General features: G+C 42.7%; 53 protein-coding genes, 1 tRNA gene and 5 pseudogenes (1 of these 59 running past the window's edge). 25 read left to right on the plus strand and 34 right to left on the minus strand.

All coding sequences use genetic code 11. The features are described from left to right. From AC1DN5_RS07180 to AC1DN5_RS07190, 3 genes are all read right to left on the minus strand, one after another. Positions 1–64, minus strand: the start of a protein-coding gene (locus tag AC1DN5_RS07180) for an N-acetylmuramoyl-L-alanine amidase (protein WP_099744184.1). 890 nt of this gene lie to the left of the window's left edge; only the first 64 of its 954 coding nucleotides appear in the window; it begins with the start codon at positions 62–64; its stop codon lies beyond the left edge, outside the window. Between the two features lie 142 nt (positions 65–206). Next, on the minus strand, positions 207–341 hold the full coding sequence (locus AC1DN5_RS07185) for a PhrA family phosphatase inhibitor (protein ID WP_016936467.1): 135 nt from the start codon (positions 339–341) through the stop codon (positions 207–209). Beyond that, positions 331–1,464, minus strand: a complete 1,134-nt coding sequence (locus AC1DN5_RS07190; RefSeq protein ID WP_095240872.1) for a Rap family tetratricopeptide repeat protein — start codon at positions 1,462–1,464, stop codon at positions 331–333. The genes AC1DN5_RS07185 and AC1DN5_RS07190 overlap by 11 nt, the downstream gene beginning before the upstream one ends. Before the next feature lie 206 nt (positions 1,465–1,670). Between AC1DN5_RS07190 and AC1DN5_RS07195 the strand changes: the two genes are divergently transcribed. Both AC1DN5_RS07195 and AC1DN5_RS07200 read left to right on the plus strand, forming a co-directional pair. Then, the gene (locus tag AC1DN5_RS07195; RefSeq protein ID WP_016936470.1) at positions 1,671–2,138 is read left to right on the plus strand and encodes a DinB family protein; all 468 of its coding nucleotides are present in this window, start codon (positions 1,671–1,673) and stop codon (positions 2,136–2,138) included. A 145-nt stretch (positions 2,139–2,283) separates the two neighbouring features. Continuing rightward, entirely contained in the window at positions 2,284–3,048 is a 765-nt protein-coding gene (locus AC1DN5_RS07200) for a sulfite exporter TauE/SafE family protein (protein WP_099744185.1), read from the plus strand. A 41-nt stretch (positions 3,049–3,089) separates the two neighbouring features. Here the strand turns inward: AC1DN5_RS07200 and AC1DN5_RS07205 are convergent, their stop codons facing one another. From AC1DN5_RS07205 to AC1DN5_RS07240, 8 genes are all read right to left on the minus strand, one after another. After that, a complete protein-coding gene (locus AC1DN5_RS07205; protein WP_047475432.1) occupies positions 3,090–3,281 on the minus strand; it encodes a hypothetical protein in 192 nt (63 codons plus the stop codon). Between the two features lie 155 nt (positions 3,282–3,436). Then, the gene (locus tag AC1DN5_RS07210) at positions 3,437–4,795 is read right to left on the minus strand and encodes a HAMP domain-containing sensor histidine kinase (protein ID WP_047475434.1); all 1,359 of its coding nucleotides are present in this window, start codon (positions 4,793–4,795) and stop codon (positions 3,437–3,439) included. After that, a complete protein-coding gene (locus AC1DN5_RS07215) occupies positions 4,792–5,463 on the minus strand; it encodes a response regulator transcription factor (protein WP_198698733.1) in 672 nt (223 codons plus the stop codon). Before AC1DN5_RS07215 ends, AC1DN5_RS07210 begins: the two co-directional genes overlap by 4 nt. 158 nt (positions 5,464–5,621) lie before the next feature. Beyond that, positions 5,622–5,789, minus strand: coding sequence for a hypothetical protein (locus tag AC1DN5_RS07220; protein ID WP_366969685.1), 168 nt, complete (start codon positions 5,787–5,789; stop codon positions 5,622–5,624). A 78-nt stretch (positions 5,790–5,867) separates the two neighbouring features. Then, positions 5,868–6,866, minus strand: coding sequence for a LacI family DNA-binding transcriptional regulator (locus AC1DN5_RS07225; protein ID WP_366969514.1), 999 nt, complete (start codon positions 6,864–6,866; stop codon positions 5,868–5,870). A gap of 348 nt (positions 6,867–7,214) precedes the next feature. Continuing rightward, positions 7,215–8,393 carry an NAD(P)/FAD-dependent oxidoreductase gene (locus AC1DN5_RS07230; RefSeq protein ID WP_016936473.1) on the minus strand — a complete coding sequence of 393 codons (1,179 nt, stop codon included), beginning with the start codon at positions 8,391–8,393 and terminating at the stop codon, positions 7,215–7,217. Between the two features lie 39 nt (positions 8,394–8,432). Continuing rightward, complete coding sequence (locus AC1DN5_RS07235; protein WP_016936474.1) at positions 8,433–8,849, minus strand: helical membrane plugin domain-containing protein; 417 nt, start codon at positions 8,847–8,849, stop codon at positions 8,433–8,435. Positions 8,850–9,235: 386 nt separating this feature from the next. Continuing rightward, the gene (locus AC1DN5_RS07240; protein ID WP_049628303.1) at positions 9,236–9,733 is read right to left on the minus strand and encodes a cupin domain-containing protein; all 498 of its coding nucleotides are present in this window, start codon (positions 9,731–9,733) and stop codon (positions 9,236–9,238) included. A gap of 129 nt (positions 9,734–9,862) precedes the next feature. Here AC1DN5_RS07240 and AC1DN5_RS07245 point away from each other — a divergent pair, with 129 nt between their 5' ends. The 3 genes from AC1DN5_RS07245 to AC1DN5_RS07255 are packed head-to-tail and all read left to right on the plus strand — an operon-like array spanning position 9,863 to position 12,374. Beyond that, positions 9,863–10,846 carry a DMT family transporter gene (locus AC1DN5_RS07245; protein ID WP_366969515.1) on the plus strand — a complete coding sequence of 328 codons (984 nt, stop codon included), beginning with the start codon at positions 9,863–9,865 and terminating at the stop codon, positions 10,844–10,846. 27 nt (positions 10,847–10,873) lie between these two features. Further along, entirely contained in the window at positions 10,874–11,611 is a 738-nt protein-coding gene (locus AC1DN5_RS07250) for an ABC transporter ATP-binding protein (RefSeq protein ID WP_366969516.1), read from the plus strand. Position 11,612: 1 nt separating this feature from the next. Next, on the plus strand, positions 11,613–12,374 hold the full coding sequence (locus tag AC1DN5_RS07255) for an ABC transporter permease (RefSeq protein WP_016936479.1): 762 nt from the start codon (positions 11,613–11,615) through the stop codon (positions 12,372–12,374). 23 nt (positions 12,375–12,397) lie between these two features. On the opposite strand, the gene AC1DN5_RS07260 is transcribed toward AC1DN5_RS07255, so the two are convergent. Continuing rightward, complete coding sequence (locus tag AC1DN5_RS07260) at positions 12,398–13,216, minus strand: uroporphyrinogen-III synthase (protein ID WP_366969517.1); 819 nt, start codon at positions 13,214–13,216, stop codon at positions 12,398–12,400. A 173-nt stretch (positions 13,217–13,389) separates the two neighbouring features. On the opposite strand from AC1DN5_RS07260, the gene AC1DN5_RS07265 reads away from it, so the two are divergent. After that, entirely contained in the window at positions 13,390–13,575 is a 186-nt protein-coding gene (locus tag AC1DN5_RS07265; RefSeq protein ID WP_003154919.1) for a DUF8096 family protein, read from the plus strand. Between the two features lie 38 nt (positions 13,576–13,613). On the opposite strand, the gene AC1DN5_RS07270 is transcribed toward AC1DN5_RS07265, so the two are convergent. The 4 genes from AC1DN5_RS07270 to fdhF all read right to left on the minus strand — a co-directional run bounded on the left by AC1DN5_RS07270 (position 13,614) and on the right by fdhF (position 19,716). Further along, complete coding sequence (locus AC1DN5_RS07270) at positions 13,614–14,798, minus strand: macrolide family glycosyltransferase (RefSeq protein WP_016936480.1); 1,185 nt, start codon at positions 14,796–14,798, stop codon at positions 13,614–13,616. Beyond that, entirely contained in the window at positions 14,795–16,015 is a 1,221-nt protein-coding gene (locus AC1DN5_RS07275) for a cytochrome P450 (protein WP_366969518.1), read from the minus strand. Before AC1DN5_RS07275 ends, AC1DN5_RS07270 begins: the two co-directional genes overlap by 4 nt. Before the next feature lie 208 nt (positions 16,016–16,223). Beyond that, complete coding sequence (locus AC1DN5_RS07280; protein ID WP_016936482.1) at positions 16,224–16,766, minus strand: helical membrane plugin domain-containing protein; 543 nt, start codon at positions 16,764–16,766, stop codon at positions 16,224–16,226. Beyond that, the gene (fdhF, locus tag AC1DN5_RS07285) at positions 16,759–19,716 is read right to left on the minus strand and encodes a formate dehydrogenase subunit alpha (RefSeq protein ID WP_366969519.1); all 2,958 of its coding nucleotides are present in this window, start codon (positions 19,714–19,716) and stop codon (positions 16,759–16,761) included. The genes AC1DN5_RS07280 and fdhF overlap by 8 nt, the downstream gene beginning before the upstream one ends. 124 nt (positions 19,717–19,840) lie before the next feature. Here fdhF and AC1DN5_RS07290 point away from each other — a divergent pair, with 124 nt between their 5' ends. From AC1DN5_RS07290 to AC1DN5_RS07300, 3 genes are all read left to right on the plus strand, one after another. Continuing rightward, positions 19,841–20,410: a YjgB family protein gene (locus AC1DN5_RS07290; protein WP_049628297.1), complete on the plus strand. Its 570-nt coding sequence runs from the start codon at positions 19,841–19,843 to the stop codon at positions 20,408–20,410. 97 nt (positions 20,411–20,507) lie between these two features. Continuing rightward, positions 20,508–20,909, plus strand: a complete 402-nt coding sequence (locus AC1DN5_RS07295; RefSeq protein ID WP_366969521.1) for a ribosomal maturation YjgA family protein — start codon at positions 20,508–20,510, stop codon at positions 20,907–20,909. 43 nt (positions 20,910–20,952) lie between these two features. Next, positions 20,953–21,126 (plus strand): YjfB family protein, encoded by a 174-nt coding sequence (locus AC1DN5_RS07300; RefSeq protein ID WP_064777866.1) that lies wholly within the window; start codon positions 20,953–20,955, stop codon positions 21,124–21,126. Between the two features lie 580 nt (positions 21,127–21,706). On the opposite strand, the pseudogene AC1DN5_RS07305 reads toward AC1DN5_RS07300, so the two are convergent. Beyond that, a pseudogene (locus tag AC1DN5_RS07305) lies at positions 21,707–22,103 on the minus strand (MgtC/SapB family protein); the annotation flags it as partial. 101 nt (positions 22,104–22,204) lie between these two features. On the opposite strand from AC1DN5_RS07305, the gene AC1DN5_RS07310 reads away from it, so the two are divergent. Continuing rightward, entirely contained in the window at positions 22,205–22,537 is a 333-nt protein-coding gene (locus tag AC1DN5_RS07310; protein ID WP_366969523.1) for a hypothetical protein, read from the plus strand. 457 nt (positions 22,538–22,994) lie between these two features. Here the strand turns inward: AC1DN5_RS07310 and AC1DN5_RS07315 are convergent, their stop codons facing one another. Both AC1DN5_RS07315 and AC1DN5_RS07320 read right to left on the minus strand, forming a co-directional pair. Then, complete coding sequence (locus AC1DN5_RS07315; protein ID WP_366969524.1) at positions 22,995–23,678, minus strand: HAD family hydrolase; 684 nt, start codon at positions 23,676–23,678, stop codon at positions 22,995–22,997. 17 nt (positions 23,679–23,695) lie between these two features. Further along, a complete protein-coding gene (locus AC1DN5_RS07320) occupies positions 23,696–24,457 on the minus strand; it encodes a DeoR/GlpR family DNA-binding transcription regulator (protein ID WP_045925377.1) in 762 nt (253 codons plus the stop codon). A 252-nt stretch (positions 24,458–24,709) separates the two neighbouring features. On the opposite strand from AC1DN5_RS07320, the gene lacG reads away from it, so the two are divergent. The 9 genes from lacG to AC1DN5_RS07365 all read left to right on the plus strand — a co-directional run bounded on the left by lacG (position 24,710) and on the right by AC1DN5_RS07365 (position 35,306). After that, positions 24,710–26,110, plus strand: coding sequence for a 6-phospho-beta-galactosidase (gene lacG / locus AC1DN5_RS07325; RefSeq protein WP_366969526.1), 1,401 nt, complete (start codon positions 24,710–24,712; stop codon positions 26,108–26,110). 63 nt (positions 26,111–26,173) lie between these two features. Further along, the gene (locus AC1DN5_RS07330) at positions 26,174–26,488 is read left to right on the plus strand and encodes a PTS sugar transporter subunit IIA (RefSeq protein WP_007407323.1); all 315 of its coding nucleotides are present in this window, start codon (positions 26,174–26,176) and stop codon (positions 26,486–26,488) included. Between the two features lie 11 nt (positions 26,489–26,499). Next, a complete protein-coding gene (locus AC1DN5_RS07335) occupies positions 26,500–28,206 on the plus strand; it encodes a PTS lactose transporter subunit IIBC (protein WP_366969527.1) in 1,707 nt (568 codons plus the stop codon). Positions 28,207–28,221: 15 nt separating this feature from the next. Next, positions 28,222–29,391 (plus strand): galactokinase, encoded by a 1,170-nt coding sequence (locus tag AC1DN5_RS07340; RefSeq protein WP_064777863.1) that lies wholly within the window; start codon positions 28,222–28,224, stop codon positions 29,389–29,391. 3 nt (positions 29,392–29,394) lie between these two features. Beyond that, positions 29,395–30,387 (plus strand): UDP-glucose 4-epimerase GalE, encoded by a 993-nt coding sequence (gene galE, locus AC1DN5_RS07345; protein ID WP_327813954.1) that lies wholly within the window; start codon positions 29,395–29,397, stop codon positions 30,385–30,387. A gap of 1 nt (position 30,388) precedes the next feature. Further along, complete coding sequence (gene galT / locus AC1DN5_RS07350) at positions 30,389–31,888, plus strand: UDP-glucose--hexose-1-phosphate uridylyltransferase (protein WP_366969675.1); 1,500 nt, start codon at positions 30,389–30,391, stop codon at positions 31,886–31,888. Between the two features lie 51 nt (positions 31,889–31,939). Beyond that, on the plus strand, positions 31,940–33,052 hold the full coding sequence (locus AC1DN5_RS07355; protein ID WP_188153931.1) for a glycoside hydrolase family 53 protein: 1,113 nt from the start codon (positions 31,940–31,942) through the stop codon (positions 33,050–33,052). 226 nt (positions 33,053–33,278) lie between these two features. Then, on the plus strand, positions 33,279–33,752 hold the full coding sequence (locus tag AC1DN5_RS07360; protein WP_045925370.1) for a MarR family transcriptional regulator: 474 nt from the start codon (positions 33,279–33,281) through the stop codon (positions 33,750–33,752). A gap of 141 nt (positions 33,753–33,893) precedes the next feature. Continuing rightward, on the plus strand, positions 33,894–35,306 hold the full coding sequence (locus AC1DN5_RS07365; protein WP_366969528.1) for an MDR family MFS transporter: 1,413 nt from the start codon (positions 33,894–33,896) through the stop codon (positions 35,304–35,306). A 99-nt stretch (positions 35,307–35,405) separates the two neighbouring features. Here AC1DN5_RS07365 and AC1DN5_RS07370 read toward each other — a convergent pair whose 3' ends face one another. From AC1DN5_RS07370 to AC1DN5_RS07415, 10 genes and pseudogenes are all read right to left on the minus strand, one after another. Further along, the gene (locus AC1DN5_RS07370) at positions 35,406–35,726 is read right to left on the minus strand and encodes a putative quinol monooxygenase (RefSeq protein WP_327813949.1); all 321 of its coding nucleotides are present in this window, start codon (positions 35,724–35,726) and stop codon (positions 35,406–35,408) included. Positions 35,727–35,768: 42 nt separating this feature from the next. Further along, positions 35,769–36,689 (minus strand): class A beta-lactamase, encoded by a 921-nt coding sequence (bla, locus tag AC1DN5_RS07375; protein WP_327814381.1) that lies wholly within the window; start codon positions 36,687–36,689, stop codon positions 35,769–35,771. 300 nt (positions 36,690–36,989) lie between these two features. After that, positions 36,990–37,249 (minus strand): annotated as a pseudogene (locus tag AC1DN5_RS07380) (hypothetical protein). Positions 37,250–37,256: 7 nt separating this feature from the next. Next, entirely contained in the window at positions 37,257–37,619 is a 363-nt protein-coding gene (locus AC1DN5_RS07385) for a hypothetical protein (RefSeq protein ID WP_366969529.1), read from the minus strand. A gap of 1,028 nt (positions 37,620–38,647) precedes the next feature. Further along, entirely contained in the window at positions 38,648–39,025 is a 378-nt protein-coding gene (locus AC1DN5_RS07390) for a hypothetical protein (protein ID WP_366969530.1), read from the minus strand. Between the two features lie 286 nt (positions 39,026–39,311). Continuing rightward, positions 39,312–39,683, minus strand: coding sequence for a UPF0715 family protein (locus tag AC1DN5_RS07395; RefSeq protein ID WP_366969677.1), 372 nt, complete (start codon positions 39,681–39,683; stop codon positions 39,312–39,314). A gap of 47 nt (positions 39,684–39,730) precedes the next feature. Next, a complete protein-coding gene (locus AC1DN5_RS07400) occupies positions 39,731–40,429 on the minus strand; it encodes a hypothetical protein (protein ID WP_366969532.1) in 699 nt (232 codons plus the stop codon). A 30-nt stretch (positions 40,430–40,459) separates the two neighbouring features. Then, entirely contained in the window at positions 40,460–40,633 is a 174-nt protein-coding gene (locus AC1DN5_RS07405) for a hypothetical protein (RefSeq protein ID WP_366969533.1), read from the minus strand. Between the two features lie 200 nt (positions 40,634–40,833). After that, positions 40,834–41,382: a hypothetical protein gene (locus AC1DN5_RS07410; RefSeq protein WP_366969534.1), complete on the minus strand. Its 549-nt coding sequence runs from the start codon at positions 41,380–41,382 to the stop codon at positions 40,834–40,836. A gap of 222 nt (positions 41,383–41,604) precedes the next feature. Beyond that, positions 41,605–41,796, minus strand: a complete 192-nt coding sequence (locus AC1DN5_RS07415; protein ID WP_366969535.1) for a hypothetical protein — start codon at positions 41,794–41,796, stop codon at positions 41,605–41,607. Positions 41,797–42,078: 282 nt separating this feature from the next. Here AC1DN5_RS07415 and AC1DN5_RS07420 point away from each other — a divergent pair. The 3 genes and pseudogenes from AC1DN5_RS07420 to AC1DN5_RS07430 all read left to right on the plus strand — a co-directional run. Further along, positions 42,079–42,180: pseudogene (locus AC1DN5_RS07420) on the plus strand (hypothetical protein); the annotation flags it as partial. 25 nt (positions 42,181–42,205) lie between these two features. Then, a complete protein-coding gene (locus AC1DN5_RS07425) occupies positions 42,206–42,529 on the plus strand; it encodes an EndoU domain-containing protein (protein ID WP_366969679.1) in 324 nt (107 codons plus the stop codon). Positions 42,530–42,550: 21 nt separating this feature from the next. Then, positions 42,551–42,886 (plus strand): tRNA-Val4, encoded by a 336-nt coding sequence (locus AC1DN5_RS07430; protein WP_366969537.1) that lies wholly within the window; start codon positions 42,551–42,553, stop codon positions 42,884–42,886. Positions 42,887–43,397: 511 nt separating this feature from the next. On the opposite strand, the gene AC1DN5_RS07435 is transcribed toward AC1DN5_RS07430, so the two are convergent. After that, positions 43,398–43,494 (minus strand) — tRNA-Val (locus tag AC1DN5_RS07435). Positions 43,495–43,675: 181 nt separating this feature from the next. Here AC1DN5_RS07435 and AC1DN5_RS07440 point away from each other — a divergent pair. Continuing rightward, positions 43,676–44,017, plus strand: a pseudogene (locus AC1DN5_RS07440) (YolD-like family protein). Between the two features lie 99 nt (positions 44,018–44,116). On the opposite strand, the gene AC1DN5_RS07445 reads toward AC1DN5_RS07440, so the two are convergent. From AC1DN5_RS07445 to AC1DN5_RS07460, 4 genes and pseudogenes are all read right to left on the minus strand, one after another. Next, complete coding sequence (locus AC1DN5_RS07445) at positions 44,117–44,803, minus strand: acetylglutamate semialdehyde dehydrogenase (RefSeq protein ID WP_366969680.1); 687 nt, start codon at positions 44,801–44,803, stop codon at positions 44,117–44,119. Beyond that, complete coding sequence (locus AC1DN5_RS07450) at positions 44,803–45,171, minus strand: hypothetical protein (RefSeq protein ID WP_366969538.1); 369 nt, start codon at positions 45,169–45,171, stop codon at positions 44,803–44,805. Before AC1DN5_RS07450 ends, AC1DN5_RS07445 begins: the two co-directional genes overlap by 1 nt. After that, the gene (locus AC1DN5_RS07455) at positions 45,107–46,225 is read right to left on the minus strand and encodes a hypothetical protein (protein ID WP_366969539.1); all 1,119 of its coding nucleotides are present in this window, start codon (positions 46,223–46,225) and stop codon (positions 45,107–45,109) included. Before AC1DN5_RS07455 ends, AC1DN5_RS07450 begins: the two co-directional genes overlap by 65 nt. Before the next feature lie 170 nt (positions 46,226–46,395). After that, a pseudogene (locus tag AC1DN5_RS07460) lies at positions 46,396–46,625 on the minus strand (helix-turn-helix domain-containing protein). 120 nt (positions 46,626–46,745) lie between these two features. Between AC1DN5_RS07460 and AC1DN5_RS07465 the strand changes: the two are divergent. Together AC1DN5_RS07465 and AC1DN5_RS07470 are read left to right on the plus strand one after the other, a co-directional pair. Beyond that, a complete protein-coding gene (locus tag AC1DN5_RS07465) occupies positions 46,746–47,300 on the plus strand; it encodes a DUF420 domain-containing protein (protein ID WP_366969540.1) in 555 nt (184 codons plus the stop codon). A gap of 129 nt (positions 47,301–47,429) precedes the next feature. After that, on the plus strand, positions 47,430–47,665 hold a 236-nt coding region (locus AC1DN5_RS07470), incomplete at its 3' end, for a transposase (protein ID WP_441397040.1).

Consider the following 47,665-nt stretch of genomic DNA (forward strand, 5'->3'; position numbering starts at 1 on the left):
GGTTCGGACATTTTAACGCATATTTATCAGCCGATACGAGCCGTTTTTTCACTTCAATCCCCACTCTTCATCTCTCCTTATGCCTTTTTCATAAATAGGTGGCATTCGTAGGACAGACGCCTTGAGTATATAGACCCCGCAATCGGATAAAAGTGGAATGTTTGTGCTTAGGCAAAAAAAAGACCCTTCCTAAGAAGGGTCTTTACTTATGTTTGGTTGCGCGCGGCAATATGAAATGTGCCGTCCGCTTGGTTTTCCAAATGGCTTTCATGGCCGATTCCCTGTGTAAAGCTGAACCCGACAGCAACAAGCAGCAATCCTGACAACAGTTTAGATTTCATATAGACAATCTCCTCTCTGGATTTGTTTTTGGGCGTGCACCATTTTTTCATAAAACGTGAGCGCTTTTTCAGGCTGTCCGTGCTCCATGTAAAATTTAGCTGCGTCATGCGCCAATTCTTCAACATACGGATACAGCATGTGTTCCTCCAGAAACTCAAAGGTGTGCCTGACGCATGCGTTATCCATCTTGCCATATAACGCATGTAAAAATTGAAACAGCTTGACAAACAATTCATCATTGTATTCGCGGGCGATACTAAGCCCGAGGCGGTATTGCTTCTCTGCTTCGGCAGTGGTGTTCTGTTTATAAAGGACCTGTGTTAATGAGTAAATAGAATGCGGAAGATTATCGAACTTTTCTGACTTGCAAATGGAAACAGATGTCTCAAAATATTCGGCTGCTTTAGAGAGGTCTCCCATTTTTTCATAGCAGTTTCCGAGATTATATAAGGCTGAACTAATAAGACGGGGATTGCCTTCTTGTTTCGCAAGATCTAAAGCAAGTTCTAAGTGGGGCAATGCTCTTTCTGGATACTGCATGTCATCATAATTCCCTGCAATAACGAATTCACATTGGATTCTGCGGACGTTGTACGTCTCATACGATTGGTACGTTTCAAGGGCTTGTACGGCATAACTCATGGAGACGTAGGTTTGTTTCAGGTTGTAAAATATCTCGGCCATTTTAAAAGCAAACTCAGCTTTCTCGATGTCATCAGAAACGAGTGCAAGGTTTTTTTCAGCCCGTTTGTAATACATCATGGCGTTTAGGAACATTTTCTGTTTAAATTCATACATTCCTCGAAAAAAATTAAAATAGTAATCAAGCAGTCCTGTCAGCTTATACTGGCTGCCTTCAATGTCTTCCAATAATTCTGAAAACTCAGGCTGAGAAGGGTCCTCCTTTAAGGGCTTAATGTAATCCAGCATGACGCGGTGTCTGAATTCCATTAATGAATAATACAGCAGCAGATCCTGATCTTCTTCCATATCCTCGATCTCTCTCTCTACTTCACGTTTGACGCGCTCCGCCTCAAGGACGTGAAACTGCCGGATATGGGTATACCATTCATTAATTTTGAGCCCGACAAAAGAGGACGGAATAGTCTGCTTCATCCTCAATTAATCCCCCCTTTTGGAATGACCGAGATATGTCATATTTTATCATATTTGCTAGAAAAAGAAGAACGCAAAAAGACCGCAATTGTCGAATTTCGGAAATCCGCAACGATTTATCTTCATCAAGAGCTTATTGCTTGTTTCTTCCGTGCCGTTGATATAGCATATCCTTGCATCATTTTAATTCTTGATCAAATGGGGGTTTTCACATGACAGCACAAAATCAATTGGTCAGCCACTTTCTGTCACATCGAAACGTGACGATTGAGCTGGCGGAAAAAATCAGCCGCGAACATTACGATTACAAGCCGGCAGAGACATCAATGTCCGCTCAGGAACTTGTAAAACACATCGTTTATTCTTTTCTCATGTTTGCAAACGTCATTAAAGACGGAGACGGATCAGCCATCCAGAACAAGCCGAAAGAAGAAGCGGAAACAGACCTCGTCAAACTGGCGGAAGCATGTACTGAAAAAACGACAGACATCCTGTCACAGCTGACTGAAGAGCAGCTGAACCGCGAAATTGACCTGACTGCCTCTTTCGGCAGAAAAATTACCGGCTCCGCTCTCCTTCAGCTTGCCATGGAACATGAAATTCATCATAAAGGCAATCTTTTCGTGTATGTAAGAGAAATGGGCCACACGGAACTTCCGTTTTATCAGCAAAAATCATAATCCGGCCATCCGCCGGTCTGCGAAATAACAGCAGGCTGGCGGATTTTTTTGTTCTGTATGAAATTTTCCGAAAATTTAATTGATAATCGCCCCTTAATCATATATAATCTGATAAAAATAGTAGGATTATTCAGGGGGCACACAGATGACTGTAAGCATTGTGTTTATGGGGTTCATTGTCGGAACGCTGGTCGGATTGACGGGTGTGGGAGGAGCGGCGCTTTTGACTCCTTTACTGATCGTTTTGGGAATCAACCCGTCAATTGCCGTCGGCACGGACCTTTTATATAACTCGATCACCAAACTGTTCGGTGTCGTTTCTCATTGGAAACAGCGCACCGTTCATTTTAAACTTGTCGGCTACTTGGCGCTCGGAAGTATTCCCAGCGCAACAGCCGCCATCGGCATTCTTCACCTGTTTCCCGCTTTTCACCAGCATCAGGAGCAGATTATCAAACAGGCGCTCGGCTACGTGCTGACTCTTGTCGCCATTTCCATTATCGCCCGCCTTTTTTTCGATAAAAAACTGCGGCCGAACCGCTGGCAGCAAAAAACGCTTGAAGAAAAACGGACACTTATGATACTGATCGGCATCATTTTCGGTTTCATCGTCGGCTTGACATCTATCGGGTCCGGCTCATTATTCGCGATCGCCATGCTGTACCTGTTCAGAATGAAAACTGCAGAAGTGGTGGGAACAGATATCGCACATGCCTTTCTGCTCGTAACGGCCGCAGGTCTGTTAAACGCAGGCTTCGGCAGCGTTGATTACCTGCTCGTATTGAATCTTCTGCTCGGCTCCGTACCGGGTGTGCTCCTCGGCAGCTTCTTTTCGCCGAAATTCTCTCCGCGCCCGCTGCAGTTTGTAATGGCGGCGATTATTTTGATCAGCGGAATAAAATTAATATAAAAAAAGCGTCCTTTACAGGAACGCTTTTTTATTTTTCGATATTACCTTACACTTATTAAAATATAAACAGCAAACGCGACAATGTATACCAGAAATGTTCCGGTCATAAATTTTACGGGTTTTCTTGAGAAGTTTAATACTCCTCTTAATCCGTCATTCAAAATCATTCCGAAAAATGTCACCAGTGTAACTCCTAAAGCGAGCATTGAAATCACAAAAATAACCTGCTCCATGTCAAATCACCCTCCATTTACATTCTATTTTTTCAAATATGCCGATTAGTCTGGGAAAAAGATTGTTTATAATATAAACTTACGAGGTTAAAAAGAAGATATAGTCAAGGTTAATTTACGTTTAAATTTCTCAACATAAAAAATACGTGAAGCCTCTACGGCTTCACGTATTCACTGCTGTTTTGACAAATAATAAAAACCGTTCCGTTTTGATTGCTCTTTATTTTACGTTCAAGCCCCATTTGTTTAAGCATCATATTAATGATCGATAAGCCAATCCCGGCGCCTTTTCTTTCAGATTTATTATTCATTCCCGGGCCCCTATCCTCAATTATGATTATGTGTTTGTTTTCAATTAGCTTTGTCTGTACAGAAACGTATTTTCCTGAACGAGCATGGCGCAAAACATTTTGAAAAATGTTATCAAGAATTCTCTTCAGCCAAGTCTCGTCTATTTCCCATACGATGTTTTCCTGCAGATCAATATCTATTGTAAAGTGCTCTTTCTCAAAAATCGGATACCAAGCTGTTAACGAAGAACGTATTATCTTTAATATGTCACAACTCTTTTTATGAAGCGGCAATTTACCTGCGGCAAGAAGAGAAAATGATGACAAATTGTCAATCAGTTCGCCCATAAACGTTATTTTATCGTTTATGATGCCTAAAGAATGCTTTCCATTTTCACTGCTTATTTCATTCTTTAACGTAAATGTATGCCCTCTAATAACCGTAAGAGGGGTCCTTAAATCATGAGATAAATCAGCAATCAAGTTTTTTCGGATTTCGCCTTCTTCTTGCTCTTTTTGTCTGCTGTTCCTTAGTTCCTTAACCATCTGGTTGAATGAATATTCCACTTGGCCCAGTTCATCCTTCTGTTTAACTGTTACAAATTCCGGTATGCCGTCATTATCTTGTTTTTTCATATGATTCCCTAAAGAAATTAACCTTTTTTGTATTTTCGCAAAAAACATCCATGAATTAATCACAAAAAGTGAACAGACAAAAATCAAGGCGATAAACCATATATAGGAATACTTAGCCCTCATAACCTCCCATTGAGATCCTATAATTGAGCGCGGAGTTTCTAAAAATGCATATCCGCTGTCTTCACTCCCATTTACATAAGCACTCAGCAATACATATTTCTTTTGATTTTGTTCCATCAATTTTATCAATTCGCTAACGTGAATAACCTCACCCTTTTTGGCCAACCGTTCTGAGTTCGAAAACATCACTTTTCCCTTATCATTTATCCATACAATATCAGAGTGTTTATATTGCTTCATGTGAGAGAAAGCAGACGTAATTTCCCGATTGGATTTCCCTGAAAAGTCTTCCGCATCAGACTTCCAATCACTTTCCAATTTGTTTGGTTCATAGTGTACTTGCCCCTGGTGATCAATCATGTATGTTAATGTGACATAGTATAGAAAATTCACGCCTAAAAAGGCTATCGGAAAAAATAAAATGGAGGCAACGATATTAATAAGGTATTTTGTTGATAATTTCATTGTTTAATCCTGTATCCAATCCCTCTGATTGTTTCAAGAATTTCCGGCTCATTTGGATTGATCTCGATTTTTTGCCGTAAATGCCGGATATGCACCATCAACGTCTTATCCCCTTCGATATAAGGCTGTTCCCAAATATTTTCATACATTTGTTCCTTTGTTAATATTTGATTGGGATGTCTAAGCAAAAGCAAAAAAATCCTTAACTGCTTGTCAGTTAAAAATATTTCCTCATGAGTTTGATGATTTAAAATTCTTTTTTCTTTCAAGTGAACACTTAAGTGTTTTAGCTTTAATTCATGAATGGCAGTCTTGTCAAATCTTCTTAATAATACTTCGATTCGAGCAGCCAGTTCATCGGGATGAAAGGGCTTTGTCACGTAATCATCCGCAAATCCTAAGCCTTTCAGTTTATCTTCCAGACCCGTTCTGGCTGTTAAAAGCAAGAGCGGAATCTGCGGATGTGTTTTTTTCATTCTTTGACCGATTGTAAATCCATCTAAACCGGGCATCATTATATCAAGCACGATCAGATCTGCCTTTTCTATATATGTTTCGTAATTATAAGAAGAAGTGAGCCATATCATCATATAGCCCCGATCTTCTAAATCATCCTTTACAAATTGGCCAATTTCTTGGTCATCTTCAATATATAAAATGTGATTCATGAGAGCCTCCTCTGACATTACGTGATCTGAAAATCAATCTTCTATAATAATTATATATTATGAAAATTCCCTTTATTTAAAGTGTCATTCCATGATTATAACTTAATCAAGTATGCAGTAACATTTTTCTTCTGCCTGCATTTTCGCACTTCCCATTTTCACAATTCATTCCAAAACAAAAAAGCAACCCTTTCACGGATCGCCTGTTCCCTTATAACGTCACACGGGACTGATAAAGCCCGCAAGAAATGGCCTTCACCGAACTGAAGGACTTTTTCAGGATATTGAATGCATCCGCCGCACATCTTTTTATTCAGCTGCCGCAAGCTGTCCGCCTCCTGCTGCATTTATGCACACGTTAACATTTTTCCGTATAAAAAAACCCGGATATTCAGACGGGCAGTTTATGTGAGTTTTTTGATTGAATCTCTTATCATCACCTCAGTGTTTTCATATATTTTTTCAGCCGCCGTATTCGGATCAGCGATAAGCGCCAGAATCTTCTCTGCGCCGAGGATACTGATTTTTTCAACCGGGCGTTTTACGGTCGAAAGCCTCGGCGTCATGTATTGTGAAATGCCGATGTCATCAAACCCAATGACGGATATGTCTTCGGGAACGTTCAGACCTTTGGCGAAAATGGCGTTCATCGCTCCGATCGCCATATCATCATTTGAACAAAAAACAGCGGTAGGCGGTGATTGAAGCGCCAAGAGTTTTTCCATCGCCTGACTGCCGCTCTCCATATCGTAGCGGCCTTTTACACTGTATTCTTGCTTAATCGGAATAGCATGATCAATTAAAGATGACAAATAGCCTTCTTTCCGCTGAGAAGTTGACCTGAATCCTTCTTTTCCCTCAATGATCGCGATATCTCTGTGTCCGTTTGCGATCAGGCAGTCGACCGCCTGTCTGGAGCCTTCTTTATCGTTTGACAGGATATTCGTGATGCTCCGGTCATCAATGTCCCGGTTCAGCACGACGAGCGGGATGTTTTTCTCACGGATATGATAAATAAAGGAATTATCACTGTCGCTTTGGCTCATTAAGATGATTCCGTCATACCTCATGGGCGTAATGGTTTCAAAGCTTTTCAGGTCGTCAATCGCGCGGACGAACAAATTGTATTCCTCGCTGATTGTGCGGTTTACTCCTTTGATGGTATCGGAAAAAAAGCTGTGTGAAGTTCCGTTTGTGATGCTTGTAAAAAACAGTCCGATCGTATGGGACTTTTGCATGGCAAGGCTTTTTGCATTTACATTCGGTGTGTAATTCAGCTGTGAAGCGAGCTCTAATATCTTCTGTTTTGTATGCTCTTTAATGTAAGGGCTGCCGTTCAGTGCCCGGGATACCGTTGTGTGGGATACGTTGGCGAGTTTTGCGATATCTTTTATGGTTACCATCGGTTTTCCTTTCTCCCTGTATACTGTCATTTATTTCTATTGTACCATTAACGGACAGTCCATAAAATCACTAAAGTTGAGGTTTTGCATGATGTAAGTCCTGAACGGGCTCGGCATGCTGCCTGTCTATCAGCTTATCCATCATACCGATAATCAGCATGGCGCACAGCAAAAGGAGCCTATAATCCCGATTAACGTGCCTTTCGTCGAGATGTATTCGGGATATAGCCGGTATTGATCAGTCCGATGCCTGAAAGAAATTCTGATGACGGAAGACACTGAATGTTCACGTTAACATTCAGACATAAAAAAACACTGCCGAGAAAGTCGGCAGTGTCATTTGAAGGATTAGTAAGCCAGGCTGAATAATCCTTTGATATGTGTTAAATAACGTACGTTACTTGCTTCTTTCATTAAAGATGCCGGAAGACCTTTCAGCGGAGTAGAGTTCGCTCCGATGATGGCAACCGCGTCTTTACGTCCGAGACTTGCAAGCGTACCAGAGTTTACAGGCTTGAATGTTTCAAGCGTTTTTCCTTCTAAGTAAGCGAACAGGTTGTAACCGACAAGTTCACCCATCTGCCATGCGATTTGCGCTGTAGGCGGGTATGGACGGCCGTCCGGCGCAAAGTATACTGCGCTGTCTCCGACAACAAATACATCTTCGTGAGAAGTAGATTGTAAGAAATCATTAACAGTCGCGCGGCCGCGGTTCACTTCAAGACCTGATTCGCCGACTAACGGGTTGCCTTGTACGCCGCCTGTCCACACAAATGTGTTGGCAACGACTTTTGAACCGTCTTTCAGATCAATGACGTTTCCTTCCACGTTTGTAACAGGAAGACCTGTTAAGAACTCAACACCGCGTTTTTCAAGACTTTTTGTCGCGCGTTCGATAAGATCATCAGGAAGAACAGGAAGAATTTTCGGACCTGCTTCAACTAGTTTCAGTTTGATTTCTTTATGGTCTACGCCGTATTTTTTCGTAAGGTTCGGCATGATGTCAGCAAGCTCACCGACAAGCTCAACGCCTGTTAAGCCGCCGCCGCCGATAAGAATCGTTGCATCAGCTTCGTTTTTCGTTTTAGAGTATTCACGCACACGGTCTTCCACGTGTTTGTATACTTTGTTGGCATCCGCAGCAGATTTGAGCACCATGCTGTTTTCTTCGAGTCCAGGAATGCCGAAATAAGCCGTAACTGAACCAAGTCCGACAACAAGCGCGTCATAAGTCAGCTTAGAACCGTCAGAAAGGGCGACTTCTTTTTTATCAACTGAGAAAGAATTGACTTCTGCGATTTTAATGTCAACGTCTTTTCCTTTAAGAAGTTTTTCAAGCGGCATAGCAACAGCCTGTTCAGACACGTTGCCGGCTGCAAGGCGGTGCAGTTCCGTAATAATTTGGTGAGTCGGGTATTTGTTCACAACGGTTACGCGTGCTTCATCTTTACTGTAATGTTTGCGAACGGTTAAAGCAGAAAGAACTCCGCCGTAACCAGCGCCTAAAATGACAATATGTTTTGACATCGTATATCCTCCGTCCTTTATATCAATTTGAATCTGAGATTATTTTTGTTTTTCGTTCATGATTTCAAGATAGCTGTTAGCAAAACGGAACAGCTTTTGCGCTTGAGGATCTTTCAGCATGCGCAGCAGGCCGAAAAGTCCGATCGTGTCATTGCTTGCATCCGCGCGGTCTTTTGCTTCGATCGCAGTAGCCGCAATGTCTTTCGCTGTTTCTTTCACAGGCTCAAGAATTTCTGTAAGCGCACCCACTGTATCGCTCTTCAATACTTCGTCTGTCGCTACAGACTGTGCAAAATCATAAGACTTCGTTAAAATATTTACTAACTCAGTCAGTTTTGGTAGCTGATCCACTAAAACAGTCAGTGATTCTTGAACTTCAGGTTTTAGCAGCTGATCAATAAGATCGCGTTGGCCTTGGCTGACAGATGCATTTGTTTGATCGATTGTTTCTGGCATATCCGATTCTCCTTTACTATAAGCAGTGTGCTGATTTTTTTGGAAAGGGTAGCCTTTCCCCTCTCATGCAGAAAAGCATGAAAAAGCAAGATTGTGAATCCGTGCACAATCAGTTACAAAAATAAATGTTTACTACCCAGTTTTTCACTTTGCCATATTCAGTATTATTTTTATATCAACAAAAACAATTGAATAAGTCAAAATTTCTTTTTCCTCTCTGAAAATAGCAAACATAAAAAACCCCAATTTGAATTACTCTTATATAATAACACTTTTTGAACAAAATTTGAACGTGAATTGTTTCGTTTATGAAATTATTTATATGGCCGGGGTGTAATAACGTTTCTTTTAGGCTATTTTTTTACAGACCATCCGCTTTTCCCCTGTCATTTCTCCCACAATTTTATAAGCGGGCCCGTTTTTCCCGTAAAGGGATCATATTCCGGGAGCGGGACACGGCTGATTTCTTCTGAAGTTCTATCATTTTTCTCCGTTTTTGTATCGTACTGCCGGCCGCCCGGATAAGCCCCGATCACGGTGAAATCAGAACTGGCCGACAGTTTTTTATGTCCGGTGCCGGCCGGAATGACCGCTGCGTCTCCAGTTTGAAGAACGGCGTCTGCGCCTTGTTCCCCGCCGAACCTCAAAACCGCGTTTCCTTTTACCGCGACGAGAACTTCGTGGGTGGTGCTGTGAAAATGGTGATACGGAAATACTCCGCCCCTCCAGCTGTTCGACCAATCGTGCCGGCGGAGGACGGATTCCGCTTTCTGTACCGTTTCTTCATTAAATACCGCTTTATAAATGACAAGCGGGAGATTCGGATTATTCGGAATGCGGCCGTCATCTTCAAAATAAAGAACTTCAATATCCTCTTTCTGCATTGTGTTCACCTCCGTATATGTCTGTTTCCCATTCATCTGTTGTTAAAACGCTATTTTCACATATTCCATTGCGAAGCCTGCCGGTGAATAGTATAGTATAAAAAAATATGTGTCAAAATGAGGGATTTCATGAAAGCCATCATATTCGGAATATTGGCATCTCTGTTTTTTGCAGTTACATTTATTTTAAACAGGGCGATGGAGCTTTCCGGCGGAAACTGGATGTGGAGCTCTTCCCTGCGTTTTCTTTTTATGGTTCCGTTTTTATTTCTGATCGTTTATGCGAAAGGAAAATGGGTGCCGCTCTGGCATGAAATCCGGAAAAAACCGTTTTTTTGGCTGAAGTGGAGCTTTACCGGCTTCGTGCTTTTTTATGCCCCGATTACTTTTGCGGCGGCATACGGGCCGGGCTGGCTGATCGCCGGCACGTGGCAGGTTACAATTGTCGCGGGTGTGCTCCTGTCGCCGTTTTTCTATGAAACAAAAGATTCACCGGCGGGCCCGGTTCCCGTCAGACAAAAGATCCCGCTGATTTCGCTGGTTACTTCCGTCATCATCCTGATCGGAGCAGGCCTGATTCAGCTTCAGCATGCGGGCGCTCTGTCCGGGCGCACGATACTATTCAGTGTTGTGCCGGTCGTCATCGCCGCATTTGCCTATCCGCTCGGCAATCGAAAAATGCTGGAGCAATACGGCGGTAAACTCGACACGTTTCAGCGCGTGCTCGGCATGACGCTCGCAAGCCTTCCGTTTTGGCTTCTGATCGCCGCTTTCGGCTGGCACAGAGACGGGCTTCCGTCAATGGGGCAGACATTTCAATCTTTTATCGTCGCGCTCAGCTCGGGTGTTATCGCGACAGTGTTATTTTTCCGCGCCACCGATATGGTGAGGAATGAGCCGCAGAAGCTCGCTGCTGTTGAAGCGACGCAATCCGGAGAGGTTCTGTTTGCGCTGATCGGCGAGATCGTCTTTTTATCCGCAGCGTTTCCGTCACTTCTTTCGTTTGCCGGACTGTTCATTATTATTGCGGGAATGGTCATGCATACATTCGCTTCACGGCAGGCAGACCCGAAAACGGCGGAACAAACGGCAGCCGATCTCACCGGTTCCTGATTTTTTTTACGAAAGGTGTCATCCTGTATGAAAGAAGAAATTCCGGCAATATCTTTTCTGTCGGCCGGCAAACGCTATAAACAAAACAATACGTCCTTTGATGTCCTCAACCAGGTAACCGGACATATCCAAAAAGGCTCTATTACGGCATTGATAGGGCCGTCCGGCGCGGGGAAAAGCACGCTGCTGTCACTGTGCAATCTGATGAATACACCTGATGAAGGCGAAGTGCTTGTATTCGGAAAAGAAATAAGGCGCTGGGACATCGGAGAGCTCAGAAAAACCGCGGGCCTTGCATTCCAGTCAGCTCCCGTCATCGACGGCACAGTGCGGGACAACCTTCTGCTCGCAGAAAAACTTCACGGGACACAGCACTATACGCCTGAAGAGCTCGCAGACTTCACTGATCTTCCGCACGGGCTTCTGGATCAGAATGCAAAAGAATTATCCGGCGGACAGCGGCAGAAGCTCTCGTTGGCGAGAACCCTCGCCAGCCTGCCGTCTATCCTGCTGCTCGATGAAATTACATCGGCCCTGGACCCCACATCTGTTCTCATCATCGAAAAGCTGATTACAAAGCTCCATCGGCAAAAACAGCTGACGATCCTGTGGATCACTCATAATCTTGAACAAGCGGAACGGATATCCGATACGGTGTGGTTTATGGCCGAGGGCAGGCTTTTAGAGATCGCGGAAACGAAAACGTTCTTTAAAGAACCGAAACACGAAAAGGCCCGGGCGCTTTTACAAGGGAGCGGGTGCTGATATGGATTATCTTTCTCTGTTATTTACAAGTGTATTTGTCATTATCGCTTTATTTCTGTCTAAATCTTTTAAAGCCGGCGTAGAAAAAGATATGATCATCGCAACCGTCAGGGCCGTCATTCAGCTTCTCATCATCGGCTATGTGCTGTCGCTGATTTTCCACGGTGATCACCCGGTGTTTATCCTACTCATGGTGCTTCTTATGCTCACGGCCGCTTCGCATAATGTCGCCAAACGGAAAAAAATGCGGATCGGTTCATTTTGGCGCGTTTATCTGACACTGGCTATTGTGGAAATCGTGACACAGGGAATTTTACTGGCCCTTCATATCATTCCGTTTACTTCAAGATATGTCATTCCGATAAGCGGCATGGTCATCGGAAACTCCATGGTGCTTTCAAGCCTGTTTTTAAACCGGCTCAGTTCGGAAGCGGATCTGCGGAAGGAAGAAATTCAGCTGATTCTCTCTCTCGGCGGAACGCCTAAGCAGGCAGTCCGCCATATATTGACGTCCAGTATGAAACTCAGTATGATACCGACACTGGAAAGCCAGAAAACATTAGGTCTCGTTCAGCTTCCCGGCATGATGACGGGACAGATTTTAGCAGGGGCTGATCCGATACAGGCGGTGCGCTTTCAGCTGTTGATCGTTTTTACAACGATGGCCTCCGCTCTTCTTACATGTATCATACTCAGCGCCTTAACGTATCCATCCCTTTTCACGGAACACTGGCAATTAAAAAAATTCAGCAGGGAAGCTTAGGCTTTTCCCTGCTGAATGATTGTTTATGACAATGTCAGAGATTCATAGTAACGGGATAATTCAATAATCATCGCTCCCATCCGCTCAATGTCCGGAGCAAGGACTCTCTCCACCCCTTCATCCTTGATCGCTTCAGCCGTCACTTTGCCGACTGCGGCGGCAAGAACATGGTTTTCGAATGCTTGCTGCAGTTCTTTTGCGGACCCTTTTTCTTTTGCATAATCAAAGAGAGAACGCACTTGAATGGCTGTCGTAAAACAGACGGCGTCAACCTCGCCGTTTAACAGCTCTCCCAGCAGTTTATCAACCGTCTCCCTTTCAGGCGGAATATGCTGATAAGGCAGAACGGGGAATACCTCTGCTCCGTTTTTCTCGAAGAATTCCGTTAAAACGGGCGCTTTTTCGCCATGAAGCTGTATCATGACTTTTTTGTCTTTAAAGTCAAACCGTTCCAAGGAGCGGATCAGCCCTCTTGTTGTACCGTCTTCATCAGAGGCATGCGGCGTGATGCCGAGCTTCTTTAAGGCCGCATATGTTTTATAGCCTCTGCAGCCGATTTTCGCTTCGTGTACGGCCGCTAGAAATTCTTCTTTCAGACCTATTTTTTCTGATACGGACAATAACGTTTCCGTCCCGATGCCTGTGGTGAATATCACCCAGTCGGCTTTTTGCTCAGCAAATATTCTTACATCAGGTTCTATCTGATCCTCCGCCAAGTATACGGTTCCTTGGAGGGAACGGGTGACTGCCGTTCCGCCCTGCTTTTCTATTAATCTTGTGATCTCTTCTGTTTTCCGCGAACCGCCGATGGCAATCCGTTTACCTTTCAATCCTTTTCCCATCGCTGTTTTTTCTTCCCTTCAGATGCCGGGCGCCCCATGGCAGGCCGTCATTTATTTCTATTATTGTTACGCAATCAGCCGGGAAAATCAAGATATGCTCCGTTGAATCCCCCGTGCAGTTGCTGTATCATTAACCGGGCAGAATGATTTGATTCGCGGAGGGACTTTCAATCATGGAAACAAAAAAAGAGTTCGAAACAAAAGGTTACGATACTTCGGTCATTTATGAGTTCAATGAATATCCTGATGTTCACAGCGGCCGATGTGATAATTGCGACTATACGCTGTTTAAAAGCTCAGTGAAGGGCGGAAAATTTTTGCGGGAATGCCGGAGATGCGGTATGAAGAAAAATATATAACAAAACAGGCAGCCGTCCGGCGCTGCCTGTTTTTTCAATCAATTTTCGACGGACGCCTCTTTCAGAAATTCTTCAATGGCACAAACAGCCTGTTTGGCGCCGCCGGTTTCTTCTATTTTCTGCTGCATGCTTTTCACACGGCTGAGGATGTTTTTATCACCGTAAACTTTCTGAACATCTTTTTGGAGACGCGCCGCTGTGACTTCCTTCGGCGGCAGATGCACGCCGAGCCCCAATTCATCCACGCGCTTTGCAGTGACCTCTTGTTCGTGCATTTGCGGAACGACAACGAGCGGAACACCCGCATTCATCGCCTCCATTGTACTGTTCATCCCGCCGTGAGATACGAACAGCTTTGCTTTCTCCAGTACATCAAGCTGCGGAACGTGCTGGCGGATAATAAAGTGATCGGGCACATCCGAAAAACTGTCCGGATCAATTGTTGTGCCGACTGACATAATAACCCGCCAGTCTGAGTCCCGAAACGCATCGATACACATTTGGTAAAATTCAGGCCAAGCGTTAAACGCAGTTCCAAGAGAGATGAGCATAAGCGGACGGTCATCAGCCGCATCAATTTCCAAACTTCCCGTATTTGTGCGTTTCCCAAGGGACGGACCGGCAAAACAAAACCGTTCATCAAAGGTTTCCTGTTTCGGCTGAAAGGCTCTTGGCATAAAGACGATATTCAGTTTTTCAGGCATGAAAAACTCTTCCATCGTCATCCGTTTCAGTTGTTCATTTTCAATTTTCTCCTGATATTCTTCTATCGCCTGTTTGGCGGCTTCCATCGTTTCTTCGTCTCTTCCTAATTGAAAATACTCATTCATTGCATAGCTTGGGCAGAACTTTACGGCCGGGATGCCGCCATTATCCGCAAACAACTTTCCGGCAAGCGCTAAAAAATCAAACAGGACGATGTCGGGAAGGTCGTCTTTGTACAGCTCTTCCAGCTGCGGAAGCACTTCAACCGCTTCTTCCAGAAACATCACAAACGCGTCATTTTTATTTACCCGTTCTTTTATCGTCTTCGGATCCGCCTTAATGCTTGTGCGGTATAAAAGAGGAACGGCACCCGTTTTGGCAACGGAAGCCTCGAATTCCTCAGTCGTAGCGAATGTCACTCTGTGCCCGCGATTGACAAGCTCTTCGGCTACGGGCAGCGTGGGATTGACATGGCCGTGAGCGCCCACATTAATAATGGCGATGTGTGTTTGTCTCATCTTTGTTTCTCTCCCTTATTTTCGTTTATCTCCGCTTCTAAAGACTCCAGCCCGTACATGACACTGTTTCGGATCGGCTCAATCCGGACGGGCTCCAGGTGTGGAAAGGACTTTACAATTCCTTTCAGCGCAACTTCCGCTTCAAGTCTGGCAAGCGGGGCTCCTAAGCAGAAGTGTATACCGAACCCGAAGGAGAGGTGCGGATTTGACTCGCGATGAATATCAAATACGTCAGCCTGCTCAAATTTGTTTTCATCACGGTTGGCAGATGCAATATAGCAAAGAACGATATCCCCGGTTTTCAGACGGCGGCCGCACAATTCAGTATCATGCCGGACCGTTCTTCTGACAAATGGAGCGGGAGCGCGAAAACGCAGTGTTTCCTCCACCGTTTGCGCGATGAGAGAAGGGTCCTGTCTCAGTTCTTTATAAAGGCCGGGCGTCTCTAATATACTGTAAACCGCATTTGAAATGAGATTAGTCGTTGTTTCATTTCCCGCTACTAAAAGCAAATTGCAAAACGGAATTAGGTCTTCTGCCGAGAGCTTCTCCCCTTCTTCTTCCTCTTTGATCAAAATAGAAATTATGTCTTGGCCGGGCTGTTTTCGTTTGCTTTCTATTATTTCCGCAAAAAACGCCGCCAGCTCCGCCTCACATTGGTCACGTTCCTGCTGATTTTTCTCCGCCGCTTCAGGACTCGCATCTTTCGGCATGCTGACGAGAATGTCCGACCATTTTTTAAACTGCGCCATGTATTCGGACGGGACGCCTAATAATTCTGAAATCACCGTGACCGGCAAAGGATAGGAAAGATCTTTCACGATATCAATCCGCCCTTTGTTCTTTGCCTGTTTCAGCAGATTCTCTGTAATGTCTTCAATTCTCGGCTCCCATTCCTTCAGTACGCGCGGAGTGAAAGCGCGATTGACGGCCGATCTGATTTGGGTATGCTTCGGCGGGTCCATATTCAGCATGGACTTTGCAATCGAGCTTTTCACGTCTGGCATAAGGCTTGAGAAAGTCTCTTTATCACTGATGACCCTTTTGACATCATCATATAAAAACACACTCCATACCTTAGTTTCTTCATCAAATTGAATGGGGCTTTCCCGTCTCATTTTTTCGTACCAAGGAAAAGGGTTGTATACGTCCAGGCCGTTTTTTCCTTTCATCAGGGTTCTTTGGATGGCTTGTCTCGGGCTCCTCAGCTTACTCATGTTTTATCACTCCTGATTGTTTCATATTTGAACAGTTGACCTACTTTGAATTTTATCCTAGCACATATTTTCAATTTTTTTCTATTCATAACCTTAACTATTAACATAACACAACAAAAGTCATGAATCCCGAGGTGAAATTTTTCCCAAGAAAGCAGCGTGAACGCACAAAAAACCCGAGCCGTATGAGAGGCTCGGGGGGTGATGTTCACTCATTCGTCTGCGGTTCCTGATGGTGCTTTTGGTCTTCAGGAGGCCGCGTATTTCTCTCCATGTCACTTGTATCAGCACCCATGCCTTTCAGGAAAGAAAACAGCAGCGTGACGGCCTTGTTGATTTCCGGGTCTTTTAAAGCGCGGACGATATCAAAATAACCCGTCTTTTTGCTGCTGTCTTTCTCCTCAACAGCCTTTGTGACGCCCGCGTTGATTTTGACGATAAACGGTTCAAGCTGTTTTACATCAAGCATGCCGAGGACGCCGGTTAACAGCAGGAGATTTTTCAGCATATTGGCCGTTTCCGGCGTATTCGCCTTCTTCACGAGGATGTCCATCACTTTGTCGCCCTGGCCGAAAAGTCCGCGCAGAAGCGCCAAAACGCCGCGCTCATTCATGTGCTGAAGAATGTGCAAAGACTCCAAAATCGCGTCTTTATTTTGCAGAAGAGCCGTCTCAATCTCTTCTAAATCCTTTCTTCGTTTGTCTTCTTCCGTGACGGTCTGTTTTCGGATGGTGCGGGTTGCTTTAGCCATTTTGCTGTTTCCCCCTTTTTACCGCGTCTCCCGGAAATACATAATCTTTTCGCGCCCATTTCCGCTCAACCTGGACACCGATCTGCGGCTGCGGGTTTCCGTAACGGAAATTGATTTTCGGAAGCGGATTAATGCCTTCTTTTTTCAAAATCTCCATCTTCGCTGAGGTTTCTTTATAGGCTGGTGTATCCGTATCCTTATCCGCATAGCTGCTTGTTAAAAGGTTAATGGCGGCATCTTTTGAATCGTTCATCGGCAGATAAACTTGTTTGCCTTTTACCCGGTCTGTAATGACGCATTTGACTTTCACATTTCCGTACGGTGATGTCAGGCGGACAAGCGTCCCGTCTTCAAGCCCTCTTTCTTCAGCGAGTTCGGGTGAGACCTCCAGAAACACACTCGGTGTTTTTTCGGAAATTCCTTTTGACCGGTAAGTCAGGTTTCCTTCGTGAAAATGCTCAAGCAGCCGCCCGTTATTCACATGGAGATCATACTCTTCATCAAATTCTTTCGGCTCGGTCCACTGAACGGGATAAAGAACCGCTTTGCCGTCTGAAAACGGGAACTTCTCCGTAAATAAAAGCGGTGAATCGGTTCCATCCGCTGCAACGGGCCATTGCAGTGAATTGTAGCCTTCGAGACGTTCGTAAGTGACGCCTGCGTAGAGCGGTGAAAGCATCGCCGCTTCTTCCATAATGTCTGCCGGATGTTCATAGCGCCAATCAGCGCCCAGCCGGTTGGCGATGTCCGTAATGATCTGCCAGTCAGGCTTTGAATCGCCCAGCGGTTCAAACACTTGGTAAAGGCGCTGCACCCTCCGTTCCGTATTCGTAAACGTGCCTTCTTTTTCAAGGCTCGGGCTTGCCGGGAGCACCACATCGGCGAACTCGGCCGTCCGCGAGAGAAAAATATCCTGCACAACGAAGAAATCAAGCTTTTCAAAGGCGGCATGAACATGGTTAATGTTGGAGTCGACAAGCCCCATTTCTTCTCCTTTTAAGTACATCGACTTCAGTTTTCCCGAGTGGATGCCTTCGATCATTTCATGATTTGTCATTCCGATTTCTTTCGGCAGGTCTGCTCCCCAGCCCTGTTCATACTTTTTGCGGGCTTTTTCATCCGTTACTTTTTCATAACCGGGGAAGCTGTCAGGCATGCTGCCGAAATCACTGGCACCTTGCACGTTATTATGGCCCCGAAGCGGATATGAGCCTGCCCCGGGCTTGCCGTAATTTCCGGTCACAAGCAGCAGGTTGGAAATGGCCGTGCTCGTATCACTTCCTCCGATATGCTGAGTAACCCCCATTGCCCACAGCGCGCACACACTGCCGGCTTCATGAATCATCCGCGCTACCTTGATTAAGGTCTCCTTGTCCACACCGGTATGTTTTTCAGCATATTCTATTGTGTAAGGTTCAAGGCTTTTCACGAATTCATCTAATCCGTTCACTCTTTCATTCAGAAATGCAGTATCCGCCAAATCGTGATCAAGCAGATACTTCGATACGGCGTTCAGCCAGACAATATCCGATCCGGCACGCGGCTGGAAAAACACGTCGGAGCGCTCGGCCATTTCATGTTTTCGCAAGTCCGCCACGACGAGCTTCTGTCCGTGCAGCTTATGGGAACGTTTAATACGTGTAGACAGAACGGGGTGAGACTCAGACGTATTTGAGCCGATAATCAGTACGAGCTCAGCTTTTTCTATATCTGTAATCGATCCTGAATCGCCGCCGTATCCGACCGTTCTGAACAAACCGGCCGTAGCTGGAGACTGGCAGTAGCGTGAGCAGTTGTCGACATTATTTGTGCCGATCACGGCTCTGGCAAGCTTCTGCATCACGTATGATTCTTCATTCGTGCATTTGGAAGATGTGATAAAAGCAAGCGCGTCCGGGCCGAAATGTTCTTTTATATCGGTAAATTTATCGGCGATCAGCTGCAGCGCTTCATCCCATTCCGCCTCCCGAAACGAATCCCCTTCCCGTATAAGCGGTTTGGTAAGACGCTTTTCACTATTGACGAAATCCCAGCCGAATTTCCCTTTTACACACGTCGAAATGCCGTTTGCGGGCGCCTCGGCCTGAGGTTCTACCTTTAAAATGTCTCTTCCTTTCGTCCATATATCAAAACTGCAGCCGACACCGCAGTATGTGCATACGGTTTTCGTCTTTTTGATTCTTTCATCACGCATGGCCGATTCCATGTCTGATATGGCTAAAATCGAGCCGTAGCCGGTTTCGACGCCTTTTGTGATGTCAATCATCGGCCGAAGCGTCTCTTCATTGATGCCTGTTAAATAACCCGCTTCGCCTTCCATGCCTTTTTCCATCATGGCATTGCACGGACATACGGTTGAACAATGTCCGCAGGAAACACATGATGATTCATTAATCGGCACATCCTGATCCCAAATGACCCGCGGGCGTTTGCGCTCCCAATCGATACTTAACGTCTCAGTTACCTGTACGTCCTGACAGGCTTCGACGCAACGTCCGCATAAGATGCACTGATCGGGATCATACCGGTAAAACGGATTTGATTCATCTTTAAGATACGGTTTTTGATCGAACGGAATGCTTTGGTGATTGATTTTCATTTCCTTTACGGTATTATGTACTTCGCAGCTCCCATTGTTGTAATCACAAACCGTGCAGTATAATTCATGGTTGTGCAGAATGTTGTCCATGCCGATAATCTGCGCTTTTTTCACATCGGACGAAAGCGTATCAATGACATCTCCGTCCTTTATTTGCGCGGAACACGAACGGACGAGTTCCCCGTTAACACTGACGATACAAGTATCGCACGTTTCAATCGGACCGAGACTCGGATGATAGCACACGTGCGGCACGTCAATCGAACTATTGTTTAAAAGCTGCAAAACGGTTTGTCCATCTGCGGCTTCCATTTCAACGCCATTGATTGTAACCTTCTTTGTATCAGCCATTTTCTTTTCCCCTTTCTGTTCCCCTCTATACATCCTTTATGATTCCCAGCCCACCTTTCACTAAAACATCCCGTTTAACTGAGGAAACATACGGGTATGAGCGGTAAAAAGGAGGCATTCACATATGCTGAAGAAAAAAACACTCATCACGGGATTGTCGGCCGTGATGCTCACAGGCGGCGCATTCAGCGCAGAAGCAGTTTCGGATACACAGTCCGTTCATGCTGCAGCCGCTTCAAAAACGGAAAATCAACGTGCACAAGAACTGGTGAACAGCCTTTATCAATCGGCGTTTCAAGGGGAAATGCCGCAACAAGTGAAAGGCCTGAAAATCAACCAAAGCACGAGACAGGATGTTTACGATAAAATCGGCGAGCCGGAACAGAAAGCAGACAGCCGCAATCCATTTGATTTATACAGCTGGAACATGGGAAACCCCGGTTATGGATTTTCCTATCATAAAAACGGCAAAATCTCAGAAATCCGCTATTTCGGGACAGGGGTGGAACGGCGTTTAAACCTCGGCAGCGTCACACCTGACGTTTTAAGCAAACAAATCGGCAGCGCTGACAAAATCCTGACAGTGCCGAAAACGGGCGAAACAGATTACGTCTATCATACGGGACAGTATGAGCTCCGCTTCGTCATCGGCAGTGATCAAAAAGCAGACCATGTCAACCTAAAAGAAAGATAATCCGAAACAGCGGCCTCCCGGGCCGTTTTTTTCATAGACAGCTTCTCCGTCATTCCTTACAATACATGGGAGTACAAAAAAAGGGGAACAGTGTGAAGTGAACAGACATCGATTGACATACGGGGCATTGACCGTTTTTATCATCGCCCTCGGTTTATTATCCAGAACCGCCTGCATTACCAACCTATTGCCCGGCATGATAACCGCTTATTTAGGAGATGCCCTGTGGGCGGCAATGATTTTTACCGGATTCGGTTTTTTATTTCGAAACATCCGGACGGAAACAGCCGCTATCCTGAGCCTCTCGTTTTGCTGTCTGATTGAATGCAGCCAGCTGTATCATGCGCCGTGGATTGACGCGATCAGAAGCAGCACGCTCGGCGGGCTGATCCTCGGCTGGCAATTTGTCTGGAGCGACATTTTCACCTATACCCTCGGAGTATGCGCGGCCGCACTTTTAGAATGGGCCGTTAAAAGAAAACGCCGGCTCTCTTCATAATCGGAGCACGCCGCCGATATGAAGGGATAAGGAGGTGGAAGCTATGGATATCCCTGCGTTATCAATCGCTATGCACCAGGCATCTCTGGCGCAGAATGTAAATATCGCGTTAACAAAAACGGTCATGCAGAATGCCCAGACCGCTGCGGAAGAAACCGTAAAAATGCTGCCGGCCCAGCACCCGACTGCCGGCCATTCCATTGATGTGAAAGTGTAAAAAAAGATGCCGGATGATAACCGGCATCTTTTTTTCTGCCCGGAGTACGCACACCATACCGGGCATACAGGAATATGGTAAACGGAATAACTCTTTCAAAGGAGGTTTTCCTCTTGTACGATCCTTTTGATCATGAATACACAGCCGAGAGCCACGAGCGGGTGCCGTATCATTATCCCCGGCCGCCTTATTATTTCCCCAGACCATATCCATACTATCCGCGGCCGCCTTATTATTTCCCCAGACCGTATCCATACTATCCGCGGCCGTATATCCCGTTCTATCCTTGGTATTAATGTTTGAAAAGAAATGACCGCAGAAAGGGGAGCTTCCCCTTTTTGCTATTCAACTTTGACGGACAGGATATACGGGAGGGATTGAACTTTCTCCATCACCGCGGCTTTTCCGCTTTTGCTTTTCACCCTTCCCTTCACTTCAAGCACCGCCTTATTCAATTCATAGGACGTGATGAGAATTCCCTTTGCTTCAAGCGAAGTTAAAATTTCATGCATAACGGCTTTCTCCTCAATCTGGAAACTGACAGACAGAGAATGCGCCGCCGGTTTAAACAGAAAATTTAAAAGTTCAAGCCCGATTAACGCCAATATCGTGCCGCTGATACCGATGACATACATCCCCGCCCCGATCGTCAGACCGATCCCGGACGTGGCCCAAATCCCCGCGGCTGTCGTAAGCCCCCGCACGACATGCCGCTGCAAAATAATCGTGCCAGCCCCTAAAAATCCGACACCGCTGACGACCTGCGCCGCCACCCGGCTCGGGTCAAAGGACGTATGGCTGTTGGATAACAAATCAAAAAATCCATATTTGGAAACAATCATCATCAAGGCGCTGCCGACGGCCACTAGAAAATGCGTCCTCAAACCGGCTTCCTTCGCCCTGAATTCTCTCTCCAATCCAATCAGGGCCCCAAGCAGCCCCGCAACCGCCAGACGAATCACAAAATCAAGTTCCATCCGTCTCTCTCCTTTCCTTATCTTCTTACCCGCTTTTACAACCCAATCATACGGTGTATCTTTTTTTAAAATGCACCGACTAATTGACATAAGGAGGTTTTATGAAATATATTCTGTGGTTTTTTATATTATTGTTATTTAGCTTATTTATTTTGGGAGGATATAAAGCATCCGTTTCTCACCCGGATTTCCCGGTGCCATTATTCGCTATGCACAGCAAAACAAAGGAATATGAAAAAGGAAAATACGTTTCAAACTATACATACCGTTTCGCAAAAGAAGAAGAAGGTCCGAGCGGTTTATACCAATTGGAAATAGCCGAAAAAGGCTGGAAACTTAAAAATCAGGAAGGACTTATCAGAACCTATGAAAAGCGAGGAGAACGTGTTTCACTTTTTTTCGGTACGGGGGAAATAAGCGTCATTGAAGAATGATCTTTCTCAAAAGACAGGCTGACATCCGCAAACGGCATATCTTTTTCAACTTCCTTTATCTTCTCAATTAAGGCGAGCACCTTTCTGATCCAAAAAATGCCGCCTCCGATGTGAAAATCATTATAAAAACAAAAGCGCAACTGAAAAAGGATAAGCACCTCATAAAAAAAGCCCTCTTTTTAAAAAGAGGGCTTGCTAAATAGGACTTTTTCTACCTTCAACACTGTAAACCCTATTATGAAGAACAGCTGTTGAATTGTTTTGCAAATCTCCTAAAATTTTTTGCGATTCCACCTATCCAAAGCAGATTCATATTCTAAATATATTCATTTAGAACTCATCAAAAACTTCGGTTTCTGTTGCACATATATTAATAGGGAGCGTTTTTTTACACCAAATTTTGGATAATACATCAAAAGATCTTACATAAAGGTCACCATCAATCCAACTGCATCTCTCAAACAGAATATCCGGCAATCACCTCAAAAAACGAGGTGAAATCTGTCAGTATCCCGTCATCCGCCAGATGTTTTTCTTCAAATAACGCGCGGTTTTTTCCGAACGGGTCAATGGCCACAATCTTGCCCGCACCTGCTTTTTTCGCCGCTGTGAGCCCGGAAAAGGCATCTTCAATGACTAGGCACTCTTCAGGGTTAAGGCCTAATTTTTCCGATGCGATGATAAAAATATCCGGCGCCGGTTTTCCGGGGAAGCTTCCGTCATCAAACGTGACTTTGTCAAAATCAAACCACTTTCCCAAATGAAAGACGTCAAAGTAAAACTCGACATTTTCCTTTACCGTAGCCGTGGCGATGGTCATCGGCATTCCGGACTTTTTCAGATGGTTTAAGACGCCGGTCAGCCCCTTCGTCAGCTTTAACTCCGCTTTGTTTTCAAGGCATAATTCTCTGTAGTAGGCTTCTTTTTCAAAAGACATCTTCTTGATTTCTTCATTTGTTAAATCGCCGGAAATAAAATGCGTCAGGATTTCACTGTTTGTTCTTCCGTGAATGTTAATGAAAATATCTTCATCAGAAATCGCTTTCGGAGAGTATTTTTTCACCATGTAAAACCACGCTTTTTCGTGGAGATGTGAATCTTGAAACATCGTGCCGTTGAAATCAAAAATAACCCCTTTCATCGAAACGCCTCCCCTTTTTATTTTTTTGCGATTTTGACATCCACATATTGCTCATAATGGATCTGAACATCTTTCATCACTTTATCATCCGTAATCAAATAATCCATATCATGTAAGTTGTAGAACACGTAAAAATCTTCCCGGTTGAATTTTTTATTGTCCGCCAGCAAAAATTTCGTCCGCGAATTGTTCAGCGCGATTTGATGGGCCTCTCCTTCTTCAATGCTGTAAGAAGAAATCTCATCATTATGTATGCCGTTTGCGCTGATGAAGGCTTTCGTAAAATTGAATTTCTGCAGATTGCCGTTTACAATAGGCCCAACAAATGCACCCGTGTTTTTTCGGAAGTCGCCGCCAATCAGGATGGTATCCGCAGTGTCGCCATGCTTTAAAATATCAAACACGGGGTAGTTATTGGTGATAATCCGAATTCTCTTATGCAGCAGGTGTTTCGCTAAAAGTTCAATTGTCGTGCCCGGTCCTAAAAAAACGGTATCGCCGTCATTTACATATGAAGCCGCGAGTTCCGCGATTTTCCCCTTCTCCTCCATTTGAACATCCAGTTTTTCATTATGCGATAATTCGTGGTCAATGGAATAAGAAATGCTCTGTGCGCCTCCGTGAATACGCACGATTTTTCCGGCCTTATCCAGCTCATCCAGATCTCTTCTCACCGTCATATCAGAAACTTCCAATTCATCGATAATATCACTCACCGTAATAAACCCCCGCGAGTTTACGATATCGATGATTTTTAAAAGACGCTCTTTTTTTAACATGCTCAATCATCCCCTCAACTTTACACACAATCTAACATACCACGCCAATCTGGTCAACAAAAACAAACAATAACAAACAATATTATCAACATATAAAACATTGAAGAACTTGTTTTACCCTTGTAAACACAGTTATTATTTCCTTATGAAGCTATTGACAACAAAAATGTATGCGTTTACTATTAAACAAAAGATAACATTTACAAACATTAACAAACTTCAATTTACACATTGGCAAAGGAGGATTCAGTAATGCTCAAATTACCTCATGACTTTATTTTCGGCGGGGCGACTGCGGCATACCAAGCGGAAGGCGCCACAAAAGAAGGCGGCAAAGGGCCTGTAGCCTGGGATGAATTTCTTGAAAAACAGGGAAGATTCAGCCCTGATCCGGCAAGTGATTTTTACCGACAGTTTCCGGAAGATATCAAACTATGTGAGAAATTCGGAATAAACGGCATCCGCCTTTCTATAGCATGGACGAGAATTTTCCCTGATGGCACAGGCGAAATCAATCAGGAAGGCGTTGATTACTATCACCGTATTTTCTCAGAGTGCCAAAAACGCAGCGTCACCCCTTTTGTCACGCTGCATCATTTCGATACGCCGAAAGGATTATTTGATCAGGGAGATTTTCTCAACCGCGCCGCAATAGATGCGTTCGTCAAGTATGCGGAGTTTTGCTTTAAAGAATTCAGCGAAATCCGATATTGGAGCACGTTTAACGAAATCTATCCTACAGCCACCAACCAGTATTTACTCGGCGTTTTCCCGCCATCTGTTAAAAGTGATATCACAAAAGTCATTCAATGCCTCCATCACATGATGGTGGCGCATGCGATGACCGTCAACCTCTTTAAAGAAGGCGGCTATCCGGGAGAAATCGGTGTCGTCCACTCACTGGAAACAAAATACCCCGCCAGTGACTCGGAAGAAGACCGCCATGCCTGCTTTCTCGATGACGCGTTATCAGTGAGATTCCTCCTGGATGCCACCTACCTCGGCTATTATTCTGAAGAAACCATGCGTGCTCTGGATGAAATCTGTGAGGCGAATGGCGCTTCATACGAGTTTTCAGACAGCGATTTTGACGTGATGAAAAAAGCGTCAACGCGCAATGATTATCTCGGCATCAATCATTACCAATGCCATTTCGTCAAAGCGTACGACGGAGAGACCGTTATTCACCATAACGGAACGGGAGATAAGGGCACTTCGGTCTATAAAGTAAAAGGGATCGGCGAAAGAATTTACAAAGAAGGCCTGAAACGGACCGATTGGGACTGGCTCATTTATCCTGAAGGCATGTATGACATGCTGATACGCATCAAACGGGACTATCCGCAATATAACAAAATTTACATTACCGAAAACGGCATGGGCTATAAAGATGAGTTTGAAGACGGCATCATTATGGATAAGGCAAGAATCGACTATTTAAAAGTATATTTAGAAGCCGTCAGCAAAGCGATTAGCGACGGGGTCAACGTAAAGGGATATTTCTTATGGTCCTTAATGGATTTATTTTCATGGACCAACGGCTACAACAAACGTTACGGTCTTTTTTACGTCGACTTCGACACCCAAAAACGGTATCCGAAAGAATCGGCCTACTGGTACAAACTTGTAAGTGAAACAAAAACAATCATTTAACGATCATACATGGTGAAAAGAATCTCTTTTCATCATGTGTGCCGTCTTTAGGAGGGTGTTTTCATGACAAAGGAAGAATTGCAGATGCTTGGTTTTGAAATCGTCGCCTATGCCGGCGACGCCAGAAGCACTTTATTGAAAGTCCTGAAAGAAGTCCGTGCCGGAAACTTCGAAAACACGGAAGCAGCATTAAAAAGCGCAGATGAAAATCTAACCCTCGCCCACAATGCGCAAACGAAAATGTTAGCTGAAGAAGCTGACGGCAAGGACATGGAATTAGGGTTTATTTTCGTTCACGGCCAGGACCATTTAATGACAACCCTTCTGCTCCGTGATCTTATTCAGGATTTTATAGAACTCTACCGAAGCCGCCGATAAGGAGTGGAAAAATGAACGGTATCATCAAGCAAATCGAAAAGGGAAAACCGTTTTTTGAAAAAATCTCAAGAAACATTTATTTAGGCGCGATCCGCGACGGCTTCTTAACGGCCATGCCTGTGATTTTATTCGCCAGCATTTTCATCCTCACCGCGGCTGTGCCGGAAGTGTTGGGTTTCACTTGGCCTAAAAATGTTTCTGAATGGCTTTGGAAAGTTTATAACTATTCAATGGGCGCCCTCGGCCTGATTGTTGCGGCAACAACTGCGAAATGCCTGAGTGAATCAATGAACCGGAAAATGCCGAAAAACAAAGGGATCAATCCCGTTTCAGCGATGCTTGCTTCAGTCGTCGGGTTTCTCATTTTAAGCGTCACTCAAATCGACGGCGGATTCTCCACGGAATATCTCGGCACAAAAGGTCTTTTAGCCGCTTTTGTATCCGCTTTCATAACGGTGAACGTTTACAGATTCTGCGCTCTGAAAAATATTACGATTAAAATGCCGAAAGAAGTTCCGGGAACCATTTCGCAAACATTTAAAGATGTTTTCCCGTTCGCCTTTTCCGTTTTGGCCATGGTGATCATTGATTTATTGATCAGGAATACGCTGAACGTATCGTTCGCGGAGGCTCTCTCCTCTCTCTTATCGCCGTTTTTTACCGCTGCAGACGGTTATCTTGGGATTTCTGTCATTTGGGGAATGATGGCGCTGTTCTGGTTTGTCGGCGTTCACGGGCCTTCTATTGTGGAGCCGGCCATCGCGGCTATTATTTACGCAAATGTGGAGGCGAACCTTCAGCTTCATAATGCCGGTGAGCAGGCGTCCAACGTGCTGACCGTCGGACTCGGAAATTTCGTCGGCACTATGGGAGGAACCGGCGCAACCCTTGTTGTTCCGTTTATTTTTCTTCTTTTCGCGAAATCCAAGCAATTGAAAGCAGTCGGAAAAGCATCCGCGGTTCCGGTGTCTTTCGCAGTAAACGAACCTCTTCTCTTTGCTGCGCCGATCATTTTAAATCCATATTTTTTCATTCCGTTTGTTGTAACGCCGATGGTGAATGTCTGTCTGTTTAAATTTTTCGTTGATGTCATCGGAATGAACAGTTTTATGTATGTTCTTCCGTGGGCTGCCCCGGCTCCCGTCGGCCTGATTCTGGGGACCGGGATGGGGCTTTCGGCTTTTGTCCTCACAGCCGTGTTAATCATTGTCGATTTCCTGATATACCTGCCATTCTGTAAAGCTTACGACAATGTATTAGCGGCGAAAGAAGCTCAACACACCGAATCTGAAACCGCGCCGCAAACATCCCGGGAGATACAGCCCGCAATGGCCGGCGCCTCTGAAGACGCGGCCTCGGTCATCAGCACAAATCTTCAGGAATCCTCATCCGCCTTGGAACACGGCACCAATGTGTTAGTGCTGTGCGCCGGAGCGGGAACGAGCGCCATGCTTGCGAACGCACTGACAGAGGGCGCCGAGGAATATAACGTGCCGATCACCGCCTCAGCAGGCGCCTACGGATCCCATTACGACATCATGAAAGACTTCGATATGATCATTTTGGCTCCGCAAGTCGGCTCTTATTACGATGACATTAAAGAAGATGCAGACCGCCTGCATGTGAAACTCATCGCAACGAAAGGAGCGGAATATATCGGCCTCACCAGGAATTCGCACAAAGCCATTCAGTTCATACTGGAGCATACCTCAAAATAGAATCGGAGGGTTATCATGGATGACAAACGTTTGAAATCAAGATTTAAAGACGTTTTCCAGAGAAGTAACGGGGAACTGTTTTTCGCACCCGGCCGGATCAACCTGATCGGGGAACATACGGATTATATAGGCGGCCACGTTCTTCCCTGCGCGATTACGATCGGAACATATGCCGTCTGCGCAAAACGCGGAGATCACCAAATCCGGTTATTCTCAGAAAACTTTCCGGACAGCGGCATTGTCTGCCTTGATCTCCACGATACAGCATACAAAAAAGAAGACGGCTGGACCAATTATCCAAAGGGAATGATCCGTTACCTTCTCCAAGCCGGCGGCCAAATAGACAGCGGAATGGATATTCTTTTTCACGGTACGATCCCAAACGGCGCCGGATTAAGTTCCTCCGCTTCTATTGAAATGTTAACCGGTGCTATTTTAAGAGAGTTATTCAGTCTGAATGTTTCCGATACTGAACTGGCGCTTATCGGAAAAAGAGTCGAAAATGAATTTATCGGCGTGAATTCAGGCATTATGGATCAATTCGCAGTGCAAAAAGGCAAAAAGAACATGGCCATTCTTTTAAACTGCGATAAGCTTGAGCACGAAATGATTCCGGCTGCTTTTAACGGATATAAAATCGTCATTATGAATACGAACAAGCGCCGGGAACTGGCAGCTTCAAAATATAATGAACGCCGCAGTGAATGTGATGAGGCTCTTTCAGAACTTCGGCAATATCGGAATATCGCATCACTTGCGGAATTAACGGCAGAAGAATTCAACAAACTCGAACACCTTCTCTCCCGTGAAACATTGCGCAAAAGAGCCCGTCACGGAATCAATGAAAACGAGCGGACCCTCTCAGCCGCGGAAGCTCTCAAATTGAATGATTTGAAAATGTTCGGGGAGCTGATGAATGCGTCCCACCGTTCATTACGCGATGATTATGAAGTGACCGGTGCCGAATTAGACGCGCTCGCTGAAGCAGCCTGGAAGGAAGGTGCGCTCGGGGCGCGGATGACGGGCGCGGGGTTCGGCGGCTGCGCCATAGCCATTGTGGAAAGCGGAGAAACCGCCGGCTTTATCCGGGCTGTTTCATCTCACTACCGCAGCAGGACAGGTCTTGAAGCTTCTTTCTACATCGCGGATATAAGCGATGGCGCGGCTGAATGGAGGGAAAAATAAATCATGGCGATTCTCGTTCTCGGCGGAGCCGGCTATATCGGTTCTCATGCGGTTGATCAATTAGTAAACAAAGGATTTAAAACGATAGCTGTGGATAATCTCCAGACAGGCCACCGGAAAGCCGTTCATGAAAAAGCCGTTTTTTACCATGGAGATATCCGCGACAAACCGTTTCTTCGCTCTGTTTTTGCGAAGGAGAACATAACGGGCGTTCTCCATTTTGCCGCTCAATCCCTTGTCGGCGAATCAATGAAAGACCCGCTTTCATACTTCAATCATAATGTGTACGGCACACAAATTACACTGGAGGTCATGCAGGAATTCGGGGTGAAACACATTGTATTTTCTTCATCCGCCGCTGTATACGGCGAACCTGAAAAAGTGCCCATCACAGAAGACATGCCGGAAAAGCCGGAAAGCGCATACGGCGAATCAAAACTAATGGCAGAAAAAATGCTGAAGTGGTGCGATGCCGCCTGGGGCATAAAATATGTCTCCCTTCGGTATTTTAACGTGGCCGGCGCGAAAACGGACGGTTCCATCGGAGAAGATCATCAACCGGAAACCCACCTTATCCCTATCCTTTTACAAACCGCGCTCGGTCAGCGGGACGAGGTTTTGATATTCGGCACTGACTATGATACTAAAGACGGCACGTGCATCCGCGATTATGTTCATGTTTCTGATTTAATCGATGCCCATATTCTCGCTCTGGAATATTTGCAGAACGGCGGAGACAGCGGCATTTTCAATTTAGGCTCAAGCAGCGGATTTTCCGTATTAGAAATGGTCAATGCAGCCCGGCAAGCAACCGGGCGAGGCATAAAAGCAAGAGCGGCCGAAAGAAGACCCGGTGATCCGGGCACTCTCATCGCATCAAGCGATAAAGCGCGGAACATTCTCGGCTGGAATCCGAAACAAACGGACATAACGGAAATCGTTGAATCAGCATGGAATTGGCATCAGCATCATCCAAACGGATACAAAGACAAATGAAATGGAGGCGGCGGTCATTGAAGTTTTTGAATCAGTGGCAGGGTTTCTGAAAGAGAGCACTGTCTTAGGCGACATAAATGAAACAGATGTAATTTATACAAGAAACAGGCTTCTTGATCTGCTCGGACTGACGGATTATGCAGAACCGAAGCATATCAAGAAACAAAACAGGCTTCACTATTTGGACGAAATGGTGAAAGACGCGGTAAAACGGTCAATCATCAACGACACGCCGGCTGAAAAAGACATGCTGGAAAGCAGGATCATGGATGTAATCACACCGGCCCCTTCTCTGATCAATGCCACATTCAGCGAATTGTTATCAGATGGCCCGAAAAAAGCAACAGATTATTTTTACCGTCTGAGCCAAAACAACGACTATATGAAGACGCGGGCCATCCGAAAAAATATCGTGTACCGCTCACCAACACCTTTTGGCGAGTTGGAGATCACAATTAATTTATCAAAGCCGGAAAAAGACCCTAAAGACATCGCCCTGGTTAAAAACAGCCCGGAAAACCGTTATCCGAACTGTCTGCTCTGTATGGAAAATGAGGGATATGCCGGAACTTTACATCACCCTGCCCGTTCAAACCACCGCATCATCCGGCTTGACTTAGCGGGAGAACAGTGGGGTTTTCAATATTCACCTTATGCGTATTACAACGAGCACGCCATTTTCCTTTCAAGCACGCACAAGCCGATGAACATCAGCTGCTGCAGCTTCAGAAGACTTCTGGCCATTACGGAAATCTTCCCGCATTATTTCGCGGGATCAAACGCAGACTTACCGATCGTAGGGGGATCCATTCTTTCACACGATCATTATCAAGGCGGCGCTCATGAGTTTCCGATGGCAAAAGCGGACTCCCTTTATCCTTTTCGTATGCATCATTTTCCAGACGTTCAGGCTTTTGTCGTGAAGTGGCCGGTATCAGTGATCCGCCTGCGGGCAAAAGATCCGGATTTGCTGACTGAGGCGGCTGCATATGTTTTTGAAAAGTGGCGGGAATATTCAGACGCAACCGTCGGCGTCATCGCAAAGACGAATGAATTCCATAATACCGTCACTCCAATTGCCAGACGCAGGGGAACGGATTTCGAAATCGATCTCGCCCTCAGAAACAACCGCACCTCCGAAGATTATCCGGATGGCATTTTTCACCCGCATCAAGACGTTCATCACATCAAAAAAGAAAACATCGGTCTGATTGAAGTGATGGGGCTTGCCGTTTTGCCTCCCCGCCTGAAAGATGAGCTGGCAGAAGTAAAAAAGTATTTGCTGAATGAACCTCATGACATCAAAGACATTCATCTTCCGTGGGCCGAAAACATCAAAGCGGATAAAGACGTGACACTTGAAAATGCAGCCGCTGTTTTACAAAAAGAAACCGCGAATGTATTTTTACGCGCGCTGACCGATGCAGGCGTTTTTAAAATGACAGCCGAAGGCATTCAGGCGTTTCAGCGTTTCACGACGTTATTGGAGAATGGCAGCTGAAACATTCAGAGTGAACTCAATCAACAATCTTTTTTATCAGGAGGTATTGTGATGTTCAAAAACCAGGTGAAGCGTGTATTTGTAAATATCATCTGTCTTTCCCTCATTTTCACCGCTTTTACATTCATTGAGAAGTCTCCTAAAGCAAAAGCGGATGCCCCGTTTGCCTATGGCGCTGATATAGGTTGGCTGAAACAAATGGAGGATGAAGGTGTGCGCTGGCTGGATGACGGCGGGAAACAGAAAGATGCCTTGCAGATTCTTAAAGATCACGGAATAAATGCCGTGAGACTGAGAGTGTTTGTGAATCCGCCAAGCAGCTATTATTGGCTGAAAGACGGCACAACATGGACCATGCTCGGCTATAGTGACAAAGCGGGCGTACTTGCGGCGGCCAAAAGGGCAAAAGCGTTAGGAATGAAGGTCATGGTTGATTTCCATTACAGTGATGTGTTCGCCGATCCCGGCCATCAAATCAAGCCGAACCAATGGACCGGCTATTCAAACAGCCAGCTGCAAGGAGCGGTGTATAACCATACGTACGACGTCATGAAAGAACTTAAAAATAACGGCATCTCCCCTGATTGGGTGCAAGTAGGAAATGAAATGAATTCAGGAATTTTACTGCCCGACGGCAGCACGAACGATTTCAGCAAATTGACCGCCTTATTGAACACAGGCTATGACGCCGTGAAATCCGTCAGCCCGGCCACCAAGGTAATCAGCCATTTGGCACACGGCACGGACAACAGCCTATTCAGATGGTGGTTTGATCAATTCTTTAAAAATGGCGGCAAAACCGACATCATCGGCGTTTCGTTCTACCCCTATTGGGAGGGTAAGCCTTACTGGGAGCTCACCGGCCAATTATCCTCTAATTTAAATGACATCGCCTCCCGCTACAACAAGGAAGTCATGGTGGTTGAACTGGGCGGAGATGAAAATAATCCGAAAGATTCCTACTGGACCATAAAAGACACCATAAAACTGGTGAAAGCGGTTCCGAACAGTAAAGGAACCGGCGTATTTTACTGGGAGCCCGAGGCTCACTCCAGCGTTCTGTCAGACGCGTATCCATTAGGCGCAACCGCAAAAGTGTCTAAAAACGTCCTGAAATACACAACCGCAATCGACGCTTTTTATGACGCCGCAACAGGAAAATGATTGATGTGATTCTCAAGCAGGCTCATTGCGCAGCCTGCTTTTTTATAAGGCTGTAGAGTTGGCCTGTTATGAAAAGAAAAAGAGCAAGTAACGAATACGGAAAGAAAAATACCCGAAAAACCACGTTTCGGTTAACTCTCAGTTCCTAAAACAGCTTTACGATTGTTGAAAAAGAAACAAAAATTTTATACTATTGTGTAAGCACCACCGAGCAGGAGGACGGGCCATGGACAAAAAAGAACAGCTCCTCACGAATTTCAGGGACTTTTTTAACAAGATGGTGTGGCTGAATAGGCTGAAGATGGAAGAAAGCCTTAAGGGGCATAAACCTTCTGAAGTGCATTGCATCGAAAAAATCGAAAAAATTGAAGACGCCAATGTGACTAAACTTGCGGAGTCCCTTTATATGACAAGAGGCGCCATAAGTAAATTAACGAAGAAGCTTATTAATAAAGGCCTTATCGAAAGCTATCAGAAGCCGCTTAACAAGAAAGAAATCTATTTCAGGCTTACCGAGCAAGGAAAAGTCATTTATAAAATTCACGAGGAATTGCACAAAGAGTTTCAAGAACGGGACAAAATCGTATTTGAACAAGTAACTGATGAACAATTTGACACGATGCTGAATTTTGTGGAAACATACAGCAGACATTTGGATTCAGAAATAAAGAAACTTGGTGCAGACATGAAATCGGAATAAATATGAATATAGTACCGGCAGCCCTGCTCCATGAAAACGGGCTGCCTTTTTATACCCCTCTTATTGTTGACAAAGAAACAAAAACACTCTATTATTTTGTTGACAAGGAAACAAAGACAACAATTTTGAGAGGAGAATAATATGTCAACACATAAAAGAAAGGAACTTCGGCTGCCAAAAGAAGTTCTCACAGCCGCCTGGGCTATTGCATTGGGAGCAATCGCTCCAATGCTTGATTCTACGATGGTAAACATCGCCATCGGCAAACTGACTGAAGACTTCCACACGACATTGGATACCATTCAGTGGTCCGTTACAGGCTATATGTTAGCACTTGCGATTGCAGTACCCGTATCCGGCTGGCTTATGAACAAATATAACGGCAAGAAAATCTTCATCGGCTCAGTCATCGCCTTTGGTGTCATTTCTGTTTTTGCGGGAATGAGCCGTGACGTTTCCAGCTTCATCTTCTTCCGTTTGCTTCAAGGATTCAGCGCCGGCATTATCACTCCGCTTATGTCAACACTCTTGGTTAAAACGGCAGGTCAGGAAAACCTGGGAAAAGTGATGGCAATCGTCAGCACCCCTATGATCTTCGGCCCTATCTTAGGACCTGTCATCGGAGGCTTCATCGTCCAAGGTGCTTCATGGCATTGGATTTTTTACATCAACGTGTTCATCGTTTTGATTGCTGCACCGCTTATGATGAAAACCATTCCGAACTTTGAACCATTCAACAAAGATCGTAAACTCGATATTTTCGGGATTATCAATTTGTCATTAATGAGCGCGGCATTGATGTACGGTATTACGAAAGCGGCGGCTCATGCATCATTTAACAATAGCGACACGATCTTATGGGTGGTCATCGGTCTTGTTTCAGCAGCGATTTACCTCGTATATAACCGGATCAGAAAAAATCAAACCGTGCTGCCGATGAATTTGTTTGCTCACAAGAGCTTCTTAGCATCAGCGATCGGGTTGTTCTTAGCGAATGTTGCCATCATGGGGCCGATGTTAATACTTCCGCTGTTTTTTCAAAACTTCCGTCATTTCACGGCAGTCGAAGCAGCACTCGCTTTAATCCCTCAAGGAGTCGGAATGCTCGTGACCCGTCCGCTGACCGGAAAAATGATTGATAAGATTGGTGCGAAATACGTCGTTATGGTCAGTCTTGTTCTGTCGCTGATCGGATCTGGCCCGCTGATTTTTATCACCGATAACACAAGTATGATTTGGATTTCCGTCATATTGTTTATCCGCGGCACCAGTTTTGGAGGAATTATGCTCCCATTGATGAGTGACGCTTATACAGGTCTTGACAGTAAACAGCTTCCGGAAGCGGGTGTCGGTATTCATATGATTGAAAACCTCGGTTCCAGCTTTGGGTCAGCTGTGATCGCAACCGTTACCGCAACTGTCATACAAGGATTGCAGCCGACGATTTCGAACAGTTTAAAAGGCTACCATGCCGGATTTTTAGTATCCGTCATCATCCTTGCGGCCATCTTCATTCCAAGTCTGTTCCTTACCCATAAAAAGACTGCAGTATAAAGAACTTTTCAAAGTAAAAAACCCTTGCGCAGCAAGGGTTTTAGTGAATGAAACTGATGATTGTTGCTGACAGAGTCGGCCAACAACAGACAAAGCCTTTTACTCATTCACATTGCTTTTCATTAACCATTCTACTTCCGTTAATTTTTGTTTTTGAACGTCTTTTGTATGCTTTTTCGTGAAATGGATTTTAACAGCTTCTTCGTTTTCCCAAATCTCCCAAAGCATGATTTTGCGTTCTGATGGTTCAAGCGGATGAGCATGGAACTGAATACAGCCTTCTTCTTTGTTCGTTTCTTCCTCAAGTTTTTTGAATTCCTTCATTATTTCATTAAGGTCTCTGTCGCTGATGATTTTTAAGCATGCCGTTATGTAATGCATCGCAATTCCCCCTCTTCCCATCATTTTATGGCTCTTCATTATCACATTTATCGAAAAAAATACCGCAATGAACGGCAATGTTTATTTAAGGCCATCAAGGGCGGCTTTTGCAGCCTCCGAGATAAGAGCATTATGATAATCGGCATCTTCCGTAAACCGGTTTGACAGGATTGCCAAAACAATTGGAGCTCTGTCAGGCGGCCAAACGATCGCAATGTCGTTTCGTGTGCCGTAGCTTCCGGCTCCGGATTTATCGCCGACTTCCCATCCTGCAGGAGCGCCTGCCCGAATCAGTTCGTCGCCGGTAGCGTTGCCCCGCATCCAATCTGTTAAAATCGTGCGCTTGTCAGCCGTGAGAGTATTACCCAAAGCGAAAGTCTTAAGGTCAGTTGCCAGTGCTTTTGCGGTGCTTGTGTCACGACGATCCCCGGGAATCGCCGAGTTTAAATCCGTCTCGAATCGATCAGCTTTCGTTACATGATCCCCGATCTGTTTCAATGACTTTTCGAAACCTTTAGGGCCGCCAAGCTGCTGGAGCAATAGGTTCCCGGCGGTATTATCGCTGTAACGGACAGCGGCTTCGGAGATTTCTTTCAGGCGCATGCCTGTATCCAGGTGTTTTTCTGTGATTGGAGAATATGTAACAAGATCATCTTTGGTGTAGCGGATGATGTCATTAAGTTTTTCATTTGAGCTTTTCTTCAGAACAGCAGCTGCGGCCAGAACTTTATAGGTTGATGCGTAAGCAAACCGTTCATTCGGCCGGTAGGCGATTGTCTTGTTTGACCCCGTATCAATCGCATAAACCCCGAGCCTGGCATCAAATTTTTTCTCAAGCTGAACAAATTTTTTGTTCGTTGTACAGCTTGTCATTTTTGTGTCTTCTATGGATTTTGCTTCAGCATGCGTTGAGCCGAATAAAGGGCTGAAACCGGTAAAGCTTAAACATAAAAGCCCAATGCATATTCCAACCTGTATTCTCGCTTTATTTTTCACATCCAGACCTCCTCATTATAATAATTTTGTATACTCCTTCTAATAAACATCACAAACAGGAAAACAGTCAATATTTTTCCTGTGAAATGTTTTCCGTGACAGTTAGGGAATCGCTGAAAAACACCCGCTGACGGTAAACAGCCAGAGTCAATCAATCGAACAGAAATGTTTACTGCCTCCACGAAGGCGGTCAAGGCCCGCACTCATTTACTGAGCCCCATAAAATGCACCGCCCTCTAATAGAAATAAAACCAGAATCCTAACCCCATCAGCAGAAAAACTATTCTCAGCGCCATCGAATCTCCCTTATTTGATTTGACATTTGGCTGATTCAAATGTTCCGATGTGGTTCTCAAGCTGGATGGCATAGGTCCCCTTTCCGGTTTTATTCCAGATTGTTTTCACGTTGAATAATTTCAGAGGCGTTGCCGTTTTATAACTGCCCCGCTGTGCTTCTTGTATAAGTCGCGGCCGCTGTATTCGGATTGATTTTGCCAGCCGGATCAAGCCGCTGAAGCAGACGGCGCAACGGCCGCCGCTCCCGTAAGTAATACCGCTGATAGAATTTCCTTGTTATTGCTTCTCCTGCTTTTTGTATTCTGCGATTTCCTTAGGGGTGGCCATTCGGATTTCGTCTGTGTCTGTCCTGTTTGCCGCTTGAACACCTTCCATGTTTTTCACCTCGCCCACTACTCCCAAATGCTTTAAATACACATGATCACCAATCTTGAAACGATTCTGTTTGGCCCGCTCCTCGATCACGCTCCTGTATTCAGTTGCGGCTTTCTTTTTTAAATCAGCCAGACACTTTTCACAAAGTGTTACTGTTACAGAATTGCCGTTAAAATCAGTAAACGAAACCGCTCTGACAGATTTCTTTTTCGGGTGCATCGTGCATGTTTTCTTCATGGGCGATGGCCGTGTAAATTTAATCATTCCGCTTCCTCCTCAAAACATGTCTTTTCGTCCCTCTGACATAACAGCGGATGAATGGGAAGTTCCATTCACCCGCATTCGAACCGCCACGACACATGGAGATTGCCTTTCCTTCACCGTCTGACGGATATTCATACATCCTGCATAGCTGTAAGCCTATATTTCTTTATATTCCCAATGCTCACCGCATTTCCCTGTTATGATGAAGTTTTTAAAGCTGTTGACCAGTTGCCCATGTTGGTTCCATGCGAAAAGTAGTTTGGACGTCGTATCCTAATTCATTCGGGTAAATTTCAGCCCTCTAATATGTGTGTATGCTTTTTAAAGGAGGTGCATCACATGATGTTCTAACAACCAGTTCAACTTAAACAAAGTGATTTAGTCGACAAAAAGATTGTCAGGAGCAAAAAGAACGGTGAATCTAAAAGCAATTGATCTTTTTGAATATGGATTGTAAGTCAACGCATTTTCCAAATTAATAAGAAGCCCCCCTCAGTTAATGGTGGGGGGGCTTGATAACGTGGCCGAATATTTCTTTATTGAACTCAAATGTCTGCATTCCAATATCGCCTGCAGGTATCCTTTCTCTAGATTGGAATAGCATGAATAAGGATAACAACTGAAATATACGAAGATTATGCAAAAATTGATTGATGGGTGATGATTTTGCCGCCATGTTAATGTACAAATATTCAATTAAAAAGGAAAAGAATTAAACAAGGGGTTAGATGTTTCAAATTAAGGTCCTTCAGAGCGATGGAGAAGAAACATAAAGAACTTGCTTAATGCGAATTTTTCATCCTTTAATGCTCTGCTTTATTTTTCACTTTTGTTATTAAGATAAGAGAACCACAATAAACTTATGAACCCAGCAGCTCCTATAATTGTAGATATAATGTAAGTCCAATTAAGTAAATCCATAAACTTTCTCCTCTAAGAAAAAATTTCAATACGTCTAAATAAAATGATTATTTCATAACTGTAAGGAGTTTTAACATTTTATGTTTTTTCCTGATTAATAAATTGCCTTATTCTTCCTCAAATTTATTTATTCTGCTTAACATTTTCCTATCATTTTTCGAAGCTCTCTTCAGCGATCTTTTCTCATATGATGTTCCTTTATTAATCACAACAAAATCTGAATTATTTTGCACATAAACTCGGGAGTCAGATGATTCATAGTAACCCGTAACGTTTTCTAAAACCGTCTTGGAATTGTCTTTATTATATAGATCATAGTCGCCCGGCGGTCTGCTGATTGCAAATTTCCCAAAAACAGCAACATCATCCTTACCGGGAGTATGGCTCGCTCCTTTAATAAATATTACGCTAAATATTAAAATCAAAAAAATTGCAATTAAAGTTCCTGTAAACATATTTTTTTCATTTCTTTTCCAGTTCAACATAAACAACCCTTTTCTTTATCATGCCGTGTTGATATAGGTTAATCTCACAATTTATGTACTAACAAATTTAAACAAGCCGCTTCCATTCAACATACTTAAACCGCTGCTGATAAAGGTCTTACAGGATTGATGCCATTTCCCCCAGCCTTCCGCAACAACAATGTTTTTTCTCTCCATCCTCAATCCATTCACTTCAAAGTTACTCACTCTTCCAAATTGCATAATATTAAAGTTAAAGGAAGAACTGATGAATATAAAAAGGTATTTTTACTTAGAGCTCAGTTACTTAACCCGCAACTTTCTGTACAAGAATAGAGTCCCAAACCCAAAAGTTCAGAGCAAATAATACACTGAATAAATATATCTCATAACTCGCTAGTATGGACCCTATTGGGTTATAAGGTTCAAAGAGAAGCGCTATGATTAGCCATGCAATAAATGAAAACACTGTGTATATTAAGAGATATTTAAAATTGAACCTTCTAGCTTTTCGGTTTAAGAAAAGCTGCAATGGCAATTCAAAAATTGAATAACATGTCAACATGATCCCGCTAATTATAAGATAAGGGACATATTCAGCTTGATCCAAGGTGATAACATATACCAGTGCAGAGCATATGGCCGACAAAATAAGGACAGCTACGTATCTTATTATCATCAAATCTATCTCCCCTTACGATTAAAAATCAAACATGCTTGCAATTGCTATTTTTCGTAATAATAAGATTTGACCCAAGGATAGCTTCTGCCCTTATTTTCACACCATTCAACAAATCCCTTTGATTGTTCTTCTTTAAACAACAACCAGTCATTCAACAAATCTTGATAATAGTTAAGCTGTTCGTTATTGCTTTTTCTTGTTTGTTGACATTCTATCTTGTTGTTCAACTGCCGGGACTTGGTAAGAAGTGCTTGATCTTCTTTAATATCGCCTAGATATAAATCTTCGGATATGTGATGAAATGAATACCACAAGGCGTTCAAATGAATATCGATTAACGTTAATAAAGATAATTGTTCATTACTGCCGCCTAGTCTAAGTGCATTATTTAAGTAATCGATCCGGTTTTCAGTATTTAAAAACACACCATACCACCTGTATGGTCTTGGATCTTCGGGGTTAGTCTTCATCCATGCTTCAAGCAAAGGCTTTAAAAGATCCATTTCTAAAGGGTGAACAAGTATATGGTGAATATCATCTGATGTTTCTAATAAAGCAAACAGCCAACAAGCAAAATTCTGTTGTGCCTTAATATCCCACGTTTTGGCTTCATCGATAAACGAAGATAATACTTTAAAGGATTCTTTACGTAACCCTTTTTCTTTGAGAGAGCAAAATTTTTTAAATAATGGGTATTCATCCAGTCTGTCATTTTTTAAGATATTAGTTAAGACATCTATCATGATTCACATCTCTCTTTGCCTAGAGTAAACTTAAACGATTTGAAATACGACATACAATGCAACTTCAGCGACAAGCAAATAAATCATATATCTAGCATAATTAAATACACTTTCATCAGTATTTTTCTCTTTTTTAAAAGTCCATGCAAATAACCCTAATACAGTTGCCACTAACACGATTTCAATTATTGTTAAAATTGACATACCTTCCTCCTAAAAAAGAACCAAACATAAACCAGAGTTCCTTATGGTGAATATTTACTTAGTTTCTTCAAAAGAATAGTGACAATAAATTGAGTTGCTTTCTTTATATCTCATATATGTATCTTGGATTAAGAACTTTGTATAGCCGGCTGTTTTGAGAGTATCGCTTTACTCATTATGACTTCTGGATATCATAAAACCTATAAATCAACCTCAATCGCCTTTTCATATGCTGGATGGAAAATGATTTTGTTATCTTTCCATTCGGCATTACTTACTCCTAACACATCAAGGTCATCTTCACCCCCGGCATTTCGAATCATAATACGTACGGTGTCCTTATTCGTTTTTCTCATTAAACCAGGGTATAAACTAGGAACATGCACATAAAAATCGTAAAAGTAATTCGTTTCACCTAAGATGGCGTTTCTATGTTCTATTGTTACTGTTACATTTTTAGTTGGCGAAGAAATGGTACCGTATGAATCACCAGTTGCCGCCAACAATGCAACTATAAGTACTGCTGGAATAGTTATGAAAATTACAAATAATTTCCGTATTTTATACCTCTGCGCTAACACAAAAAAAGCGACTAAATTAAGCAGTACAGGGAAAATATAATTTGTTTCCACCACAAAGCTTAAGTAATAACCATCATGAGACATTAAGAAAACAGTTAAATCAAATGCTAAAACCAAGACAAAGAAGATTGTTGCTCTATTTATATTGCGTAATATTTTGTATACCATAATCATTCCCCCCGTTAATACACCGCGCTTGATCATTTGTGATCTGCAGCCTTAGAGTTGTATTATAGCAAAGTAATAGGGAGTATCAGTAATAAAGAACAGAACAAAAAGACTCATGCGGATTTTGAGTCATTTTAATCTCTTCAGTCAGGATTATTTATTCTATCTTCATGTTAATAACCATTCTTTTAAAATCATGTTTTATTTGGCTAAAATGAAAATTTATTTTCTTTTAACAATGACTTCAATTTCATCACCTTCAATGAGTTCAAAGCTGCCTGGTACATTATTTTCCGTTAATATATCAATTCCGGTTAATAACTCACCTGCATCTTGAATTACGCCATTTTTATCTTTTACACACCACAATTCATTATCTAATAATACTGTACCTTTAAATCGAAATTGTTTCATAACTATTTCTCCTTATCAAATTAATCTTACCTTTAATGTGACTGTTCCAACCATTTTAACCCGCTTAATCTTTCCAATTCAATTCATTTAAACGCTGCCGAGTAATTCCCAGTTCTACCGGTTTATCATCTTCAAACTCACTTCTCAAATGCTTAACTACACAAGAATAAGCACGATGACACAGGTCAAATTATTCATTTTCTCTTTTTGAATCGTACAGCGATCTTTTTCTTCATTCTTCCATGGTAATATCTTGTTGAAGTATTTTGTTTGGATATGGTCATGAAAGTTTTCGAAGCAAACAGCCTGCTGGCCGCTGCCAAACAGCGCGCGGGTGAATATAAAAAACTGCGCGGTCAGATGGTCAACCTGAAAAAAGCGTTTTAAGGCATGGATGATCTTGGTGACAATGATTTCTCAAGCCGGGGAGCCGACAACAAAAAGCATGATAGGCAGGAATATTATACCAGATACAGAAAAGAAACCTGACAAAAATGGAGTGTATATGACGAAAGTTGAAGTCGGGTCTGTAAAAAAGATAGCGGACTCAAGTTTCTTTCCAAGAGAATGGAACCGCACTGATGTATTAAAAGCAATTGACGAAGCTTATCATACTAGAAAACAAGTACGTTCAAATAAGTATAGGGGAATCACTTCAACAGGAATTAAAATTGAAATGTATTTAAATAGTGACGGAACAATAGCAACTGCATATCCGTTATATAAAAAATAATCTTAAAGGTGACCGTGACACATGAAATATTCATACAGGTTTGATAAAGATCCATTTGGTGATATAAAAATAGTTTTACCAGAAGAAATCAGTCTTTTCTCTGACTTCATTGAAAATATTACAACAATAGAACAAACTGATGAGTATATAGAATACATTCAGAATGTTTTAAATGGGATACATGAGGATTTTGAAATTGATTTAAATGGGATAAGTGTATTGATAAAAAAAGATGTTACAGATGTTGAAAACCCTTTTTTGATCGACGACCCTTATAAAAAATCAATAGAAACAGACCAATTTAAAGAGCTATTATTAATATGGAGAAACAAAATTCCTGAGATATTTAAAGGTTAAGTACATTCATTATTCTACGCGGTGAAATTTGGTTCTTAACCTTTATTGAGCCGGTATTCAAATTTCCTAGAGACCAAGATATTAAAGCCTTTCTTATAAGAGATGGGCTTTAATAGTGCGTAATATTTGAGTAACATGTCAGACCCCACTTGCCGAAAAGGTCGGAAAGTATAGTTCTGTTCTGAGTGATCCAAAAAACATTAGTAAAATAAAAAAATGGCTCTCTAATTCTGATAATAGACCTCCTAATGCCTTAAACAAGTACCGACAAATAAAACAACACATTGAATTCCTCAAGATAAAAGAAAGCCCTTCTCGTATGAGAAGGGCTTTCTTTTATCTATGTTTTCAATGAGTTAGACTTTGTCTTTAGCGAGTAGATTCCATCAGCAGTCAGGCTGGCGGGAGAGAAACTTTTGGTCGAGAATAAATCTGCTTCGAAATCAGCCTCACCAGACAGCTTCGTCCGCAAAATAAATAAAAAACCCTTGCTACTCAAGGGTTTCGGCTATGATTCCGACTGGGCTCGAACCAGCGACCTCTACCCTGTCAAGGTAGTGATTATCTTCTGAGCTGTTATTTTTATTCTTGACAAATACTTATCCATCAAGGGATTTCAAAATAGATGTCTGATCCCTTCTGAATAAAAATATTAATTGTTGGCAGGTTGGGGCAACAACTCGCCAACATTTTTCGATTTAAAACCAATTGATTAAATTAAACATACCTACTATTATTTTGATAACGGAACTTTCGTTCTCATGTAATTTATTCAAGGAAATGATCGGAATGAGTCAAGGAATTTACGACAAGAAATGGGGAAAAATTCATTTTGTCCGAGCAAAGTGCTGAACTGTTAAACAGGAAGAGAGAAGTCCAGAAGATCGAAAAACCCATTCTTGATGAATACCAGCTCGAGGAGATGGCACGCACTATTTGCGAAGCGATGGAATTCAACTCGGTTCTGGTCATCAGTATATACAGAGACGGATTTATTGAAGAAGTAACAGGACATGTTCATTACATAGATGAAGTAAACAGAAGCTACACGTGAAGGATTTAAAAGGAGATACATGGTTAATTGCATTTGATTCTCTTTTATCCGTTGGAAATGATGAATCTGCGAGATGATCAAATGCCTTTTGATAAAGAAAAGCAGATTTGTTTATTGTATATAGATATTTACACCACAAAAAGCTCGTCTACATTAATAATATGTATCGAGCTTTTTTATTCTTGTGAAGGGTGCTTAGTTAAAAATTTCTTATAGTCATCAACATCCAACATTAATGCTTGCATTTTTGAAGAAATTAAATCTAATATGCTATGACCCTCTGCAATTTGTTCAAAATCTTTAATATTAAAATCTATAATATATATTTTATCTTCTATTCTCTCTTTAGACATATAGATTTTTTTGGTTAAACCTATCCCATCCGCCCATTTTCTTCCACTTAACCCATGATAAGAAAAAATTATTCCTAATTTAGTAGGCGAAGAATTTAGCAGGGACCAGAATTTCCCTACCCAAGTAACACCAATAGTCTTATTATAATTTTTGCATTCAGCTAAAAATACATCAAATTTGTTGTCTAAAAAACCCTCTAATAAAAAGCTTCGTCCTTTACTATTTAAGGTCATTATTACATCTATTTCATTAGTTGATGTATGAATATTCTCTAAAACCTTAAAAATAGATGTAGTGTTAAACAAAAAAGTCACAAGTTCTTCCAATGCTTTTCCTTTTTCACGTTTATCACCTTTGACTTTGGGTTGATGCAGATTTTTAAATTGACTAAGCTTCTCCTGATAAGCAAGCTTTTCTTCTTCCTTAAATTCTGTGATTGCCTTAAATATTTTTTCCTTACTCCCTAATACATTTAATAAATAGTCTTTTGCCGAAAATCCTTTATTCATCAATCGAGCACCACTTTATAAACAACTAATGAGTTATCCAAAAAATTCAATGTTGTCTCACATTCATCACATTCTAATTCTTCCGGAATATCTTTTAAGGTTCTATATAAACCGCCCGTATACCAAGAACAAGATGGACAATATACTTCATAATTCCGCTCTAAAATTCCGCTGGATGATATGTCTTCAAGAATTTTATAAACTATACTCATCTGCATGTAAGTTTTTCTAATAAATGATCCTGGATAAATCAATTGTCCTTTTTTATATTTTGAGAATAGATCTAAAAAATCTGCAATCTGTTTATCCGTTAGTTTGAAGTTGTTGGTCAACTTGTTTTTTACTTTCAATAATATATCTGGTGACATTATTCATTCTCTCCATTTCTGTGCTACTGCTATAATAATACTGGAGAAGACTGTATTGCCTGTTCATATAATTAAAACTGAATTTAACTTTAGTTGCTTTTGATTTTGTTTCATTTGTCCATGTGAGTGAAATCCATGGTAAATCTGACGTTTCTTCGGTCTCTAAAATAAAAGTATCAAGTATCTCTTTTATTTCTGGACTATTGTTAAATAACTCTGCATTTGTTTTAATTAATTCTTTTAGTTCTCCTAGTAATGGAAGATAATCATCATTGTTTCCTACTTCTAATTTAGCTTTGGCTCCACTTCTAAGATTCATTAACTGACCACTAACAATCACATTTGTTTCCTCTAACTTTGAAATATGTTCAATAGCAGTTGTTAAATCAATAGGATTTAGTTGACAAGCCAAATTAGTTTGTAACCAATCAACTACAAAGTCAAATTGCCTAACATAAAAGTATTCGTCTCCTCTTAAAAAGCTTTTAATTTTCCCTATTCTTATCTCCACCACATTTAGATCATTAACAAATACAGCAAGGATAGGATATTTTATTTCCCTTTTGTTATTACCTTCAATGGGTAAAAAACCGGTTAAATGCCTGTTGAACTTATATATAGTGACTTTATCATCAACTTTATATCTAGTTGGTACTATTATATTTGAAGTTTCATCAAATAATAAATCGAAAGTAAATGATTCTGAATGAAAGTCTTGTATTTCACCCTTTTTATACATACTTTCAATTAAGTCCTCTGGGGATCTGTCGATTTCAAAGAGAGCTGAATATTTATAAGCTGAGGTAAACTCGTTCTCTTCAATTGCTCTTATAACTTTATCACTTCTATCTATTGCCTTACAAAGTTGAACAACTTCTGATTCTGTCTTAAATTCAGTCAAATCAACTGATTGCTCTTGTTCTGCCAACAAATGTTCCTCATAATGAATAAGACCAGATTGTTCCAATGATTTTAGCATGTTACTGCAATATGTCTTTGTAGACGCTTCATTTATTGTATCCTGCAAACAAGCCTTATATGCACTTTGTTCCATAATAGTCCGATCACCTCTTAGAATATGTACTCCTATTATAGATAAACAAATGTGTTAAATAAAGCAAAATTTTCCCTCTCACTCAATATTCTTCTTGCGATAGAAATACCCTATCAGCATAAGTGGCAAACGTATGACAATTAAAAACCCTCCTCATCTCGAGAAGGGCTTCATTCATCATACGGCTGATATTTCTTCCGGCCGGCTTCTAATTCTTTTTTGAGGGCTTGTACATGTTCAAGCAAAAACAATGCAACTGTCCAACCTTTTTAACCGGTTTGAGCTTTCCGGAAGTCACAAGGGTGCTTAAACGCTGCCGGGTGACTCCAAGCAGCTCCTCCGCTTCCACTGCAGTCAAAACTTCTTCCTTGATAAACTTAATTTTTTCGCTTTCTTTCATGTCGGTTTTCTCTCCACATCATAAAAAATCCTTTATAGAATAGGAATTAAGTTTTGTTTTTTTCATATATATCCCCTTCTGGAAAAAATCATGTTACTGTAGAGGGGGAGGTGAAAAAAATTGAATAGAATAAAGACTCAAAGACCCAAGGAGAACTCGAATTATACAAAAACAGTAATCACTCTTTCACTTTTAGCTAATGTGGTTATCTTGCTGTTATTTTTTTCACCTTTAGGGTATAAGGGAGAGGTGAATTTTAATATAACCATCTTTCCACGTATAAATGCTGTTTTAAATAGCTTTACGTTCATCTTTCTTATAGCAGCTTTAATTTTTATAAAAAAACATAATATAAAACTTCACAGAGCTTTCATATTTGCAGCACTTTCTTCAACAATATTATTTTTATTTTCATATTTAACTTACCACTTCTTATCTAAAGAGACCACCCACTATGGAGGAGAAGGGATCGACAAATACTTTTACTATATTATTCTAACTTCTCATAGTATTCTTGCTGGTATTGTTGTACCTTTAGCATTATTTTCATTAATATGGGGGTTAACAATGCAAACACAGAAACACCGAAAAATAGTACGTTGGACAATGCCTATTTGGCTGTATGTTAGCCTTACTGGTGTTTTAGTTTATTTTTTAATTTCTCCATATTATTAGTGAAAAAAAACGCTCCTATATAGGAGCGTCAGGCTGTCGAGAAAATCTCGACGGCCTTTATTTTTCCTTAAAATATCCATTCTCCTGCAATAAAATAAAAGAAAGACTAAAAAGGACGGTGTCTTTCTCATGTTCCACACAAGAAACTCTTCTCAAAACACAGCCGAATTTGTTCTGCTTGACCAACTCGTCGAAGAAGATCATCTGCTTCGTAAAATAGACTTCTCTTTCATCATTGAAAAGGTGAAACCTTACTACAGCGAAAACAAAGGCCGCCCCTCACTTGATCCGCTGATTTTATTCAAAATGATGTTTATCGGATACCTCTACGGTACCCGTTCAGAAAGACAGCTTGAAAAAAAATT

The sequence above is a fragment of the Bacillus sp. 01N42_2 genome (assembly GCF_056399565.1).

What these genes read in the sequence shown, in the direction of transcription:
- AC1DN5_RS07185 (WP_016936467.1), bottom strand. Translation starts at nt 341, where the DNA reads ATGAAATCTAAACTGTTGTCAGGATTGCTGCTTGTTGCTGTCGGGTTC.
- AC1DN5_RS07195 (WP_016936470.1), top strand. Translation starts at nt 1,671, where the DNA reads ATGACAGCACAAAATCAATTGGTCAGCCACTTTCTGTCACATCGAAAC.
- AC1DN5_RS07200 (WP_099744185.1), top strand. Translation starts at nt 2,284, where the DNA reads ATGACTGTAAGCATTGTGTTTATGGGGTTCATTGTCGGAACGCTGGTC.
- AC1DN5_RS07205 (WP_047475432.1), bottom strand. Translation starts at nt 3,281, where the DNA reads ATGGAGCAGGTTATTTTTGTGATTTCAATGCTCGCTTTAGGAGTTACA.
- AC1DN5_RS07210 (WP_047475434.1), bottom strand. Translation starts at nt 4,795, where the DNA reads ATGAAATTATCAACAAAATACCTTATTAATATCGTTGCCTCCATTTTA.
- AC1DN5_RS07215 (WP_198698733.1), bottom strand. Translation starts at nt 5,463, where the DNA reads ATGAATCACATTTTATATATTGAAGATGACCAAGAAATTGGCCAATTT.
- AC1DN5_RS07225 (WP_366969514.1), bottom strand. Translation starts at nt 6,866, where the DNA reads ATGGTAACCATAAAAGATATCGCAAAACTCGCCAACGTATCCCACACA.
- AC1DN5_RS07230 (WP_016936473.1), bottom strand. Translation starts at nt 8,393, where the DNA reads ATGTCAAAACATATTGTCATTTTAGGCGCTGGTTACGGCGGAGTTCTT.
- AC1DN5_RS07235 (WP_016936474.1), bottom strand. Translation starts at nt 8,849, where the DNA reads ATGCCAGAAACAATCGATCAAACAAATGCATCTGTCAGCCAAGGCCAA.
- AC1DN5_RS07240 (WP_049628303.1), bottom strand. Translation starts at nt 9,733, where the DNA reads ATGCAGAAAGAGGATATTGAAGTTCTTTATTTTGAAGATGACGGCCGC.
- AC1DN5_RS07245 (WP_366969515.1), top strand. Translation starts at nt 9,863, where the DNA reads ATGAAAGCCATCATATTCGGAATATTGGCATCTCTGTTTTTTGCAGTT.
- AC1DN5_RS07250 (WP_366969516.1), top strand. Translation starts at nt 10,874, where the DNA reads ATGAAAGAAGAAATTCCGGCAATATCTTTTCTGTCGGCCGGCAAACGC.
- AC1DN5_RS07255 (WP_016936479.1), top strand. Translation starts at nt 11,613, where the DNA reads ATGGATTATCTTTCTCTGTTATTTACAAGTGTATTTGTCATTATCGCT.
- AC1DN5_RS07260 (WP_366969517.1), bottom strand. Translation starts at nt 13,216, where the DNA reads ATGGGAAAAGGATTGAAAGGTAAACGGATTGCCATCGGCGGTTCGCGG.
- AC1DN5_RS07265 (WP_003154919.1), top strand. Translation starts at nt 13,390, where the DNA reads ATGGAAACAAAAAAAGAGTTCGAAACAAAAGGTTACGATACTTCGGTC.
- AC1DN5_RS07270 (WP_016936480.1), bottom strand. Translation starts at nt 14,798, where the DNA reads ATGAGACAAACACACATCGCCATTATTAATGTGGGCGCTCACGGCCAT.
- AC1DN5_RS07275 (WP_366969518.1), bottom strand. Translation starts at nt 16,015, where the DNA reads ATGAGTAAGCTGAGGAGCCCGAGACAAGCCATCCAAAGAACCCTGATG.
- AC1DN5_RS07280 (WP_016936482.1), bottom strand. Translation starts at nt 16,766, where the DNA reads ATGGCTAAAGCAACCCGCACCATCCGAAAACAGACCGTCACGGAAGAA.
- fdhF (WP_366969519.1), bottom strand. Translation starts at nt 19,716, where the DNA reads ATGGCTGATACAAAGAAGGTTACAATCAATGGCGTTGAAATGGAAGCC.
- AC1DN5_RS07290 (WP_049628297.1), top strand. Translation starts at nt 19,841, where the DNA reads ATGCTGAAGAAAAAAACACTCATCACGGGATTGTCGGCCGTGATGCTC.
- AC1DN5_RS07300 (WP_064777866.1), top strand. Translation starts at nt 20,953, where the DNA reads ATGGATATCCCTGCGTTATCAATCGCTATGCACCAGGCATCTCTGGCG.
- AC1DN5_RS07310 (WP_366969523.1), top strand. Translation starts at nt 22,205, where the DNA reads ATGAAATATATTCTGTGGTTTTTTATATTATTGTTATTTAGCTTATTT.
- AC1DN5_RS07315 (WP_366969524.1), bottom strand. Translation starts at nt 23,678, where the DNA reads ATGAAAGGGGTTATTTTTGATTTCAACGGCACGATGTTTCAAGATTCA.
- AC1DN5_RS07320 (WP_045925377.1), bottom strand. Translation starts at nt 24,457, where the DNA reads ATGTTAAAAAAAGAGCGTCTTTTAAAAATCATCGATATCGTAAACTCG.
- lacG (WP_366969526.1), top strand. Translation starts at nt 24,710, where the DNA reads ATGCTCAAATTACCTCATGACTTTATTTTCGGCGGGGCGACTGCGGCA.
- AC1DN5_RS07330 (WP_007407323.1), top strand. Translation starts at nt 26,174, where the DNA reads ATGACAAAGGAAGAATTGCAGATGCTTGGTTTTGAAATCGTCGCCTAT.
- AC1DN5_RS07335 (WP_366969527.1), top strand. Translation starts at nt 26,500, where the DNA reads ATGAACGGTATCATCAAGCAAATCGAAAAGGGAAAACCGTTTTTTGAA.
- AC1DN5_RS07340 (WP_064777863.1), top strand. Translation starts at nt 28,222, where the DNA reads ATGGATGACAAACGTTTGAAATCAAGATTTAAAGACGTTTTCCAGAGA.
- galE (WP_327813954.1), top strand. Translation starts at nt 29,395, where the DNA reads ATGGCGATTCTCGTTCTCGGCGGAGCCGGCTATATCGGTTCTCATGCG.
- galT (WP_366969675.1), top strand. Translation starts at nt 30,389, where the DNA reads ATGGAGGCGGCGGTCATTGAAGTTTTTGAATCAGTGGCAGGGTTTCTG.
- AC1DN5_RS07355 (WP_188153931.1), top strand. Translation starts at nt 31,940, where the DNA reads ATGTTCAAAAACCAGGTGAAGCGTGTATTTGTAAATATCATCTGTCTT.
- AC1DN5_RS07360 (WP_045925370.1), top strand. Translation starts at nt 33,279, where the DNA reads ATGGACAAAAAAGAACAGCTCCTCACGAATTTCAGGGACTTTTTTAAC.
- AC1DN5_RS07365 (WP_366969528.1), top strand. Translation starts at nt 33,894, where the DNA reads ATGTCAACACATAAAAGAAAGGAACTTCGGCTGCCAAAAGAAGTTCTC.
- AC1DN5_RS07370 (WP_327813949.1), bottom strand. Translation starts at nt 35,726, where the DNA reads ATGAAGAGCCATAAAATGATGGGAAGAGGGGGAATTGCGATGCATTAC.
- AC1DN5_RS07385 (WP_366969529.1), bottom strand. Translation starts at nt 37,619, where the DNA reads ATGATTAAATTTACACGGCCATCGCCCATGAAGAAAACATGCACGATG.
- AC1DN5_RS07390 (WP_366969530.1), bottom strand. Translation starts at nt 39,025, where the DNA reads ATGTTGAACTGGAAAAGAAATGAAAAAAATATGTTTACAGGAACTTTA.
- AC1DN5_RS07395 (WP_366969677.1), bottom strand. Translation starts at nt 39,683, where the DNA reads ATGATAATAAGATACGTAGCTGTCCTTATTTTGTCGGCCATATGCTCT.
- AC1DN5_RS07400 (WP_366969532.1), bottom strand. Translation starts at nt 40,429, where the DNA reads ATGATAGATGTCTTAACTAATATCTTAAAAAATGACAGACTGGATGAA.
- AC1DN5_RS07405 (WP_366969533.1), bottom strand. Translation starts at nt 40,633, where the DNA reads ATGTCAATTTTAACAATAATTGAAATCGTGTTAGTGGCAACTGTATTA.
- AC1DN5_RS07410 (WP_366969534.1), bottom strand. Translation starts at nt 41,382, where the DNA reads ATGGTATACAAAATATTACGCAATATAAATAGAGCAACAATCTTCTTT.
- AC1DN5_RS07415 (WP_366969535.1), bottom strand. Translation starts at nt 41,796, where the DNA reads ATGAAACAATTTCGATTTAAAGGTACAGTATTATTAGATAATGAATTG.
- AC1DN5_RS07425 (WP_366969679.1), top strand. Translation starts at nt 42,206, where the DNA reads ATGATTTCTCAAGCCGGGGAGCCGACAACAAAAAGCATGATAGGCAGG.
- AC1DN5_RS07430 (WP_366969537.1), top strand. Translation starts at nt 42,551, where the DNA reads ATGAAATATTCATACAGGTTTGATAAAGATCCATTTGGTGATATAAAA.
- AC1DN5_RS07445 (WP_366969680.1), bottom strand. Translation starts at nt 44,803, where the DNA reads ATGAATAAAGGATTTTCGGCAAAAGACTATTTATTAAATGTATTAGGG.
- AC1DN5_RS07450 (WP_366969538.1), bottom strand. Translation starts at nt 45,171, where the DNA reads ATGTCACCAGATATATTATTGAAAGTAAAAAACAAGTTGACCAACAAC.
- AC1DN5_RS07455 (WP_366969539.1), bottom strand. Translation starts at nt 46,225, where the DNA reads ATGGAACAAAGTGCATATAAGGCTTGTTTGCAGGATACAATAAATGAA.